Below are 46,984 nucleotides of genomic sequence, written 5' to 3' on the forward strand. Positions count from 1 at the left end.
GTCGAAGCAGGAGCCGTAGAGGATCGTGTCCTCCATGCCGAGAAAGCCAGAAATCGTCGCCTCGAGCTGCTTGTGCTTCTCCTGGGTGCCGCAGATGAAACGCACCGACGCCATGCCATAGCCATAGCGGTCGAGTGCCTGCTTGGCCGCATCGCGTAAGTCGGCGCTATCGGCGAGGCCAAGATAATTGTTGGCGCAGAAATTCAGCACTCTCTGGCCGCCCACCTCGATCTCGGCCGATTGCGTCGAGGTGATCACCCGCTCGGATTTGTAGAGGCCGGCGGACTTCAGTGCGGCGAGTTGGGTTGAGAGATGATTGATAAAGGACTCGGTCATCGCGAATCATGGAGCGCAACAGGTTCTTTTGAGGTGGAAAGAGATCACTGTATTCACGGTGCAAATTGCGCTATTTATAGTTTACCGGCGTCGACCATGCCGGGTCGGCATGCTTCTTCCAATACAGCTCCGTTAGACGGCGCGTTGCGGCGCCGACCTTTCCGTCGCCTATAACATTATCATCAATCTTGGTGACGGACATAATTCCACCGGCTGTGGACGTGATGAAAACCTCATCGGCGCCCTTCAGCTCGCCGGGACCAATATCGCCGACGCTGACGGCAAGACCTAATTCGCGGCATAGATCAAACACGGTCTGGCGGGTAATGCCTGCGAGGACGCCGAAAGCCGGTGTCTTCAAGCGGCCGAGCTTGACAGTGAAAACATTGAAACCAGGGCCCTCGGCAATGTTTTCGTGGACGTCCAGGATCAACGCAGTTTCAGCACCATAGTCGTATGCATCGAACAGACCCTTCACGAGGTCGAGCCAGTGATAGTTCTTTATAGCCGGATCGATCGACTTGGGTGGGATGCGAACGGTATTGCTGATGGCGACGTGCAGGCCGCGTTCGAGCTGCTCCTTGTTGGCAACCGACCCGAAAGGGACCGCGAAAGCGATAAACCTATTCTCCGCTTGGCGGGGGTCACGGCTAAAGGTGGCCGAGACACCGCGCGTGCAGATCATTTCGACATAGGCGGATTTGTGCCCCGATAATGCGACACAGGTCGACAGGATTTGCTGAATTTCACTGCGACTGTAGGGAAGCTCCATTCGGAGCTTTTCCATTCCGCGTAAGAATCGATCCAAGTGCAGGTCCAGCCTGAAGAAGCTCCCGTCCCATACGTGAACAGTATCGTAAGTGGCATCTGAATGTAGGAAACCCCAGTCGAGGACGGACACCTTAGCTTCGGACATCCGCAGGTACTGACCGTCCATGAAGGCTACCCCATGGGGGTACTGGCGTTGATCCCGATGGCGTTGCTCGATGGCCGGAAGCGCCGTTGCGGGTTCCGCCGCAGAAACTGTCATTTCAGAGTCCTCCAAACTAGCAATACAGGCGCTCCGCACCCGTGCTCATGATTGCCGCGAAATCGCTCGGCGGCTACACCTCAGGAAAATGGCTATGGCCACACCTTAGACAGTCCGCACGTCGCTCGTGCATGATGTCGTCGGTGCGATCGACGTCGCCCTGAGCCGGGCATAAGCCCTTAGTGACCGGTGTCGGGTCACCCGACGCTTGAATTAGATCGCATTGGATGCTCGGAATGAGCTCAAAATGGCAGTCTGGGCGCAACGTATGCTTCAAAGATGCGATAGGAGTGGCGGAAAAGTGCAGCTGTAAAGGACCTAAACTAGCACCCGGGGCTCAAACTTCACACGGTCGAGAGCAATCATGCTCCTGAACTTGCGGACATTCGGATTCGTGTAGAGTTTGGTCTTGACGAAGACGTCAAACGCCTCAACGTCCTCCACTGCAACTATAAGAACGAAATCCGCGTCGCCCGTGATCATATAGCACTGCGTAACTTCTTTTGCCGCCCGCATACTTCGCTTGAAGTCGTCAACGAGATCCAGGCGCTCGCGATCGAGTTCCACCGTCACAACGACTGTCAGAGATTTCCCGAGCGCTTTGGGATCAACCAGTGAAATATCAGCAGTTATAATCCCCTCGGCGCGTAACCTGCTAACGCGGCGCATACATGAGGCGGCAGAGGAACTCACGGCATCCGCAAGCTCGGCGAACGAGAGTCTGTTATTCTTTTGAAGTGCAGCGAGAATGCGCCGGTCTAGATCATCCACCATGCCCCATCCCACCGTCGCAAAAGCGTCACGCATTGTTAATCTTTCGAAACATCTATTGCAAGATCGACCTTCGCGGTGAAACGCCTGTCCTGCGGCACTGGCGCAACATTTCAAAGCAGCGAGGCTAAAGCACGTCCCCTCAAAGGATTCGGGATTGAACGAAGCAGCTGACCCGGGTCGGCTACGGGTGAGGCCTCTGTTTTGAAGGTTACTGGAGATGGCGGGTATCTTCCCGCCGTCATGGCGAGGCGTATCGACAGTTCAATATCGGCCATCTCGGACCCGTCGAGCGCCGCAGGATATCCACGATCGAACTGTGACGTACCGCCGAACTGTGCGGCAATGTCGAGGGCTGCCGACTCTGGGGCGATCCGCGCGGCCTATAATTCCTGCCGCACCGGCACTGCCCCAAATGCCAGGGGCAGGCCTGCCCGGCTAGGCGCAATGCAGGTGTCACACATGCTGCAATTGGACCGATCCAACGTCGCCCTCGATAGCGATCTCAGTTCCAAATGGCCTCGAGAGGTGCTGCAGACGGTCGAGAATGGCCTTGGCTTGCGGTGCGGGAGCGAGCCGCGGCACGCCCCGGTTGGCAAACCTCTCGGACCGTCGCAGCTCGAGTGGATAGAGCGACAAATGGGCGAGCTGATTGTCCTCAAATCGGCTGACGGCAACAACGCTCTCATAGAATTCCGCGCCAGACTGGGGGCCCACTAATCCCTCTATCGTCGGATATCCTTTTGCCACCTCATCGACTGTCACCTCTGCATCTGTATCGACCCGCGGGTCCTTACCGTATGCGTCGAACATATCAGCGCCGACCGGCGTTCGGATATCCTGGCAGAAGAAATTCCCCAGGCTATAAAAGATGGGGCGCCCCTTATAGATCTCAATCCCTCGCAGGATATGAGGCCCATGTACGATGTATGCGTCTGCGCCAACATCTATCACCTTGCGGGCAAACGACTGCTCATAGTCAGGTGGATCCTGACACCATTCGCCGGGCTCGTGCCCGTGGTTCGTCGCGATGCAGAAGTCAGAGAACTGCTTCCCCCGGCGAATGTTTCGCAAAATATTGGCGACGTCGCGCTTGTCAGCTTCGAAGCTGTAACCGGTCCTCTCGCCAGCCCTGTAAATCGTCCGGCCAAGAACGACCTTGTCTGGATGTTTGTCTACGGGATTGTAACCCGGAAGCACTTCGCGGATACGCCTCAAGTCCTTAAGCATTTCGCCCGGAAGCAGAGTGCTTTTGGTCAAGCGCAAGGCGTTGAGTCCGGGTCTTCCGGGTGCCTCTCCAGCGGGATCGCATGCACGAGCCATCGGGCTATACGTCGTCGCAAACGAGATCATCCCCACGCGACCGCGCGGGGTCTCCAGAAAGCGGGCTGCACCGGCCTGTCCGAGAGTTTCCCCCGCTCCAGCGTGTACAATCCCGTTCGCCTCGAGGGCCCGGCTGGTCTCGCGCATACCTTCGACGCCCCAATCAAGTGTATGGTTATTTGCGCGACTCACCATATTGAAGCCCATCGTCTTTAAATCAGGCCCCAGCTCCGGGGCGCTGATGCAATAGGCACCGCCGTACTCAGCCTGTGGGCATCCCTTTGACTGAACGTCCAAGATGTTGGTTTCCAAGTTGCCGAACGTCACGTCAGCCCCGTCGAAGATCCTGAGAACATCGGCGAGGCCTGGATGATGGCCTTTTGTTACGGGCCGCGCATAAAGCAGGTCGCCAACTGCTGCCATTGTGAAGCCGTCTTCAACGTTTGTGGCAGTTGAACCGACGATATCAAACCCACCGACCTGCTGGTTCGGGTTGGGACCAGTTTCGTGTGAATCTTCCATACGATCTCCTCTTCGCAGGCGTCCATTTAAGTGCCACTTTTACCTGCAAGTCCAAACGCCGAGGACACTAACAAGTGGCTGAATTAGACGCGCTGCAATGAATAGGCCGCCATGAACCGCGACGCCGGGATATCGGTTGCTGGAGCGCGGACATGGCAGGCCGTTACGCGACCGTCTGCCATGGGCACCAGAGGCGGCACTTCGATGCGACAACGCTCGACCGCCAGTGGACAGCGTGGATGAAACGCGCACCCCTTCGGCGGATTGATCGGACTTGGCACTTCGCCCTCGACCGGCGCCGCTAACCGAGCCCGAGTCGGATCCGGCTCGGGTGCAGCCGCGAGCAGGGCCTCGGTATAGGGATGAACGGGCTTTTCAAAGAGCGCCTCGCATGTAGCCAGTTCCACGATCCGCCCCAGATACATGACGGCGACGCGATGCCCGATATGTTCCACAACGCCAAGGTCATGCGAGATGAAGACGAAGGCGATGCCCATTTCCTGCTGGAGATCCATTAGCAGATTCAAGATCTGCGCCTGCACAGAAACGTCAAGGGCCGAGACTGCCTCGTCGGCGATGATGATCGAGGGTTTGAGCGAAAGCGCGCGCGCAATACCCAGCCGCTGGCGCTGACCGCCCGACAACTCAGACGGAAGTCTGTTCATCATCTCGGGCGACATCCCGACCTTTCGGAGAAGGTCGGCAGCAAGTGCCTGGCGCTGCTTGCGGGTGAGGCGCTCGAAATTCTCGACAGGTTCGGTGATGATCTGTCCAGCCTTGAGGCGCGGGTTAAGCGACGAGTAGGGATCCTGAAAGACCATCTGCATCCGGCGGCGCCAGGCGTGAAGTGTGTCCTTCTTGAGGGCCGCAATGTCGGTGCCGTCGATCAACACGCGCCCGCGAGTCGGCTCCACCAGCCGCATCAAGAGCCGCGCGACAGTCGACTTGCCGCAGCCCGACTCGCCAACGATGCAAAGCGTCTCTCCCGCTTCGACGGAAAATGATACATTCTCCACCGCCCGGATCGCCGGAATGCTTTTCTTGAAAATTCCAGCACCGAGCGGATAATGCTTGGTCAGATTTTCGACTTTCAGCAGAGGAGCCCTCATGCGCCCATCACCTCTTCTGCGCGCAAGCAGGCTGCCGCGTGGCTTGACCCGACATCACGCAAGGTAGGCGTCTTCTCGCGGCAAATATCTATCGCGAAGGGGCACCGAGGAGCAAAGCTGCACCCAGGAATAGGCTCGCGCAGGCTTGGGACAACGCCGGGAATTTCGGGGAGGCGACTCTGTCGACCACGCCGCCGATCGGGCACCGAGCGCATTAGACCTTGTGTGTAGGGATGGGCGGGCCGCGCGAACAGATCTGTCACGGTCGCCTGCTCGACGATTCGTCCGGCATACATGACAATCACGCGTTGGCACGTTTCGGCTACGACGCCCAGATCGTGCGTGATGAACATGACGGCTGTTCCCATTCGCCCTTTCAGATCAACGATCAGACGCAAGATCTGTGCCTGGATGGTGACGTCAAGCGCTGTCGTCGGCTCGTCGGCGATCAAGAGTTCCGGCGAGCAGGCGAGAGCAATCGCGATCATCACGCGCTGGCGCATGCCGCCCGACATTTCGTGAGGATAGTTGTTCACGCGACGCTCCGGGTCAGCGATGCGGACGAGACGGAGCATTTCTACGGCCTTCGCCATGGCTACTGACCGGGACGCCCGGGTGTGGATTTGCACCGCCTCCGCAATCTGATGGCCGATCGTATAGACCGGGTTCAGGCTTGTCATAGGCTCCTGGAAGATCATGGCGATCTGGTCGCCGCGGATCTTTCGCATCTCCCGATTGGACAGGTCAAGAAGGTCCCGTCCGTGGAAGCGTACCTCGCCGCCGACAGTCCTAGCGGTCTGCTTCGGAAGCAGGCGGAGAATGGAAAGAGCGGTCACGCTCTTGCCGCATCCGGATTCGCCGACGACCCCGAGCGTCTCGCCCTTCGTTACCTGGAAGCTGATCCCGCCTAGGGCGCGCGTGATGCTTTCCTCACCGTAGAAATGGGTCTCGAGGTCTTGCACGTCGAGAAGCACGTCATTGCCCACGTTCGTATGCATTTGCATATCAGCGCCTCCGCTTAGCACGGGGGTCAAATAAGTCGCGCAGTCCGTCCCCGAGCAGGTTGACGGCAAGGACTGTGACGGCAAGAGAAACACCAGGGGCGAAGATCGTCATAGGTGCGACGCCGAGATAAAGTCGTGAACTGGCGATCATGTTACCCCAACTGGGGATCTCAGAGGGCACGCCCACGCCGAGGAAGCTCAGCCCCGCCTCCGTCAGGATTGCGCTGGCACAGACAGTAGCGCCTTGGACCATGAGCGCCGGAATGGTGCTCGGCAGGATGTGCCGCCACAGCACCTTGGGCATGCGCGAACCGCCGCAGAGCGCAGCCTCCACGTAGGGACGCTCGCGAACTCCCAGAACGACCGAACGAACCAGCCGCGCGACGGCTGGCGTCTCGGGGATCGCGATGGCGACGATGAGGATGCCGATTCCGGGGCCTGTCAGAGAAATGAGCGCAATTGCGAGCAGCATCGTCGGGACCGACATCAGGCCGTCCATTACCCGCATGACGACGTTGTCGAAGCTGCGCTTGTATCCCGCGATGATTCCGATCAGGAGTCCGGCCATGGCCGCGCACACCGCCGACATCAATCCAACCGTGAGTGAGATCCGGGCGCCGAAGATCATTCGCGCAAAGACGTCCCGGCCCAGATTGTCGCTGCCGAACCACATCTCGGCGGAAGGCGGCTGGAGGCGCTTGTATGGATCCATGCTCACCGGATCCCCAGCGTAGAGCGGGGCGGCAAGCGCCAGAACGACCAGCACCACCAAGAGCCCCCCGCCGGCAAGAACGAGCGGATGCCGCCTTGCCAGACGGGGAAAGTAAGATAGCCGCAGCCGGCCGATCGGCGCGGCCTCAACTGGTGCGGAGAGGAGGGACATATCAGTACCTTATGCGGGGATCGATCAGCGAATAGGCCAGATCGACCGCGAGATTGATAAGGACATACACACCCGAAGTCAGGATGAGCACGCCCTGGATGATGGGATAGTCGCGGTTGTTGATCGCATCCACGATCAGACGACCGATACCGGGTATGTTGAAGACCGTTTCCGTGAGGACGACTCCGCCAATTAGATAAGCGAAGCTTATGCCAATCACGGTCAATATCGGGGCACCGGCGTTCTTCAAAGCATGATGGAAAAGCATAGCAAAGGACGAAGCACCCTTTGCGGCAGCCGTTCGCATATAGTCTTCAGACAGGACCTCGAGCATGCTTGCCCGCGTAACCCTAGCGATGAAAGCAATGTAGCTAAGGCTAAGAGCCACTATAGGAAGAATCAGGTGCATAAACCAAAGCGCGATGCCGCTATCGACCGGCACATATCCCTGCACTGGTAGCCAGTGTTCCTTAATGGCGCAGAAGTATATGAGAAAATAGCCGATGACGAAGACCGGGACGGAATAGCCAACGGCCGCAAAGGCCGCGAGGAGGCGGTCGACAAGCCCGCCAGTTCGCCACGCAGCGACGATGCCGAATGAGACCCCGACCGTGACCGAAACGATCATAGTTAGGATCGATAAGGAAAGAGTTGGTTCGAGTCGCTGCGCCAAGAGCTCAAGAACCGGGCGCCCCGCAAAGATCGACATGCCGAAATCGCCGCCGAGCATGTCCCGCACCCAACGAATGAACTGAACCGGCATAGGATCGTTCAGGCCCAGCCGCTCGCGAATGCCGGCGATCATTTCCGCGCTAGCCGACTTCCCAGCGACAATCGCCGCCGGGTCGCCTGGCGCCAACCTGAGGAGCAAGAAGACGAATATCCCGACCATCACCATCACGGCGATGGCCGAGACCAATCTGCGTAGAACGTAGACAGCCATCAGGCAGAGGCCTTCTGCATGCTCCAAAACGGTAATTGGTTCGACGGTATCTCGATTATCCCTAATAGCGTCTTGCGACGCGCAACCGGACTGACAATCTGGCCTAGTCTAACATCGCCGACGAAATCCCACCAAACACGTTGCATTTGGCGGGCCAACGCCTTTCGCTCTTCGAGGGTCGCGACATCCGCCCACTTGGCCCGAAGTGCTTCATACTCATCGTTCTTCGGCCATCCAAACCAAGCCTTGTCGCCGCTCGCGTTGTGAAAGACCGCCGTGGTCGGGTCGCCTTGGACGTAGTCAGGATCGTTCGTAACAAATATGCTCCAGCCTCCACTCTCAATCGGACCCTTATTGCCTCGCCGTGCGACGATCCCGCCCCAGTCGCTCGGCGCAAGTTCCGCATTGACTTCAATCTTCCTAAGTTCCGAGGCCAGCAGCTGTGACGCGCTGTCTGCCGCCGCCCAGCTCGTTGGGTCTAGGATGACTATCTTCTCACCGGCATATCCCGCCTCCTTGAAAAGTTGCCTGGCCTTTTCTGGGTCGCCGCCCTTCTTGTACCATCCTGTGTTTTCATCGTTGGAATAGGGCGTCGAATTTCCAAATATCGAAAAAACAGGATGAGAGAGTGTGGGGGTAGCGGCCATAACGCGCAAGAATGCCTCTTGGTCAACCAATTGTAGTATCGCTTCGCGCGCCTTGATGTTGTCGAATGGCGGCTGCAGGAAATTCATCCGAACGCAATAGTCAGAGCCCGATTTGTTCAGAAGTTGCAGTGCGAGGTCAGGATCGCTCTCAATTTCGGAGTACAGGTCTGGAGGGGGATTGAACTGCAGATCAACCTCACCTGCCCGCAACGCCGCCAAACCAGTCTGCTGGTCGGCGATATTTTCCCAGATAACGCGGTCAACGTTGACGACCTTTCCGCCGGCCAGACCGCTAGATGGTTCCCTGCGCGGTATATATTTATCGTTGCGATCATAAGTGTAGCTTGAGCCCGATTTCAAAAGAGACTGATTGAATTTGAACGGTCCAGATCCGATATTTGTTGTCACCTGTTCCGTCACAGGACGACCGGCGTCTTTTTCTCGCATAATGAACGGAATTGGCGAAGTAATTGTTCCAAGCAAATCAATCAATATCCCCAAGGGTTCTTTCAGCGATATCGTGAAGGTTCTGCCGTCCTTCTTCGAAATATCCTTGGCACGCTCCATGAGTAGTTTTCCGCCGCTCTGGCCCCAGCGGCGGATCGAGGCCACACAGTCGTCTGCGGTGACGGGCGCGCCATCGTGCCAGCCCAACCCATCGCGAAGCTCAAACGTGTAGGTCTTCTTGTCCTCTGAAACGCCCCAGTTCCCCACCATTTGCGGCTGCGGCCTCAATGCAGAGTCGAGTGCGAACAGCGTGTCATAAATGGCAAGACCATGAGTTTGGGTTGGATCAGTCGTCGTAAAGATTGGATCGAAAACGGTGAGATTTTCCATCGCCAGACGGACCGTCCGGTCGATGATCGGCAAGGTCTGTGCGCGCAGGACCGACGGAATCGATAAAGCCGTCCCGGCGGTCATGCCTACTTTAATGAGATTGCGTCGAGAGATTGCCAAATCCCATTCCCCTTTGATGTGGTGGTGCGGTTGATTTCGCGCCTGTTGTTCTGTCGGCGTCCTCGGAAGACGATAATCTTGCAACGATAATAGCTGCAAGCGGAACGTTTGCGCCAAAATACGTCAACCGTTGAAATGTTAGCTTCATAACTTGGCGCGCCTTGAAATTTCCAGCCGTGCGGACTTCCCGGGCGGCGGTGTGGAGTTCGCTTAGCTCGCGTGGCAGGATGTTCCGTGATCAGTCGTCCGAGACCATACGGTGTATGATCAGCAGCAAATCATGATTCACCGCCGGGCGCACCAGCCGACCGGATTAGCGGCCTGGCTTCCAGGTCTAACTCTGTGTGCGTTCTGTTCAGCGGCATCCGACCTCCGCCGGCCCGATCCGCTGGAACGGCTCACCGTAATCTACCTCGAAGGTGGTGCGCGGCACCTCATGACGCGCACCAACTGGTCCAAGGCCCACTGCAGGACTGCCTCGTTCAACTCGCCGCGAAGCCGAAGCCCTATTTGCATTTGACATGCCTCGCTGCCCGCCAGACGTGACAGGAAACAAAGCCGCTAGGGAAATGACTGCGGCACCTCCGAGGGACGCGGGATGCTTCGATTCGCGGATCGCGCTCAGCAGTCCATCGCCAATTGAATTGACTTGAGTCGTTCGAGCAAGTTTCATGCAGACCTCTTCGGCGGGAACTGCGAGACCAATTGGTCGCAACGGATACTTCACCGTGTCCATGCAATGGACGTGCCACCGAAGGGGGGTGCATCAGAGATGCCCACGCCTCCGCTGTCGTCAGGTTGTCGCGGTGGCGAAGCCCTCATCAGCCGCCTTTGCCGCGACGCTTAGCCCCAGATTCTGATTTGACGCTCCAGCATCGGCAGCAAGCGGTAGCTGGCAGCCGGGTTGCCTTACTTCAATCACTAGATCGAGGATCATGCCGCTCCTGCCGGCGGTCGGGTCGACTTTGTGACCGTACTCGGTGTCGCGGCTGCCTTTGACGCTCTTCGAACAAGCTGGCCACGTTCTCGCTGGCCAGCACCGGCTCGCCGGCCACATCCGGAGCTGATTTCGTCCTCATCGTGACTGTCTGTCAAAGCCTTTTACGTCTTCGTGAAGAAGAAGCTCTACGACGACCCTCACGTGTGAAAATTTTAGAGCATGATCAGTCTTGGTGACCTCAAGTTCGATCCAAGGAAAATGGTATAGCGTTCGCCAGATTTTGCTGAAGCCGATCCACGTTTTTGAAGTACCTCGTGCACAATCCAGCTTTCGACATGTGAGCTTTCGAGGTATCGTCCATTCGGATCTGGCCGAGGAGGCTGGAGTTGCCACGCTTCAGAGTCGCCGGAGCGTCCGAATGAACAGCCATAAGAATGCCGGTCTGATGCCGCTGCGTCGAGAGGAATGGCGCTGTCGGTAATAGACAGCAGCCTTTCCCAAGCCCGGCGACCGCCCTCGTTGCGACCGTCGCCGACACAAAGGTCTTTCGCTCCGGCCGTTAATTCGCTGCTGCCGGATTTGATTGGTATGGCAATCTTCTGCCGATTGTCCAGGTAGAGACAATTTCCTCGCCGACACTGGACGGTGAAATTCTCGTCTCGGCTTGTCCTTGGTCCAAAAGACCAATCCTCCGGCAACGACAGAATTGAGATATCTCGAAGATGGGAGATCGGTACGGCATCTCCTCGTCCTTGGCGCCACGGCGGTTGTCCGATAGAGGCAGCGAAAAGCGACATAATCGACCGTCAGTGGCCGGCACGGCTGGTCGCCTTCGCCATCGCCAACAGGCATCAGTGATCTAGATCCGGTGAAGCCGGGGATCGGGAGAACCTGAGTGATTCGACGCGCATCGTTGCGCGGCAGCTTAAAGAACCCGGTCAACCCAGGCCATCGTGACCAGCGGCCGGAAGCCGCACAAACATAGGCCAAACATAGAATTTGACCTGACCGTGGCCAATGGGGCCGTCCGCATTAATCAGAACGGGCCTCGGCCGAATCCTAATTTGCGGCTCTCCAATGGCCACTTAAAGCAAGACACGGAATTGCCGATGATCTAACCCTTTTTGGCTGCGGAACATCCAAATTATGGACTGCTTCGGCGGTAAACCGAGATGTGACGTTCAGACCGCTCCGTGAATGCACCTCCCACCCAATCTCCCCACCGCTCCGTCAGCTCCAGCCCCACGCATTCTGCCATGGTATCGAGCTCCTGGTGATAGACGTAACGAACGCGTTGCGGCAAACGCTTGACTGACGTACCAGAAAACCAGAGGAGGGTTGAAATCAAGTTCTGGTTTAGTGGATCGTGGACAGACACATCGATGATCGTATTCTCATGATCCACTAGCCGCGCCGTTGTAGCTTGCTGCCGGGCGACCACAGCAGCCGCGCCTGGCACCCACAGTTCTATCACCAAAACGCCCCCATCATCTAGCGCCTCTGCGGCAGATCGGAGGCAAGCTATTTGCGCTTCGCGCGTGAAAAGCAGCGGGAACGTGAAATAAACGCAATAGACCAAATCATAGCGTTTCTCTGAGCTGAAATCAGCAATATCTCCCTGCCAAGCCTTGATTACGTCGGTACGCTTGGCCAGAAGTTTCAACATGCTGCATGAATTATCGATCCCTTCCACCTTGACGCCACGCTCGCTCAACGGCACTGCCACGCGCCCGTCGCCTATACCAAGTTCGAGGGCACTTCCTCCGTTGCAATATCGCGCAAGAAAGGCGACCGTCTCGGCTGCCTCAGCGACTTTACCTTGCACGGTGGTGTATTCTTCGTAAATGGGGGCGTAGACTTCGCCGTAAGTTAGTTCATCAGACATGTTATACATCTCCTGCCGCGTGATCTTAGCGATTTATGGACTTAGTTTTATGCCGTACCATTCCAAAACCGTTTTGCGTTTCCCCTTTCCGAATAGGTCCTAGTCTCCCGCCAACCGCGAAGGTGTTCCGTGCGAGCATAGAAGCTTGAAATCATATCGATCACTCGTGAACGTGCGTCTCGCCAAGCGAGCAAAAACCGACTCGCAAGAGAAATGAGCGCAGATTAACTGAACGGGCACTCTGGCCGCTAAAGACAGGGGATTAATGTCTCTTGCAGAGGCCCGTGCCTACGCAAGCAACTGGTTCGAAAGGATAACCTCTCTATAAAATTGTCAATAAGGACATTGAACGGCTCCGTTGCTATGTGAACGTTGCAGTTCAAGGCGCAAGAGGTGTGCCAACTCAAAAAACGGTCTCAATCCAATTCATCGGCTTTTGGCGTCCGCTTCTGCCTGTCCGCTTTGTAACAGCTTTGTCGGGCCACGCACCTCGATTTTGGTGTTGTCGACACGCCACTTGTTCGAAGCCGCGCGCTTGCGCCGGTTGATGCCCACCGGTGTAGGGCCTAGAAAGGGACAGCCCAAAGGTGCATTGTCGAATGATGGAAGCGGATGCCACGCTCGACCATCTCCTTCAGATCGCGCAGGGTTCGCGCAAGCTCCGAAACACGGGCCGGCTCAAAAGTCGCCCCGACCAGCCGCTACTGCTCTCCCGGGACCGGCGGCGACGCCGCTCGACCGGGGTGATCCAGCCCAATCTGATGCTTCGTTAGATAGTGTCCTGAAGGTTTTGAAAAAGTTCTGAAGAGAGAACTGTCGCTGCTCTGAGCGTGGGGGCGGCCATGGCACGCTGGTGACGTTGCGATTCACCGATCCCCCGGAAGGGAAGTGCCATGACCAAGCGAGAAGTTAAGCTGAGCGGACAGAGTTGAAAACGCTGCTGTTGTCGGACGCGAACGGCTTTGGCGAGTTTTGCAGAGTGTGGTGCAGGAGATCCAGGAAGCCGAGATGATGGCTGCGCTGGGAGCTGAGAAGGGCGAGCGGACCGCTGAGCGGGTCGGCTACCGGTCCGGCTACTACGAACGCCGGCTTGTGACGCGGGTTGGCGTGCTGGAGCTGCGGGTTTCGCAGGATCGGACGGACCGGTTCTCGACGGAGCTGTTTGAGCGCTAGAAGCGCTCGGAAAAGGCATTGGTGTCGGCGCTGGTCGAGATGTATGTGCAAGGGGTGTCGACGCGTAAGGTGACGGCGATCACCGAGGAACTGTGCGATCACGCCCTCTCAGGCGAGGCGGTGAGTGCGGCGACGGTGCGGTTGGATGAAGCGCTGAAGGCGTTCTTTGAGCAGCTGCTCAAGGAATGGTATCCGTATCTTATTTTGGATGCGCGCTACGTGCGGGCGCGCGAGGCCGGCGTGATCGCCAGCCAGGCGGTGCTGGTGGCGATCGGGGTGGCCTAAGAGGGCCGGCGCCAGGTTCTGGGCGTGGATCTGGCCAACCGGGAAGAGCCATTCGAGCTGACGCGAATTCGCGGCCGGGCTCAAGCAGCGCGGGCTCGCCGGCGTCGAGGTCGTCGTCTTTGATGATCATCCGGGGCTCAGGGCGGCGATCCAGGAAGTGCTGCCCGAGGCCGTCTGGCAGCGCTGCTATGTGCATTATGCCGATGTCCGGATTATGCCGATCTTGAGGGTGGGTGTCGGCTTCGGAGGCGGTGATCGCTGCGATGGTGTCGGCATAATCACTGGCGGCCTGACGGAGACGATACCAACGCTATCTGGCGATTGAGCGCGGTTTGGGGAAGCGACCGCCGATGTCTATGCCCGGATGGTGCGCCCCTTTCTGCGTCATCGATTGTCGTCCTACGGGCGTGCCCTGGACCTTGCGGATTTGGCCGCGACCGACGTCGTCACCTTTGTCGTGGCACGTTGCCCTCAGCTGAGCCGCGGCGCGGCAAGCCTGACTGTAACGGCGCTGCGATCGCTGCTCACATTCCTTCATGTCGAGGATCACATCGCGCGATCTCTTGCCGCTTGCGTGCCCTCGGTCGCCGGTCGGCGATTGGCTGGGTTGCCAAAGGGACTGGATTGCGACCAGGTTCAGCGCCTGCTGACGTCCTGCGGCCGCGATACGTCGAACGGCTGCCGCGACTTCGCGGTCCTGACCATGTTGGTTCGTCTCGGCTTGCGGGCGGGGGAAGTCGCCAAGCTCAACTTGACGACCTGGATTGGGGGACCGGTGAGATTCTCGTACGGGGCAAAGGAAGCTGCATCCAATGCCTTCCCTAGCCGGCCGATGTCGGCGAAGCGGTGGCGGCCTATCTGCGCTACGGCCGTCCCCGGACCGCCCAGGTCCGGACAGTATTTGTGCGCGTCAGGGCGCCCCATAATGCCCTCACAAGCGCTGGCGTGTCGCAAATCGTGGCCGCCGCCGGTTGCCGCGCCGGGCTCGGCCAGATCTACGCCCACCGTCTGCGCCATACGGCGGCGTCGGCGATGTCGCGCGCCGGAGCGTCGCTACCGGAGGTCGGGCAGGTCATGCGTCATCGCCGCGCGCTGACAACGGCGATCTATGTCAAGGTTGATCGCTAAGCCCTCCGAACGATCGCCCGCCCCTGGCCGGGAGAGGTTGCCTGATGAGCGCCCTTCGCCAAACCCTGGCCGATTACCTGGCCATGCGTCGCGCCCTCGGCTACACGCTTGTTCGGTCCGAGAAGCTTCTTGCCCGGTTCCTCACCTATCTCGGGGCGCAGGGCGAAGACCACCTGACCACCAAGACTGCCCTCGCTTGGGCGATGCTGCCGGCAGGCGCCGATCGAAGCTGGATGTCGGCGCGACTTTCCGTCGTTCGCCGCTTTGCGACCCATCTGCGCGGGATCGAGCCGGCAACCGAGGTACCGCCGTGGGATGTGCTGCCGGGGCGATCTTGCCGAGCGACGCCCTACCTCTATTCGCAGGAGGACGTCATCGCCTTGATGACGGCAACCGCGGCCTTGCGCACGCCGCATCGGGAAGCAACCTACCGGACCCTGATCGGCTTGCTGGCCGTGACCGGAATGCGGGTTGGAGAAGCGATCGGCCTTGACCGTGAGGACTTCGATGCGGTCGGTGGAGCCCTCACCATTCGGCACGGAAAGTCCGGAACATCCCGCGAGTTGGCGTTACATCCGAGCACTGTTGCTCTCGGCAATTATCTGCGCCGGCGCGATCGACCCCGCCGGCCGCCGAACACGCCCGCCCTGTTCGTCTCGCCGGCCGGCACTAGGCTGCTCTATGTGAACATTCAAAACACGTTCCAGAAGCTCGTCTGTCGCGTCGGCATCGCTCCGCGCTCAGCGGGTTGCCGACCACGGCTCCACGACCTGCGGCACGCGTTTGCCGTTCGCACGCTTCTTGATGCTTATCGCGACGGCGGCGACCCGGGGCGCCGGCTTGCCCTGCTGTCGACTTATCTCGGTCACATCGATCCGAGCAAGACGTACTGGTATCTCTCGGCGGCCCCGGAATTGCTGCAACTGGCCGGTGATCGTCTGGAACGACGGATTGGAGGCGGCGCATGACCGCCCTCAGCGCGACCTTGCAGGCGTTCTTCACCGAGCGCCTGATCCGACAGCGGCAAGCCAGCCCGCACACGCTCGCCGCCTATCAGGACACCCTGCGGCTGATGCTGGTCTTCGCCGCCGCACGGCATGGCACAGAACCTTCCAGGCTGGAGTTCAATGAACTCGATGCCGCTTGTGTCGGCGACTTCCTCGACCACCTCGAGCGTCATCGGGGCAACAGCGCACGGACCCGGAATGCGCGGCTTGCCGCAATCCGATCGTTGTTCCGATTCGCCGCCCTTCGTCACCCCGAGCATGCCGCGACGATCGAACGGATGCGCGCGATTCCGCCGAAGCGCTTTGAGCGAAGGCTTGTGACATTCCTGACGGAGGAAGTCGACGCGTTGCTGTCCGCCCCATGCGGTCGACCTGGACCGGGCGGCGCGACTACGTCTTGCTCGGGCTCGCCACCCAAACCGGCCTGCGGGCGTCCGGACCGATCAGCCTTCACTGCGCCGATGTCCATCTCGGTTCCGGCGCTCACGTCAGCTGTCTGGGAAAGGGACGAAAGCAGCGGATCACACCCCTCACTTCCAACATGGCCGCCGTGCTGCGCGTCTGGCTGGCCGAACGTGCCGGGCAGCCGGCCGAGATCCTCTCTTCCCCACACAGACCGGCAGGAGGATCAGCCCCGACGCTCTTGAGTATCGGCTCGGGAAGTATGTCGAAATCGCTGCCAGAGACTGTCCGTCGCTGCAGCGGAAAAGGGTCACACTAAACGTCTTGCGTCATACCGCAGCAATGCGACTACTGCGTGCCGGCGTCGACACCTCGGTGATCGCGCTGTGGCGCGGCCACGAACAGATCGAGACCACCCACATCTATTTGCACGCCGATCTGGAGCTTAAAGAGCGCACCCTGGCGAAAACCACGCCGGCCAACACGGCGCCAGGACGCTACAGATCGCCCGACAAGCTTCTCGCTTTCCTCGAGGCGCTCTGATTATGCGGACCCCATCGCAGCGATCACCGCCTCCGAAGCCGACACTCACCCCCAAGGTCGGCATAATAATGGACGTTATGCCGATGTCGGCATAACGCCCATTTCCTCAGGAACGAGCTCGATTATCTGCCGCGCAAGGTCGGCGACGATTGCCTGATGGAACTCGGATGGTAGGACCGGCGCGATCTTGCCGAGGTCAAGCGCGATCTGGCGCAATGGATCGCCAAATTGGCAGGCCAAGTACCCAAGGCTGGTGAACTGGGTGTGAAGACAACATCGAGGAGACGCTGAGCTTCTATCGGCTGCCGCTTCCCCATCACAAGCACATGAAGTCGAGAACCTGCTGGAGCGGCTGGACCAGGAGAGTCAAGCGGCGCACACTGGTCGTGCGCTCTTCCCAATCCGCATAGCTGTCTGCGGCTGGTGCGGGGGCTGACGGTGGAGATCCATGAGACCTGGCTCGAGGCGACCCCGCTATCTCAACATGGAGCATCTGCGCGAGGACAAGAAGGAGAATCTGAAGGCATTGGCCGCCTGAAGCGGCCGGTGCGCCCGCCATCCGCTACACGGGGCTGCGCGGCGGACGCACCACGTCACAGCCAAGCCATTTTGCAGAACTTGACGCACACAACTCTTCGTCACGGGGCTACTCCTCGTGCTTGCACTAGGACTTGCAGCCCTTCAGCATACCTCAGCAAGGCTTGTTTGGAACTCGCGTTGCGGAAACCATCTTGGCCCGCGGCCATGTGTGACCGCAATCAGAGGCCGGAAATATGCTGGCAAGCGATGGGATAAAACCACTGAACGAAATCTTGCAGGGAGGAGGCTGGCCCACATGGTGCCGGTGCATCTGATCCGTCATTCGCTCGAGTTCGTGTCGTGGAAGGACCGCAAGCCCGTCGTGCCGGCGCTGCGCGCGATGCCCCGGCCAAGGACGCAGAAGCCGGCCTTTTGGCAAACGAAAGTGAATCACAAACAAACTCAAACGCGACTTTTGCAGCAGCCTGTCAAGGCTCTCCTTGACGAGCCGCATGGTTCAGAACAAGGCATAATAACTTCATCGCTTTCTTCTGCTCGAAATCGGCGGTGACGTCAGGAATTCAAGGCGCCATACAGTTTGACCCTGTCCCAAGATAGATGCCTTCAGCCAGCCGGGTGTCCATCAATGAGTTCTTTCACCCTCTGTTTGCGGCGCATCTCAGCTTGCGCCCAGCGTTCCCGTATGCCCGCGCATTTTAGCTGCATGTCCCGAAAAAGCGTTTTTGCTGCAGAAATCTGGTTGTCAGTTGAATTTTCCCCAGGTCCTCCTCCGAACTGCAGAGCGTCCCTGCATTCTTCAGGACTCGCCGGTAACGCACTACCGAGTTGCCTGGCCAGCTCGCTTCGGCGCTCCGCGACGGAACTATCCTGAGACAGGCGTGCGTTGATCTCGCCAATGAAGGTATGGGCCTCCCTGAAAGGTACGCCTTGCGACGCCATTCTTTCGGCGGCGACGGCCGTCATCGGCGAGCCGTCTTCCAGATTTTCACGCATCGACTTGACGTTGAATGACACGTACCTCACGATAAGCGACGTGAGGATGATGGCCCTCTTCAGGGCCTCTTCTGCAACACCTATTGGAGAGCTCCCGTAGTTGCTCGCTTCGATCGAATTGCTGAAAGGCGATTTGCAGGTGGCTGTTGCCGCAGAAACGTATGCACCGATCACGGTGCTTGACGACCCCTTGATGTGTTCCAGCAGAAACGGGTTCTTCTTTTGCGGCAGCATAGACGAGCCGCCGGCGAGATTGTCAGGAATGTCGATGAGAGCGAACTCCCGTGTCGTCCAAACCTGCAGATCCTGGGCCACACGGCTGAGCAAGATTGAAACGCCAGCGAACACTGAAAGCCCTTGCAGGTGATGATCGCGGCTTGCGACCGCATCAAGTGAGTTGAACGGCGGTAGTTCGAAACCCAGAAGATTTGCGGTTTTCAGGGGATCTATGGGCATGCTGGTGCCGCCCCCGGCGCCTGCTCCCATCGGGCAGTTCCTGATGTCTTCCAACAGACAATGGAGGCGCTGGCGCTCGCGCCCTAGAGCGAAGAAAACGCCGAGCAGGTAGTGCCCTGGCGAACCGGGGAGTGCGATCTGGTACTGACTGTACAATGGAGCCACAAGGCTCGATGCTTCTTCCACTCGCTGAAGCAGGGCGTCTTGTGCAGTTCCTATCTGTTGCGAGATGGAACACGCAGCTTCCCGAAGGACCAGGAGAGAAATGGTCGCGTTCAAGTCGTTACGGGATCTCGCAAGGTGTAGCCAGCCGGCCTTTTCCGGGCCAGCTCTGGCAACCAGTTCAGCCTCGTAGGCAAGGTAGAGGCCGCGGGGAGCATCGCGGCCCTCCAAAGACTGAAAGCCCTCATTCTGGAGCTCCACCACGTGCTTTAGGAGATCGGCTGCGGCTGTCTGACCGATCAAGCGCTGGTCGGCAAGCATCACCAGATGCGCTTCGTCTATGGTCGCTTGGTACCGCAGAAGCCGACCGTGCCGCGAGATTTCGATAGGCGGAGCTAGTAGCTTCATCGCTTCGGGATGTAGGCTCCACCTGCCTTCGCTTGACCCAGCGATCTTGTTCTCGTCGGATTCGGCAGTAACTGCCTCAATGCTGACTACAATGGAGTCGATCATCCGTTGAGCTGCCGCGGCGGCGGAATTGAGTTCATCCGCGACGCCTATAGCGTAGCCTACCCGGTCTCTAAAGTCGCCATTTAGTTGAATTCCCTCCCCCTGCGATTTCAGAAGACCCGCTTCCGGCACTGTCGGCTCTGCATTTCGAGAAAAGGTCAGGCGTTTGAGCTTCCCGGACGTGTGAGCAAGTCGGAAGCGGATGGCTCCCGCCCTTGCGCTCGCCCGTGGAGGCGTGAATGCTTCTCCCGCGTAAAGTTCGATTACCATGTCCAGGATTGAGGTACCCAATGTGTGCGAGAGCATGACTGGAATCATTCCTCCAGCCAGCCTGGGATTGACCTCAATGATGACGGGGCCTGAGTCCGCTATCACGAACTCTACATGAGCTGGTCCGAACTCGAGGCCGACAGCCGATACAGCGCTAGCTGCAAAAGAGGACAATTCCCGGAGCGACCGTTCTGAGAGCGGAGCCGGGAAGTCGTGCCCCACCTCAACGAAGCAAGGAGGCGGGCCTTTGTGCTTGGCGAGAATTCCAAGGCAATGCAGCGTCCCGTCATACGCAATTATCTCTGCAGAGTATTCCTTGCCCTCTATATATTGTTGGATGAGGACGTCCGGACTGCGCAAATCCACTTGATCTAGCAATACGTTGTTTGCACTCTCAAACGCTTTAATGGCGGTTGTTGCATTGTTGCACAACCTCACACCGCTACTGCCGCTTCCGGAGACCGGCTTTACGACGACGGGCAGCGCAGCCTGGGCAAGAATGTTCTCAACGTCTCTGACGGACGTGGCCAGCCGAGTTTCAGGAATCGCGATTGAATGTCGCTGCAACTCGGTAGCTTGCTTCCATTTGTTGCGGCAGGTCGCTATAGCCTCCGGATTCGCGGCCGGTAGTCCGATCGCCCCGGCGACAGTTGATGCTGCTTCCACAAAATAATCTGATGACGAATATATTCCTGTCAGCCTTCTTAATTTCGCGGCCACCCCGACGAGTTCATCCTGACTACGTGTTTCAGCTTCGATCACTTGAGCGCCGGAGTCCGTGAGAAACGGATAGCGCGCGGGATTGCGTGTAACGAGATAGGGCTCAAAGCCCAGTGCGCGGGCCCGCTTCACCAATAGTTCGCCAGTGCCTGTCGTGTTGCTTTCCACGAAAAGGAAGCTACCTCGGTTCATCATGGAGCCTGCTCCAGCGCGTTCAAGACAGCTTCCAGACTTCTCCGATTCCAACGATATCGGTTCCATGGTGGGAGGGCGGTCGAGAGGTGGTTTTCGGTTGCCGGCGCATCCAACAGAACACTTTCGTTCAAACATTCGTTCTGCTTGAGCCAGTTGTGGTCGTATACGGCTTCAGCGTAGCGGTGGCCTTCATCAGGACAGATGACTACCATTGTCTCTTCTGGATATTGCCGAGCGCGCCAGCGCCCCACGATGTAGCTCGCTCCGGAAGTCGGGCCGGCGAAAACGGCGTGCCGCTCATGAAGGGTCCGGGTCGCAGCAAATGCTAGTGGAGCCGAGATGAGATGTACCTCGTCATACAGGTCATGCTTTACGTTCTTGGGGACAAGACTGTTCCCCAGCCCCCGCAGTTTCCGTTCGCCATCCTGTTGGCCAAAAATAACGCTATTGAAGGTGTCCACTCCGATCAGGCGCGCGCCAGGGGCTCTTTGGCGGAGGTGCTCTATCGTTCCGCAAGTAGAGCCGCCTGATCCCACGGAACCGACCAAAGTTATGTCGGCGCCCAACATCCCCGTTATTTGATCGGCGAAGAGCTTGTAGGCTGCCGGATTGTCTGTTGTTTCGTATTGTCGGGGCCAGAAGCAGGACTTTCCCAACTGTCTCATCCTAGCCTGCAATGCATCGAGTCGGCTCCTTTGATAGCCACCCTGTTTGGCCTTATCAGTTATTATGAAGACTTTTGCTCCCAGAGAGCTCAACCTGTTCTCCAGGCCTTTATCCATCACTGGGTCTGTGAAGATTTCGAGTTGGAATCCACGTTCTCGGCAAACTACCGCCAAACCCAGTGCAAAGGTTCCGCTGGAGGTCTCGAGAACTTTCATGCCATGCGTCAAATGACCTCGAGCGAGCGCTTGCTCAATGATGTACTTCGCAGGAAGAAGCTTCATGAACGCGAACTGCGCAAGGTAAAGGTTTGTCTCACATCTAATAATTTTGGGGAGAGCATAGGCATCAGAATAGCCGGAGAATGGCAGACATTTTCGAACAGGGTCCATATTGCTTACCTCACCGGCAGCCAGTCATGCTCAGATACATTTTTGGCGAGTTGTCGATCGGCGATACATGGGCGAGCACGGACCGAAGCTTCCGTGGAAAGTCAGCCGCCACTCGATCAAGCAAGATTCCGATCATTGTGCCGCTGTGCGCGACTATTACCCCGAGAGCGTCAGTGGCCTCGGATGCTTTCAGTATCGTGGCCAGATGCTCCTTTGGAGCCCGCTCCTGATGCAGGAGCGCACTGGCCGTCGCTATTCTGCCTATCGTAGCCACGTCGCCACGTGGAATTGCTATCCGTGCGCGGTCGAGTAATCGATGATATTCTGCTCTGTCACTGGCGGAGATTTCACCCCGCCGTTGATCATAGGCGACCGTTTCAACCGTCCCTCCTTCGTCGATGCCAACAATTGCAAGCGGCGGCATTTGGCCGAGGAAGCTGAGAAGGGTACATGGTCGCTGCTGATATGCGACCACTCCCGGGTACATCACCCCGTCCGATGGCTCGATCTCTGCCATTAGCTTCTCGATGAACGATGTCCGGAGTCTAAGCTTGAAGCAGCAGGCGATTGACCTTGCAGTCGCAACAAGATCCGCAGATGAACTCGCAAGCCCTTTGCCTTCGGGGAGCTCGGATTCCAAGAGGAGGACTCCTCCTGAGGCGCCGAGCGCAATCACGAGATTCTCAGCCAGTCGTCTCGCTTTCAGTTTGTGTGGCGGATAGACGGCGACAGATCGTGTGCCCGCAATCGGCATGAAGTGGGCGCGCGCAAAGAGAGCTATGGGCATCGTGATCAAGAAGTTGGGGTCCCCGGGACAGGAGCCGACTGGCAACTGGCCTTGCAGCAGCTCGCCGAATGTGCCGCAACAAAGAGCGTCGGTGGAGTGAACTGTTGGGTGCTGCCCGTCGTCGGCGATAATCTGGGGTGAATCTGCGCCGTCGAACGTCTGGTGACACATGTATGGCTTCCACACTTCATCGGCGGCCGCTTCGAGAAGTTCTCGAGTCGACACGCTTGCCGTGCTTCCTGGGAGGCCGGTACCACGGGTAGTATTTTGGATCGCCATATCACTTTCCTCAGGTACATTGAGTGTGATTTGTCGGTTACGAGCCGAGACCCGGATCATCGGAAGTTTGGCTCGCATGTCAGTTCGGGTGCTTTCAAGTATCACGGGCTGACCTCAGACTTGGAATAGCATTGTCGGCGATTTTAGGTCGCAAAGATTCTGTGAAATTACTTGTAGGATCTGTTGCACTGTTACCGGCACAAACCGACTGCCTCGTGCCGCCCACTGCTCGCGGCCCACATAAACGCAGGATCGGGCTCATGACAGGGGAAAAACCAGGCCCTGTCATAACCAAGCCCAACGGCCTCGGCAGGAAATCCCCTGCGCGCACTCCCGGAGGTCCTCCCTGCTAAAATCTGGCAAATTGCTGCTAGGGCACACCGTTTCCGAAGTACCGTGCGTGGGCGACGTCGAGGATGCGATTGATCAAGCTCGAGTAGCTGTGTCCGGCAGTCATCGCGGCTGTGGTATAAGAGGAGCACGTGCCGATTGACGGCAGGGGGTTTATCTCCAGGACGAATGGCTGGCCGGAGCGATCGACCCGGAGGTCGATGCGGGCATAGTCCCGGCAATGGCAAGCACGGAAGGTTGCAATTGAAATATCCCGCAGCACTGCCTCAAGCCGGCTCCCGATTTGCGCGGGGCAAATTTGCGGCCGCGCCGAGGCCGCTACGTATTTCGCTTCCCAAGTCCAAAGACCAGCTTCGCCGAGGTCGATCTCCACCGAAGGAAACACCTCGAGTTCTCCGTTTCCAAGCAGCGCAACACAGATTTCGCGCCCGTCGATGTATTCTTCTACAAGCGCATCCTGCGCATATTGGGTGACGATCACTTCCACGGCCTGCCTCAGCTGAGCGGGCTCATGCACGAGTTGCAAACCGAAGCTGTTGTCTTCGTGACGCGGCTTCACCACAACTGGGAATCGCAGGTCGCCGGTACTCTCGGTGCCGCGGCGCATGACGCGAAAGTTGGGCGTTGGCACGCCGCTACCGCGGATGACCGTCTTGCTGATGACCTTGTCTTGCGCCACCCCATGCCCGAGCGGGGTCGCTCCGGTGTAGGGAACGCCCGCCATCTCGAGCATGGCCGGAACGTGGGCATAATAGCATTCGCCCTGAATTCCGTACGCCATGTTGAAAACGATTCCCGAGGGGCAGGCTTGCCGATCGGGCGGCATGAACCGCTCGAGCCTAGCGAGCAGTCGCTTGTCTCCTTCGCACAGCAGCGTCTCGTGGCCGCGCTCTTGCAGTGACGCCACCACGTTATCGAATGTCTCGCGGCTGTATCCCGCCGGACGAGGCTGACCGAACCGGTTGATCACGCCCGTATGATCACTGTTCCAAACGACCGCTACCCGCATGCGTTACTCCTTTGACGTTTGGCTGCGTCAGTTCATCAGATCGGATTTAGACGCTGAGCCTTCACAGCCCATGCAATTGACGTGCCACCGACGAGGCTGTGAAACGAGGGAGAAAAGACTGTGTCTCGCGCCAGGCTGCGGAATGCTCGCGCTGCAGTGTGTCGTGCTTTTTAACTTAGACGTCTGCAATTGGACACGGCTGCACGACAAATCCCAATGGCGGCTAGCTGGAGACTGCGGCGCCGGGATGGCGAACAGGAACGCGCTGGCTCCTTGTCGGAATGAGCAGGATTGTCGGCGACATGGCACTGCCGTCAATCACAGGCGATGTCGTAGAAATGCAGACCGTCTCAGGACGGCGAACATGATTTGTCGCCTCTGCGGCGAGATCTACCACTGACTGATCGGGGTGCCGACAGTTTTCCAGCTTTCGACCTTCACTTGTCGGTCCCGGTGCCATGAAGCCAGAGCAGCGCCGCAGAGGCCGGAAGCGTGGCCTGAGCGACACGCTACTTGAACACTCTATGCATACATTCCATGACATTGGTGTCGACGCCAAGCCCATGAAAGTTGTTGGCGAATTCGACCGCGATATAGCCACCGCCTTCGATACATTCGGTTGCCGGCAGGCGCATGAAGCTGAAGAGCTGCTCCTCCGAACGCCATCGCAAGCCTAAGGCTGTATGCAAGCAGCGGCTTTCGCATGTCGCGGAGATCGGTTCCAAAAACTGAGCACAGGCGCGAGAAGTCGAATGGTCGCCAAGCGCAGTGCGCCAGCGCTTTACGCTTTTTGGCGGCCAGGCGGTCTGCAGCCGAGACGTCGCGGCGGGCTCGCACAGGTGAGATCAACCCACCAGGAGAGATAGGTGCGGCAGCAAATGGAGACATGTTAAAACCACCCAACAGCGAACAGGAGGCAACATCATGAGTAAGTCATCACGATCGAGTACGAGCCAGCGAGAGCCTCTGACCGTGCTTCCCGATCCAATTTCGAAGTGCTTGCGAGGGCCGCGCCGGCCGCTTCTTACAAGAAATCAGTCGCGATCACCTATTGCCGCGGTGGCTTGGGCAGGCGGAGACGTTTGTCCCACAACATCGGAAGATGTGTCACAAAGCGAACGTTGGCTCCGTTGTCTGGTCCCCAGAGTGACATTCTAAGCTGCTCAAGAGCAGCCGACACACGAAAGCAGAATTGCAAGTTTGATCTATGGTTACAGTGCAACAATTCTTGTCACAGTTGAATAGGTTTGCACGTACGAAGAAGACGCAACTTTGGAGAATGCCACCATGAGTGAGATGGAGTTTATCAATAACGTGATTCCAAGTACCGATGTCATTAAATGCACAGCGCGAATCGGCGCTGAAATCGGGAACATCAAGCTGTCGGCCGATTTGCCGGACCAGACCATTGCTGCGATAAACAGTCTTGTGCTTGAGCACAAGGTCATCTTCTTCCGCGACCAGGCTCATCTCGACGACGTCGAGCAGGAGCGCTTTGCTCTTCGTTTCGGGAGGCGTTCGCCATATCCGGAGGGAACGACGCCGATCCTCGACATTGATTCCACAGGCAACGATATCCATGCTGACATTTGGCACATCGATTGGTCCTGCATGGATGCCTATCCCAAAATTTCGGTGCTGCGGGGCGTTGTGATCCCGCCAGTCGGTGGCGACACGGTGTGGTCAAACACGGCAGCCGCGTATCTCGACTTGCCGGTGCCGCTGCGACGGCTGGCCGACGACCTGTGGGCGGTTCACAGCTTCCCCGGATCTTATCTCAGGCCTTCTTCCGAGGCCCTTACCGGGCCGAGGATCGAGACCGAGCATCCCGTCGTACGCGTCCACCCGGAGACCGGCGAGCGCACGCTGGTGCTCGGCGTTTATGTAGCACGTTTCGTTGGCGTCTCGAAATATGACGGCCAGAGGCTATTCGATCTATTTGAGTCTCATATCACCGCGCAAGAAAACACGGTGCGGTGGAAGTGGAAGCAGGGTGATGTCGCTATCTGGGACAACCGAGCCACAATGCATTGTGCAACCAAGGATTACGGGAACCAACGCCGCGTCGTTCGTCGCGCGACCATTGAGGGCGAGGTGCCCGTCAGTGTCGACGGCCGGCACAGCATTACCCGTTTCAAGTTTGTCGGGCAGAAACTGACCCCTAACGAAACTTAGACATGCCCCTCGTGTCAAACGAGGAGACGTGAACGACCGATATCTCAGGGCTCCTGCATCGTTATGAAAGGTGCAGGGCGCGAAAATGATGACAAGCTGGCGGCAATGTTGCGGCTGACGAGTTTGGTATTGGGGTGCCAATCGGCTTTCAAGGAATTTGGTTGGGCGCGCAAGCCTTCCTTTCAGGAAACAGGTTCGGTGCAGCGCGTTCGACGGCCTGGATGATTTGCTACTCGAGCTTCTTCAACCATGATTCGTTCCCCGACTCAGGGATTGGGAGCGGCTCGTTGTTTGCACGCCCAAGGGACCGCAGCGAGTTTGATGTGGTTACGAGCGATGATGCGCCCCAGCCAGGTTTGAGCGACGTTCCGCCGGTCGCGTGACCATCGGATCGTGGACATGGCGCTAATGACGAGGAGCCGGCGGATGGTGCGACCGGCCATCTTGGTGATGCGTCCGAACCGCTGTTTGCTCCCGCTCGAGTTCTGTTGCGGCACGAGGGCAAGCCGAGCCGTGAAGTCGCGGCCTGATCGGAAGCCCCAATGTTTGGAACTCCCGCCAAAATGGCGCTGACGGTGATCAGCCCAAAGCCTGGAACGCTCAGCAACCACGCCGCCTCGGGTTCCGCGCCAATGCTTTCGCATCTGAGCTTCGAGAGCATTGATCTGAGCTGAGGGGGATGAGCTGATCGGCCAGGATATCTAACGTGCTCGCACCGTATCGGGGAGTGTCACGGGAATCGGATATCGTCCTGATGAAAGAACCGACGTGCTAAGGGCCCGCCGCTGCGATTACACCGAACCCCGCCATGTGAGGCCGGATCTGTTGACCAGCGAAACACTGCCGCGAAAGAAGCTCATGTCGTTGCGTCGCACCACCCGCGCTGCTTGTCGAGCCAGTGATTTGATGAAGCGGAACGGACAGCCGCCGCGTCACCGTTTCGCAGATCGCTTCTGTTCGGCAACGTCATTCTTCTGCCGTGCGACATAGGGGCTTTACATACGAAGCTGGAATCATCTTCGCCTCATGGCACAAATCTGCAGTTTGGCGCCCCCAGTGGTGCGACGGCGTGCCCCGATGCCGCCATTTGCCCCAACTAGCACGTAGTTTCCCTGCCTTGTCGGTTCAAGCATGCCGGCTCGCAACATAATTGTCGTCACAAAGCTTCGAATCAGTCTGCTCGCTGACCTCAACCGTCTGGCGACGAGATGTCGGATAACCGATGTCCGTTACCGACCGACAGGGGTGGGCTAGATATGGCTCATTTCGCGATGAAAAATCCCTCTATCCTGCGATTTCGAATCGGCCGCCGACTGTCGAACGTCTCGACGAGTGCACCACCTCCGCCGCAGCTTTCGGTCTCACGATCTATCTAGAGCGGGATGAATTGAGGCTGAATCGAAATAGGATTCCCGAAGGCGAGCAAATCTGATTGAACTAAACCGCTGCCGCGGTAGCTGATGCGGGGTCTGGCCTGAGGAGGCCCCTGTCTGAGAAGTTTTGGTGTCGAGCCAACCTTCCAGACCGGAGAACCCCAGATGGCCCAGATAAGCCCTCTGCGTCAGCGGATGATTGAAGATCTGACGATCCGCAATTTGTCACCGGAGACCCAGCGATCCTACGTGCATCACGTGGCGAAGTTCAGTCGATTTTTTGGACGATCACCCGATCAACTGGGATACGAAGAGGTGCGCGCCTATCAGGCCCACTTAGTGGGCCGAAGGGTCTCGTGGGGCGCGTTGAACCAGACCGTTTGCGCCTTGCGTTTCTTCTACGGCGTGACGCTGGGTCGATCTGATCTGCCTGAGCGGATCGCTTACGCCCGGACGCCGCGCAAGTTGCCGGTCGTGCTGAGCGCCGATGAGGTGGTCGGCTTTCTGCAGGCCGTGAAGGGACGAGGACCCGGGTCGCTCTGATGACCACCTATGCGGTGGGCTTACGCGCCGCGGAGGCGGCGCGTCTGCAGGTGACGGACATCGATAGCAGCCGGATGATCATTCGCATCGAGCAAGGCAAGGGCGGCAAGGACCGCTATGTGATGCTGTCGCCGCAGCTGCTGGTGATTTTGCGCGTCTATTGGCGGTTGACCAAGCCGGGACGATGGCTGTTTCCCCGGCGCGATGGCCGCGGCCCGATCCATCCACAGACCTTGGGGATCGCCTGTCGAGCAGCCTGCGAGTTCCTGGGCGTTGAGAAGCGGGTGACGGTGCACACCCTTCGCCACAGCTTCGCCACCCACCTTTTGGAAGCCGGCACGGACATAAGGATCATCCAGGTCCTGCTGGGCCATCGCAGCCTGGCGACGACGACACTATACGCCCAGGTCTCAACGGCTGTGATCGGCCGGACCGCCAGTCCTTTTGACCAACTCCACATGGAGATCACGCCGCCCGGCTGAGCCGCGAGCCATGCGCCCGGATCTGGAAGTGGCGGATGTATTCCACCGTCACGGGGCTGATTATCGCCGCGACCATGCCGGCCATCTCGGGCGTGTCGAGCGGCGGGTCATGGCCGCGGTGGAGGCGTGCCGGACCGCGGCCTTGGGCGGTCACGCCGAACACGGCACCGACTGCGGCCTCGTGCGGCAAGCCTATAACTCCTGCCGCAACCGCCACTGCCCTAAATGCCAAGGCCTAGCCCGCGCCCAGTGGCTGGCCGAGCGGCAGGCTGAGCTGCTGCCTGTCCCATACTTCCACGTGGTCTTCACCGTCTCGGCCCAGATCGCTGAGATCGCCTTCCAGAACAAGGCGGCGGTCTATGCGATCCTGTTCAAGGCCGCATCCGAAGCCTTGAGGGTGGCGGCGGCCGATACCAGGCATCTGGGCGCCGAGATCGGCATGGTCGCCGTGCTTCATACCTGGGGTCAAAATCTCCACCATCATCCGCATGTCCACTGCGTCGTGCCGGGCGGTGGCCTGTCGCTCGAGCCTGCCCCGGGGAAGGCCGGGGACCGGCGATGGATCGCCTGCCGGCCGGGATTTTTCCTGCCCGTGCGGGTTCTGTCGCGCCTGTTCAGGCGGCTATTCCTGGAGCGCCTGCAGGACGCCTTCGACGCCGGTCAGCTTCGCTTCTTCAGCGATCTCGCCAGCCTGGCCGACCCTGCCACTTTCTGCACCCAACTGGCTGGATTGAAGCGGATCGAATGGGTCGTCTTCGCCAAGCCCCCGTTCGGCGGTCCCGAACAGGTCCTCCCCTATCTGGGCCGCTACACCCATCGCGTCGCCATCGCCAACAGCCGCCTCGTGAGCCTGGACCAGGGAAAGGTCAGCTTCCGCTGGAAAGACTATCGCCACCATGACAAGTCCAAGCACAAGCTCATGACCTTAAGCGCCGACGAGTTCATCCGGCGCTTCCTGCTGCACGCCCTTCCAGACGGATTCCATCGCATCCGCCATTACGGCCTCCTCGCCAACGGCCACCGCGTCGCCAAGCTCGCCCAGTGACGTCTTCTTCTGGCGGTGCCCACGCCGCTGACGCCGGACCCGACCGCCGACTATCGCCAGCGTTACCGCTGTCTCACAGGGCGCTCCCTGGACATCTGTCCGGGCTGCGGCGCCGCCAGGCCTCGCTCGGCCCGATCCCGCGCAAGGCCCCGACCTGGCCAGACACCTCATGACACGCTGCCTACCGACACGCTCTCACCGTCCATCCCGGCGTCTGCTACAGTCGCCGCCGGGCCTTTGCGCGCCGCTAGTCAAAGTCGCAGCCTGGCTGTCGCCAGCAACGCTGCACCTCAGCGTCAACGACCCAATGGCGCCGTCTCTCGCGTCGCAGATGGTCCTGCACCGCGACGACGGGCGACTGCCCCAGAGCGATCGGCGAGCCCGCTCCGGCGCCTCGGACACACTGTCGAGCCCTAAATCCCCATAGCCCCACCCGCCATCCCGCGGTTCAGTTCAATCAGGCTTCAATGTAGTCGCGACCCGTGCGTGCCGGCACAATCGCGCCCGCGACCACACAGAACCCTCCTGATTCAACCTGCTGGCTGGGTCAGGAGCCCGGCATGGATGGGCAAGCCTTACTCGATGGATCTTCGCAGGCGGATGGTAGCGTCGGTTGAGCAGGAGGGCCTGTCGCGACGTCAGGCGGCAGAGCGCTACGGGGTTGGGATCAGCACGGTCATCCGATAGGTGCGCCGCTTGCGCGAGATGAACAAGCTGACACCCGGCAAGATGGGTAGGCACAGACCGAAGAAGATTGCCGGAGAGCATCGGGAGTGCTGTTGGTACGCTGCCGGGCGGCGGAGTTCACACTGCACGGTCTTGTGGCCGAGCTTGGCGATCACGGTTCTGAAGGTCGATTACCGCTCAGTATGGGAGTTCGTTCACGCCGAGAAGCTCAGTCACAAAAAAAGACACTGATCGCCAGTGAGCAGGATCGCCCGGATGTGGCGCGCCGGCGGGCACAGTGGGTAAAGTATCAGGATGGTGTTCATCGACGAAACCTGGACCAAGACCAATATGGCGCCGCTCAGAGGATGGGTGCCGCGCGGCGAGGGCCGTGGCGATCGCATGATTGCGCCTTTCCGGCGCCGCCTCTCCATCAAGCCGAATGGGATATGGGCCAAATTCTTCACCCACTCGAAATAACTCACCACCACACCGCCAGCGTTGACGTAGAGATCGGGAAGGATTATCCCGCCTCGGGATCGTCGTGTTTGATCGGCCTGGAAGGTAACCCGGTCCATTGGCAGCTTCCAACGATGAGGTTCGCCTTGATGCATTCGGCGTTGTCTGGGTGAATGGCGTTCTCCATCGCCGCGGGGATGAAGGACGTCGCATGCTTTGTTGATGCCGTTCATGTCGCCCGGGAAGGATGTGGCACGCTCGAAGCCGAGAATACTGCCGGTGCGCTGTTGATGATGCTTCAGCGCCTCGATGGGAAGGCCTTCGAGGTTCGCGACATATCCGTCGCGCTCGGCAATGGCTACTACCTGAGCGCCATCTTGCTCGGAGAGAAACTTGGCAGCGTGGTAGCCAACATTACCGAATCCCTGCACAATAACGGACGCTCCTTTGAGTTCGCGCCGTCCGGGAATACCCGGGTGCGGGGGTCTCGGAGAAAGCTTTGGATGGGGAACTGTACGCCCCGGCCAGTCGCCTCGGTACGTCCCGCGATTCCGCCCTTCGAGAGCGGTTTTCCTGTAACGCAGACTCGCGCGTTGATGACATCTGTCGGATGGGCGCGGCGGAACTCATCGATCATCCAGGCCATCTCCCGCTCGCCCGTGCCCACGTCCGGAGCCGGCACGTTGAGGCCAGGGCCAATCAGGCCACGTTTATTGAGCTCCTGCGTGAACCGCCGAATGATGCGCTCGAGCTCCTGGGGCGTCCACTCGGGCGGATCGATCTTGAGTGCGCCTTTGGACCCGCCGAAGGGCAGATCATCCAATGAGCACTTGAGCGTCATCAGTGCGGCAAGTGCCTCGACCTTCTCGGCATCGGCATTGTGTTCATATCGAATGCCTCCCTTGACTGGCTCACAGTGCTCGCTGTGGACCGAGCGCCCGCCGGTAAAGCTGTACATGCGGCCACGCAGCAAACCGGACCGTATAGGTGGAGTTGCACTGGATGATCCGTTCCGCCAATCCCTCGGGCAGATCGAGAAACGTTATGGCATGGCAGAAATTCTGGTCGACGCTCTGGAGAAAGCTGGTGTTGGAGGCTAGCAATGCTCACCTCCCAACGTCGGAACATCGAAGCCGACGATTAACTGCGTCTTCACGATCGCCCCTTGATGTCGGATTTGCACTTTTGCCGTTCGAACACAATCAGATTTTCTGACTTTCGCGGATAAGTTCGTCCATAACGAAACGGACGGCGCTTTCAGCGATTGCAACAATCTCCTCGACTTCTGCCTTGGTTGCTACGAGCGGCGGGGCAAAGCCCAAAATGTCCCCGTGCGGCATCGCGCGAGCGATCAGGCCACGGTCACGGGCGGCTTTCGAGATTCGCGCGCCAACCTTGAGTGTCGGATCAAAGCGCCTCCGATTGTTGCGATCCGCCACGAACTCGATTGCGCCCATAAGGCCCACCCCGCGCACTTCACCAACGATCGGCAACTGAGCAAATTTCTCCTCCAGCTGCGCTTGAAAAAACACGCCGACGTCACGAGCATTACCAGGGAGGTCTTCCTTCTCGACGATGTCGAGAACCACGTTGGCCGCGGCGGCGCCGATCGGGTGACCCGAGTAGGTATAGCCGTGCGAGAATGCGCCAACCCTGTCAGCACCGTCTTCCAACACCTGATAGACCTTCTGGCCAACGATCGCCCCGGAGAGCGGGAAGTAAGCTGATGTCAGACCCTTCGCGATCGTAATAAGGTCTGGTTCGATGCCGTAATGCTGCGAGCCGAACATGGAACCCGTTCGGCCAAAGCCGGTGATCACTTCATCGGCGATGAGCAGGACGTCGTGCCTTTTCAGAATGGCCTGGATCGCCTCCCAATACCCTTCCGGCGGAGGCGTGATGCCGCCTGTGCCGAGCACTGGCTCACCGATGAAGGCGCCGACATTGTCCGGACCTAGACGTTCAATCAGCTGGTCAAGCTCGGCGGCGCGGCGAGCGGAGAATTCGCGTTCGGTTTCGCCCTGGGTTGCGCCCCAGTAATGATGAGGAACACCTGTGTGAACGACCTGCGGTAGCGGCAGGTCCATGTGATCGTGATAAAAGCTCATGCCCGTCATCGATCCGGACACAACGCTGCAACCGTGATACCCACGCTCACGCGAGATGATCTTCTTCTTATTCGGCTTGCCGCGCAGGTTGTTGTAATACCAGACAAGCTTGGCCTGGGTCTCGTTGGCGTCCGAGCCGGACATGCCGTAGAAGACTCTGCTCATCTTGCCGGGTGCCATTTTCACAAGGCGATCAGAGAGGATCGTGAGTTCATCCGTCGTGTGCGCCGCATAGGAGTGATAGTAGGCAAGGCGATAGGCCTGGCGCGAGATTGCTTCGGCCACTTCAGCGCGGCCGTAGCCGACATTCACGCAATAAAGACCGGCGAACCCGTCAATCAAGTGGTTGCCATGTGCGTCCTGAATGCGAATGCCCTTGCCCGTCTCGACGATAATAGGATCGCCTAGTTTTCCGGTGGCGAAGTCCTTGAGCTGCGTGAACGGATGCAGGACAGAGTTCCTGTCCTTTTCGCTGATTTCTTTTATGTTGATGGTCACCGGCCTGTCCTTTCAAGCAGCGATATTTTCAAAAGCAGACGTATTTGGCTCGAGATATCGGCTCGGCTATGCTTCGACCCCGCTCGGCAGCGAGAATTTCGCGCCCGATTAAGAAGGCGTCTTGCGCAACACTCCCTGCCAAGTCCACGTCAGTCTCGTCGCATGCGGCAACATCGATAAGCCGTTCGCCGGTTGCCGTTGCCGGATCAACGATTTCAGGCACTCGGCTCCTTTCGGTCCACCGACCACCGATAAGTGGTGCACCCGGCAAGACCGCGCGTTTTGAGCTGCCTTAGTGCCGACGCTGCGAGGCGCTTCATATGTGACTCAAGCAAATTTCCTGCAGACAAAGTATTCCGGACGCGACGCTGCTTAGGAGCGTAATTCACTGACCTTAAGCATGTTTCCTGCCATTTCACCGCAATCCGCGCAGGGTTCGTTCGCGGAATTGATAGCGCAGACGCTATGCGGGGTGCAGCCGATTAAAACGTCATCTACTGTTTCCCTCGACCGCAGGCCTTGGAATTACTGAACGGCCTCAGTTTGTTTCAAAAATTGCTGTTGCCACTCGTTCGGGCAGTTCGCGACCGCGTAGGTTCGCACGAGCTCCATGTTAAGGTAGGCATGGCTGTCGAAGCCGAACTCATGGACCGCATCGGTGGGCGTTTCCTTCAATGGGAGGGAGTCCATGCCGCATCTTTGCCCTCAAGGCGCTCAGGATAATCATCCCCTTCTTTCCTGTTGATGTTGTCCAATGGCAGTCGATCCGCAGCCGATTTCAGAGACTTAGCGGTCCGCAAGGAGCGCCACCCCTCGTCGGCGTCGACATGCGCGCCGGATCGGACGGCGCAGACGGTGGATGTGGTAGGTGCGCGCGAATATAGATGGAACGATCCAACAGCGAATCCATCGGATGCAGGATGCCTACGAGGTCTCCCTGCTTCACTTCGTCCACCGAGCAGCGGGTTCGAATGTGCGCCGCGCGGGCGATCTCAGCTCGTCAGACCAGAGCGTCTCAAAAGTCTGGCTGGACTTCTTTTGACGGAAGGTCGGACACTCGGCTTTTCCCTCAACGAGTCCGAGCGCGATGAGTGCGTTGCGCTTCCAGCTTCGTAGATCACGAGAGCTTCCGGACCCCGACGAAGGTTGCGCAGAATGTCGGCGACTCGCTCGGGTCGGGTTGGTAGCTGTAACTGGCCCAGGTGCCCCTCTTGTACCCCGCTCCAGCGAGCGCGAGGCTTGGATCGCCATGGGTGGGTCTGTAATAGGGCAGCGCATCGCGGACTTGCCTCAAGTTTTCGAGCATCGTCGGAAGGACTACTATGCTTTCTTCCAAACCGAGGGGGTAACGGCCGGGCTGCCCGGCGCCTCGCCGGCAGGGTCGCACGCACGAGACTTGGGAGTAAACGTTGTGGCAAATGAAACGAGGGGCACCCCACCGCGCGGGGTCTCCAGGAACCGGGCAGCGCCGGCTTGTGCAAGATTTTCGCCAACGCCTGCGTAAACGATTCCGTTCTGGTCGAGTGCCCGGCACGTCTCGTTGGCTTCAACACCCCAGTCGAACATATGATTGTTGGCGTAGCTCACCAGGTTGAAGCCCATGGCCTTCAGATCAGGCCCGAGTTCTGGCATGCTGACGTGATATGCGCCCCCGTTCTCGGCCTACAGACCTCGTTGAAGAGCGGATGTTGACCCTTCGCGCAACTGCGACAATCGTGGATCCGTCCGCAACTTAGGTCTCGCTCGATGTGAGGTATGTAAGCCAAGTTCGGCATTGCACCCGACTGCACCTCGCACCCTCCCAACAAACCTTCACACAGGCAGCGCCGACTCTACCAAGTTCACCCAGTAGCCGATTCCATAAGCCAGGGCTTCGTCATTGAAATCATACTGGGGGTTATGCACGGCAGCGGTCGGACCATTGCCAAGGAGAATGTAAGCACCTGGCCGTGCCTCAAGCATATAGGCAAAGTCCTCCGCTCCCATACTTGGCTTAATCTTTTCATCTATGCCGGCAGGCCCCACGAGAGTACGTGCTGCCTTGATAGCCAGATTAGTCTCTTCCGTGTGGTTGAGGGTGACCGGGACGGATCGACGGTACTTGAACTCGACGTCCGCGCCGAATCCGCGCGCGATGCCCTGAGCGCACGCGAAAATCTCTCGTTCGGCAAAATCGCGCAGGCCGGGCACGAAGGTCCTGACGGTTCCGGCGAGGTCAACGTGATCCGGAATGACGTTGTAGGCCTGTGCGGCGTTCAACTTGGTGACGGAGATCACCAGCGACTCCATAGGATCGGTCTTGCGCGAGACCAAGGTTTGCAGGCCAACGATGATCTGTGCGGCAATGACAACGGGATCGATGGTCCGATGCGGAGAGGCCGCATGGCCGCCCCTGCCCTTCACGACGATATCGAAGTCGTCCTGCGATGCCATGATCGCGCCATGGCAGATGCCGAATTTGCCGACTTCCATGCCTGGCTGCGTATGCATGCCAAAAACCTGGGATATGCTGAAACGGTCCATGACCCCTTCCTGGACCATCCTTAGCCCCCCCGATGGAAGTTCTACTTCTTCGGCTGGCTGGAAGATCAAGGCGACAGAACCCTTGAAGTTGCGCGTAGACGCCAGGTACTTCGCGGCGCCCAGCAACATGGCGGTGTGACCGTCATGGCCGCATGCATGCATTTTGCCTGGTATTTTCGATGACCAGGATCTGTTCGAGGCCTCAACAATTGGTAGGGCATCCATGTCCGCCCGCAATCCGATGGTCGGCCCGTCTCCGCCTTCGCCCTGAATCAATGCGACGATGCCGGTTTCAGCGATGCCCGTTTCGATGTGATTGATGCCGAACGAAGCCAGTTTCTCTGTCACGAATCTCGCTGTGTTGTCCAACCGATAGTCGAGCTCGGGATTTTCATGGAGGTAGCGGCGCCACTCGGTCGCCTCGCGCTGCAGACCGCAGAGTATTTCAATGCTGTGCATGTCAGACTCCAACTTAGTATCATGTGAAAATGAGCATGCACTCAGGTTTCTGCGCCGCTCTTGTTTGGCTCCGGTGAAGTCCGGAGGTGGCTGTTCACGCTAACCCTCGTCAGCGACCGCAGTAACTTTTATTTCGTTTCGGTTCCGAATGCCCCTGCTCGCCGGAGGGCGGGCAACAACGCGGCCGCCCCAACTGCACCCACGGTGATGCGGACGCTCTGATTAGCGGTGGTCACTGATTGTCATGGGTTGAATTCCATCTAATTAGGAGTCTTCACGCGGGCGTTGGCACTTAGGAGTTCGCCGTCATCTAGCCGGCTCGGCTAGACAGGCCGCCTCTGCCGACACAAGGCTAGTAAGAATCCACCTAAGCCGCAGAGGGCATTTCAAAAAGCTGCCGTGGCGCACTCGTTAATACTTCAACTCCCGACTCGGTCACACGTATGGACTCGCTGATTAGATACCCAAAATCTTCCTCGATCGCCCAATTACCCAAATGCAAATGGAAAGTCATGTTCGGCCTCAGCACTGTCAGATCCCCTTCCTTTAGACTGGCTGTCATCTCCATCCAATCAATTCCAATGGGATAGCCACAGCGCGAATCCTTCTTGAGGCCCATCTTCTCCAGAGTGCCATAAATTGCTTGGGCAACGTCATGGCAGGTGCGTCCCGCACGGACGGCGCCTAGCCCAGCTTCAAGACCGGCTACCTCAGCCTCATGCACTCGACGAAGACGATCAGAGGGTCGGCCAATTGAGAAGGTCCGGCTCATTGGCGCCGTGTACCCATGTCGGACGCCAGCGATCTCAAGATTCACCTGGGACCCTCGGCGGAGGACATCCTCGGTCCATGTGATGTGGGCTGCACCAGTGCGAGGTGAAGTAATAAAGTAGGGAGTTGCCAACCACGTCCCAGGCTTCCCATTAGCGCCGCGCACCAGCGTTTTCATGATCTCGGAAACGGCGTCGACTTCGCGCACTCCAGCACGGATTACTTCCGAGGCCCGCGTGATACCCGCGTCAGTGATAGCCGCCGCCTCCCTCATCCGGGATATTTCGAGATCAGATTTGACCATGCGGATCCAGGTTATGGCCCTGGTGCAATCCACTATCCTCGCGCGGGTTAGTCGAGCCTTGAACTTTTCCGCCGAAGGCGCAAACAGCCCACCTATTTCGAGCCCCACACCACGATTCGACAGGCCGACATCGATGACGAAATCGATTATCGCGTCGTAGCCATCGACGTCAGGACCGCCGACCAATGCTTCTGGGTAACCAATTACCTTATCGCGCTCCATGAACGTCTCATGCAGGGCCGCCGGCGCATCCATCTTACGCAAGATGAACGTGGGCTCCTCTTGGTGAATCGAAACCACTATTGCTTGCGGAACATAGGCAGATTTGGCGGTGTAGCCGGTGAGGTAGGTGATGTTCGAGCGGTCGGTAACCACTAGCGCGTCGATATCCCGTTGCGCCATCTCCGCTTTCACTGCGCCGAGCCTGCACAGGTACTCTGTTCGGGGAAACGCCTGTGGTGCCTTGTCGATGTTCACGTTCTCATTCCATTAAGATTTCGAGTCGACGCGGCGACCAACGGATGGTGATAGTTGCAAGCATCACCGAGTTCTCTGGTAAAATGGCTTCAGATTTCGACCAATATTGCAGTAATAATGCCGAAGGGTCGACTTCTCTGATGGAATTATGCATCTCGGACGATCCGCTTATTCTAGGGACCCCGGTGCGCGCAGGGCGGTACAACAGTGGCCGGCTACTGTGGCAGTTCGTAAGCGGTCTGCTGATGGTGTTTCACAGCAAGATAAGGCGCTTAACAAATTTGTGGGTAGAACTGCTGCAAGGTCCAAATTCAAGGTTGAGGCAGTGAGGCTGAGAAAGTGACCGGACTGTCGCTCGAGCTCAAGCGGTGCGCAACGGGTTGCGCAGATGAAGGTGATAGTTTGGGGCACTGGCCGGCTACGAGGTCGGAGCCAACCGCGGCCACGGCGCCCACACCCGCCACGATAGGTGCGTCTCGGGTTTGCGGATAATTCCAAGCCTACCCGACGCGCCGAATTACCGCTTCTTAGGGGACATCTTGCGGCGATCGTATCTAGAAGCATCGTCAGATGCAGAACACAGACGCGAATGTTCACCTGGTGTAGCGGAGCGGCTATCGACTGTCTAAGCGATAATGACCGGTGTGACGATTGCTTCTTCAAATCTGTTAGGCGATATGGTCAAGAGCCTTTGTGAGGCTGAGAATTCAGAAACCGCTCGGGCAACCCTTCTGGACCTAGCACCTCCGCATATCGAATATTGCCGATGAACCACTCTGGTGGAGAAAAGCTGGATGCTAAAGAAACGAAGCCTGTCTGGGGGTATGTGGAGGCCCGCAAATCGAAGTTCCACGAGCCAAGCGACAGGATGCAGGGAGCGGAGGCCGTCCACCACATCAGGTCACGATCATCATATATACTTCCCAGTTTCGAACCGCTGTCTAGAACTCGCTCTAGCTAGGAATGAAGGAGTTCCCAACAATACCGGATAGCCAGCTCTGTTGTCGGCACCAGAATTTCGTCGGAGGCCCCGAAGGTGGGCGTGTGGATGCCGGACTCGTTGCCTGGCTCTCGACTGCCAAACCAGAAATACATCGAAGGCACGCAGCTGGAGTAAAAGCCGAAATCATCGCTGCCTGTGCTCGCCGCTCCTTCAACATACTTTTCGTCGCCCACGGACTGGACGACAAGCTGGCGGAAGCGTTCGACCATCGGGGCGTCGTTGACCACGGGAGGGTCGCCCTCTTGAGAGGTGAAATCCGCCTTGCCCCGATGCATCGCGGCGACACCCTCGGCTATTTCGCGGACGCGACGCACCAACAGCCGCCGCCGCTCGGGACTGGCTGTTCGGATCGTTCCTGTCATGACGACCGACGGGCAGATAATGTTCCTCGCCTCGCCCCCGTGGATAGTGCCTATCGTTACGACGGCGCGGTCGTCCACCGGCATTTCCCGGGACACCACCTTCTGGACTTCATTGATGAAGGCGCCAGCGATTGCAATCGCATCCACCCCAGCATTCGGCTTCGCGCCATGCGCCATGGTGCCAATAAGCTCGACCTCAAATTTGTCGGCTGAATTCATCACAGCTCCCGCCCTTGCGCCGTAGGATCCTGCTTGAATATCCGTGCGAACGTGAAACCCAACTGCGGCATTAAATCCCTCGAGCAGCTTCTCTTTCACAACAGTGCGACCGCCGACCGGTTCCTCTTCTTCCGCAGGCTGAAAAAACACGCGCACTCTACCGGAAAAGTTCTCTCGCATGCGGTGAAAGGCAAGAGCCGTGCCCAAGGCGATCGATGCGTGCATATCGTGGCCGCACGCGTGCATCACACCAGGCACCCGGGACTTGTATGATAGGTCGTCGCGGCTTTCCTGGATCGGCAGGGCATCAATGTCCCCGCGCAGTGCGATCGAACGATTTGGCCCGGCAGCAAGCCCCTGAATATCAATGTAGACGCCGGTCTTGTGGAACGTCTTCGCTTCGGGCAGGCCGAAGCTCTCTAGCGTTGCGATAATCCTCTTTTGCGTCTTCCACTCCTTGTTCGAGAGTTCCGGCTCGCGATGCATGGCGTGACGCATCTCGATCACCACTTCACGCTCGACTTCGGAGAGTAAGTTGTTGGTAAGAACGTTCATTTTGAGCTCGCGTCACTTCATTCGATGTCTTTGCCTGATGCGAACGCTAACAATAACGAAGCAGTGAAAAACGTCGATTTGCGAGCCCCGCACGCAGAGATCCTGCAAAACGCCGAGCAAAAGCCCACTACCTCGCTAGCCGCGGCGTTGCGCCACAATTGATGAAAGCTCCTTCTACGTGAGAGTTCATCATGCGGCCCAAGCCCTGAGAGAAGATCGGTCTGCCATTTGTCTGCGCTGGCGCGTCTGCATAACGGCTTCTTCACCCAGGCATAAAATACGCTCGAATAGACACGCATAAGACGGCAAATCGTCCGCACCGAAAACTGCAGGCGATGCAAGGCAATGAACGCGTACCTCGGTGACACGGGCCAGTTCTCCTTTCAGCCGCCTGACCTCCTCGGCCTCGTCGCTGCTCTTGGCATTCGACGCTGCGAACTTTCTTCCATCATTGATCGAATGCTGGCTGACACCCAGCCGCTGCGAAACCTTCGAAACCGGATAGCCCCGCTCGCTGATCTGGCGCACTGCGTCACGCTTGAACTCGTCGCTGAAATTGGCTGGCCCATGAAGGCTTCCTTGCCTCATTATTAGGGAAGAAGGCACAAATCTAGGGGCTATTCAGTCCCGCAGCCAGCACAGCACTTTAGGCTGTCATCAGCCGATTTCCATCGCGCCAAATGAACTCAGGAGCAGCTCACGGTGTTATACTATGATGCCAACATCATCGGAGGCGTCATGGACATCGAACCGTACGAGATCTATCACCTGAGTGATGCGCTGGTTAGCGTGCCCACTGGCGAATGGCTACGAGCTTGAAGGGGCGGACCCACCAGTCTCATCTGAGAACTTCATATTCTGCGGCCGTAAAAGAGCGCACCCTACGCCGTTTGTGAGGCCACCTGCCTGTTTTCGGCGCACCTAATCATTTTGCGCCTAAAACCCGAGCCATCGTGCACAATAACGCCTGAAAGGCGCGCACTATTGCGGCATACTTGAACTTAATGTCACCGCTCATCGGGAACTCAACCAATTAAGTTTAAGGGAAGCTGAAGTGGAGAGAATAAATTCAGCAAGGGGCGACCGGCAATCAATCGTGCGGATCTCGGCGAACGCACTGTCCGAAGTGCTTAAGGCACAAAGACGAATTCGCGAGCACATTATCGAAACGCCAACTGTATACTCAACAGGACTCTCTGGTCTTTGTGGTGCCGAAGTGTTCCTCAAGATGGAACATCACCAGACAACCGGCAGCTTCAAGTTGCGGGGAGCGACAAACGCGATTTTGCAGCTGACAGAGCAGGAGCTAAGTCGGGGAGTTGCCACTGCGTCGACTGGCAACCACGGTCGCGCCGTTGCCTATGCTGCGAAAACAGCCGGTTCATTCGCGACAATCTGTATGTCTAGATTAGTTCCGGAAAACAAAATTTCTGAGATTAGACAGTTGGGCGCGGACGTACGGATTGTCGGCAGTTCTTACGACGAGGCGGAGAGCGAGCTTGATCGGCTAGTTACCGAAGAGGGGCGCGTGATTGTGCATCCGTCCGATGATGCCGCTATCATAGCCGGGCAGGGTACCATTGGACTCGAGATTGTGGAGGCAGTGCCAAATGTCGGTACTGTGCTCGTTCCTTTGGGGAGCGGAGGACTGTCGGCGGGAATCGCGTCAGCCGTTAAGGGCATGCGGCAACACGCGCGGGTCATAGGACTCACCATGGAACGAGGGGCGGCTATGAAGGCCAGCCTTGAGGCTGGCCATCCCGTGCAGGTCAAAGAATGCGAGAGTTTAGCGGATGCTCTCTGTGGAGGCATAGGCTTAAACAACAAGTTGACGTTCTCGATGTGTCGCGACCTTCTCGACGATGTGATCTTGCTCAGTGAAAGTGAGATCTATGCGGGCATACACTATGCTTACAAGCATGAGAATGAGGTTGTTGAAGGAGCGGGTGGGATAGGCATCGCGTCACTGCTTGCGCGCAAAATCCCGAGCATACAAGGGCCGGTCGTGGTCGTGCTATCCGGCCGCAACATTAGTTTGGAGTTGCACCGCCGTGTTATAGAGGGCGGGCATGTCCCATTTGGAGAGACGTGGTGATGGTAATGATCATAACTGAGCGCGAGCTGAGGACGCTTGTGCCGCTCGATCGCGCGACCGTGCATTGTGTAGAACGTGCATTTCATGCTCTCTCTACAAAGCAAGTAGAGATGCCACCAATCCTCCGGCTTAATATTGCCGATCATCAGGGCGAGGTGGACGTAAAGACCGCTTACATACCAGGTGATGATTATTTTGCCGTGAAGATTGGGTCTGGCTTCTTTGAGAACCCGAAAGTCGGGCTGCCGAGTTCAGGCGGTATGATGGCACTTCTCTCCAGCGAAACTGGCACTCCTCAGGCGATCCTGCTGGACAATGGTTATCTTACGGATATCCGTACGGCGGCAGCAGGTGCCGTGGCAGCACAGTACCTCGGACGTGAGAATGCTGCCGTGGCTGCGATCATTGGAGCAGGCGTGCAGGCTGAGTTGCAGCTGGAGGCACTGATGCTGGTGCGCTCGATCAAGGAGGCGCGAATCTGGGCTCGCGACTTCCTCAAAGCGAAAGGACTTGCTGAAAAGCTTTCAAGGAAGCTCAGTCTATCGGTAATTCCTTACGAGGATCCCGCTCTCGCCGTATGTGGCTCGGATATCATTGTCACGACAACACCTGCGAGCAGTCCAATCCTAAGCGCTGCATGGCTCGAGCCGGGACAGCATGTTACAGCGATGGGCTCGGATGCTGAACATAAGAACGAGATTGAGGCCGCCGCGATTGCCCGCGCTGATCTCTACGTGGCGGATAGTTTGCGGCAGACGAGAAGACTAGGTGAATTGCACCATGCATTGGCCTCGGGGCTGATTTCCGACACGTTCGCTTTTCTCGAACTTGGAGACATCATCGCCGGAAAAAAAACGGGGCGCTCAAACAGCGCGCAGATTAGTATAGCCGATCTTACCGGTACCGGTGTTCAAGACACTGCGATTGCCGCATTTGCCTTTCAGCGTGCGAAAGCAGTCGGCGAGACGTTAGCCTGACGCTGATATCATACGTCGGCACAGATGAGAAACTACCGTTAATTTAATTCAGGAGTACGCATCCGGTGAAGATCGTAGACGTGCGTATCCGGCGGCCATGAGCACCTGAGCACCGCGGTGCTGGGGTCAAGAGCTCGATGGGAGACGCGATGATATTCTTCGAGGAGGAGTTTTGACTTCCTCGATGCCTTCATCGGTGAATGCCAAGATCCCGTCGTCATCATTGGCGCCGTACACCCAGATGACGCCGTCCTCGGGCTCGAGACCGAGGGTCCGTTCCTGAATGAGCGCTTCGCTGACGCCGAGTTCCCTGGCGACACGTTCGACGGTGTAGACGTGATGCACCTTATTGCGCTGCATGATCAGGTCGCCGCTGGTTGGGGTCGCAGTTTTGCGGATCTCCAATTCCACGGCAGCAAGTCATCGATGTGATGAGCCGGATAGGCGGGCAGTCGGGCGAGGACGTCGGCGAGCCAAACCTGAGGGTCGATATCATTCATCTTGGCGCTGACGATCAGGCTGTAGAGAATGGCAGCGCGCTGTCCGCCGCGATCGGAACCGCAGAACAGCCAGGACTTTCTGCCGAGAGCGATGCCGCGCAGGGCTCGCTCGGCTGCATTGTTCGATAGGCAAATCCGGCCATCGTCGAGGAACCGGATGAAGGATGACCAGCGGCGCAGCATGTAGTTGAAGGCCTTGGTCAGGTCGTGCCCGCGCGAGAGCTTGTCGCGCGTCTCGATCATCCAGCGCTCGAGCTCGGTGACCAGCGGCACGCTCCGCTCCTGGCGCACGGCGTGGCGTTGGGCCGGCGACAGGCCGTTGATCGCGCGCTCGATATCGAACAGGGCATCGATGCGCTTCACGGCTTCAACCGCTAGCGGGTAGACCAGATTGGGCTTGTCGCCGCGCGCCTTCTTGCGCGCCGCCGCTTCGATATCAGCGAGCTCGAACACTTTGCGCCGGCTGTGAGCCCAACAGCTGGCTTCCAAAACAGGCGTCGGCTGACGACCCGTCGCATAGAGCTCGCCATAACCGCCAAAGGCATCGGCCTGCAGAATACCGCTCCAGCCGGCGAAATGCGCCGCGGGATGTTCCCCTCGACGATCGCGGGAATAATAGAACACCGCCGCCGGCGGATCGGCGCCGCCGAACAGTCGGTCATCGCGCACATACGTCCATAATCGGCCGGTATCGGTCTTGCCCTTGGCCAGGACTGGCACCGTCGTGTCGTCGCCGTGCAGACATGAAGCGGCCAGCACATGGGCTTCGAGCCGCTTGAACAGCGGCATCAGCCCCGCGGCGCCGGCGCCGACCTGGTCGGCGAGCGTCGACAGGCTGAGCGGCACACCTTCGCGGGCATAGCGTTCGGCCTGGCGGTTGAGCGGCTGATGCTGTCCGAACTTCTCGAACAGGATCATCGCCAGCAGGCCGGGACCGGCCCAGCCGCGCGGGGTGGCGTGGAACGGCGGCGGAGCCTGGCTGATCGCCTCGCAGTCGCGGCAGGTGAACTTCTCCCGCACATGTTGGATCACCTTCCATTGCCGCGGCACCACCTCCAGCGTCTCGGTGATGTCCTCACCCAGCTTGCGCAGCCGATGACCGCCGCAGCAGTGGCAAGCGGTCGGCGCCGGCTCGATCATGCGTTCGCGCGGCAGATGCTCGGGAAATGGTTGGCGCGCCGGTCGTTTGCGCACATAAGGCGCCACCTCGGTGGTGCGAGCTGCGGCCTGTTCGGCGGCGATCTCGTCTTCCGTCGCCGTGCTCTCGAGCTCCTCGAAGGTGAGCTCCATTTGGTCGTGCAGGCGGGCTGAGCGTTCAGAACTCTGACCATGCGGCGCCCGCTGCAGCTTCCGGATCGTCAGATGCTGATGCGCGATCAGCGCCGCATCATCCGATGCCTTGGCCCTAGCGACCGCCAGTTCGGCCTCGACCAGCGCAGCGCGCGCCGCCTCGTCTTCGGCTCTGGCCAGCGCCGCGGTCAGCGCTGCTCTCAGCGCGCCGATATCGTCCGGAACAGCATCCTGGGCGGTGGCAACCATGCCCTGGAGTGAATCGTAAAACGCGTCCGCTGACTCGCGGAAAATGTCGCAAACCCAAACAAAAACTCAGCCCGCGCGCTGGGGGCGGAACGTGTGACGCGGGTTGCGCCAATCGATGCCGTCGAGCATGTAGGCGAGCTGCGCCGGTGATATGGAAACCGTACCGTCCGCCGGCGACGGCCATAGGAACCGTCCCTTCTCGAGCCGTTTTGCATACAGCGACATGCCGAGCCCATCATGCCAGATGATCTTGATCAGATTGCCGCTGCGGCCGCGGAAGACATAAAGATCGCCGGCATGCGGGTCCCGGCCCAACATCTCCTGAACCTGCAGAGCGAGGCCTTGCATCCCGCGACGCATATCGGTCCGGCCGACCGCCAACCAGATCCGCACCTGGCTCGGGACCGGGATCATGAAACGCCCAGCGCCTTCACCATCGCCGCCGCCAGTGTCAGCGGTGTGCTCAGCGGAATCCGCAACCGCACCTTGCCGGCGATCTCCAGCTCGATCACCGCTGGGGATGCCGCCGGTCACGAAACGGCGGACAGGCTCATCGGGAGCCACGACAACTTCGGCAAAGCCCGTCTCGCGGGCTCTGACCGTGCGGCGCCACTTATAGATCTGGCTGGTCGCGACATCGTACTGACGCGCCACCGCCGCCACTGTGGACCCGGGCGCGAATGCCGCGGCCAGCATCCGGCGCTGATCCTCTTCACTCCAACGACGACGACGCTCCGGCCCCGTCAATAACGTCACATGGCTCATGCTGTGCTGCTAACTACGCTCGTAAGGACGACCTTAAGAGCGCAACCTCGCTATCGTAACATGCTCGCGCAAGGCGGCCCTCGCCGGAGGCGTACATTCAGGATACGGCAGCGTGTCTGACTCTAGATCTAGTCTGGCGCTCGACGATCGCCACATGGCCGCGTCAGCAGCTGGATATACTGCACCTAAGCAGGTTGCGGGTTGTCTCGCCCCGCAACCTGTGCGGCTGCAGATAGCATCAACACCATGCAATGCGCGGCGCATACCTCAGTGCGCGGGTAACACGACGTCGTCCTTGAAGCCGCTGCCACCAATGCAATGTGGAGCGCGGTATTCCAAAATGTTTTTCCAGATGTGTTGGTCCTGCAATCTGACCCGCCCAGTTTTCAATGCGCATGCCATCTCTTTGATGATTTTTTTGCGCTTCTTGAACCACAGAGCCAGGCGCGTCCTCCACTGACCGCCCACGAATCCGCCTTGCGGGCATTAGCATCGAGGCGTTGCGCTCTTCGGCCGCGAACCTGTGGACGAATTCGAAAGCCAAGGCGATTAATTCGTCAGCAGGACGAAATAAATGAGTAACAGCAGTTTCTTCAGCTTCAATGCACGACGAGATTGAACTCCGTTCCCGCCTCATTGTAGCGCTGAAGCTCTTTCATAACCAAGGTTGAAAGCTCTTCCCGAATTTAGTTTCCAGTATCGCTTGATCCAGTCATGGTGGTTTTCCGGCGGCGCTCGCGTCTAGGTGCTGCAGAAAGAGCGTGAAATATTTGTCTTTTAGGCACTATTGATCCGTCGACCGTGAACAATCTTGACCGCTGAGCGGCAAGCTGCTTCGGCCGGTTCAGGAACGCGGCGATCAAGAGCCACA

34 protein-coding genes and 12 pseudogenes are annotated in these 46,984 nt (G+C 58.5%); 16 read left to right on the forward strand and 30 right to left on the reverse strand.

Annotation, left to right across the window (positions count from 1 at the left end; all coding sequences use genetic code 11):
• The 3 genes from AC0L2C_RS31435 to AC0L2C_RS31445 all read right to left on the reverse strand — a co-directional run.
• On the reverse strand, positions 1–336 hold a 336-nt coding region (locus AC0L2C_RS31435), incomplete at its 3' end, for an aminotransferase class I/II-fold pyridoxal phosphate-dependent enzyme (protein WP_473525255.1).
• Positions 337–406: 70 nt separating this feature from the next.
• Positions 407–1,366, reverse strand: coding sequence for an aminotransferase class IV (locus AC0L2C_RS31440; RefSeq protein WP_473525256.1), 960 nt, complete (start codon positions 1,364–1,366; stop codon positions 407–409).
• A 318-nt stretch (positions 1,367–1,684) separates the two neighbouring features.
• Entirely contained in the window at positions 1,685–2,173 is a 489-nt protein-coding gene (locus AC0L2C_RS31445) for an Lrp/AsnC family transcriptional regulator (protein WP_473525257.1), read from the reverse strand.
• 200 nt (positions 2,174–2,373) lie between these two features.
• Here AC0L2C_RS31445 and AC0L2C_RS31450 point away from each other — a divergent pair.
• Positions 2,374–2,568 (forward strand): annotated as a pseudogene (locus AC0L2C_RS31450) (transposase zinc-binding domain-containing protein); the annotation flags it as partial.
• A 25-nt stretch (positions 2,569–2,593) separates the two neighbouring features.
• Here AC0L2C_RS31450 and AC0L2C_RS31455 read toward each other — a convergent pair.
• From AC0L2C_RS31455 to AC0L2C_RS31490, 8 genes and pseudogenes are all read right to left on the reverse strand, one after another.
• Positions 2,594–3,982: a CapA family protein gene (locus AC0L2C_RS31455; RefSeq protein ID WP_473525258.1), complete on the reverse strand. Its 1,389-nt coding sequence runs from the start codon at positions 3,980–3,982 to the stop codon at positions 2,594–2,596.
• An 83-nt stretch (positions 3,983–4,065) separates the two neighbouring features.
• Entirely contained in the window at positions 4,066–5,091 is a 1,026-nt protein-coding gene (locus AC0L2C_RS31460; protein WP_473525259.1) for an ABC transporter ATP-binding protein, read from the reverse strand.
• Entirely contained in the window at positions 5,088–6,095 is a 1,008-nt protein-coding gene (locus tag AC0L2C_RS31465; RefSeq protein ID WP_473525260.1) for an ABC transporter ATP-binding protein, read from the reverse strand. The genes AC0L2C_RS31460 and AC0L2C_RS31465 overlap by 4 nt, the downstream gene beginning before the upstream one ends.
• A 1-nt stretch (position 6,096) precedes the next feature.
• Positions 6,097–6,978: an ABC transporter permease gene (locus AC0L2C_RS31470; protein ID WP_473525261.1), complete on the reverse strand. Its 882-nt coding sequence runs from the start codon at positions 6,976–6,978 to the stop codon at positions 6,097–6,099.
• Position 6,979: 1 nt separating this feature from the next.
• Positions 6,980–7,921: an ABC transporter permease gene (locus tag AC0L2C_RS31475; RefSeq protein ID WP_473525262.1), complete on the reverse strand. Its 942-nt coding sequence runs from the start codon at positions 7,919–7,921 to the stop codon at positions 6,980–6,982.
• Entirely contained in the window at positions 7,921–9,525 is a 1,605-nt protein-coding gene (locus AC0L2C_RS31480) for an ABC transporter substrate-binding protein (RefSeq protein ID WP_473525284.1), read from the reverse strand. Before AC0L2C_RS31480 ends, AC0L2C_RS31475 begins: the two co-directional genes overlap by 1 nt.
• A gap of 776 nt (positions 9,526–10,301) precedes the next feature.
• A pseudogene (locus AC0L2C_RS31485) lies at positions 10,302–10,580 on the reverse strand (ISNCY family transposase); the annotation flags it as partial.
• Between the two features lie 1,029 nt (positions 10,581–11,609).
• Positions 11,610–12,350, reverse strand: a complete 741-nt coding sequence (locus AC0L2C_RS31490) for a class I SAM-dependent DNA methyltransferase (RefSeq protein ID WP_473525263.1) — start codon at positions 12,348–12,350, stop codon at positions 11,610–11,612.
• A 599-nt stretch (positions 12,351–12,949) separates the two neighbouring features.
• On the opposite strand from AC0L2C_RS31490, the gene AC0L2C_RS31495 reads away from it, so the two are divergent.
• From AC0L2C_RS31495 to AC0L2C_RS31535, 9 genes and pseudogenes are all read left to right on the forward strand, one after another.
• Complete coding sequence (locus tag AC0L2C_RS31495; protein ID WP_473525264.1) at positions 12,950–13,123, forward strand: hypothetical protein; 174 nt, start codon at positions 12,950–12,952, stop codon at positions 13,121–13,123.
• 120 nt (positions 13,124–13,243) lie between these two features.
• Positions 13,244–14,007, forward strand: a pseudogene (locus AC0L2C_RS31500) (IS256 family transposase); the annotation flags it as partial.
• A 704-nt stretch (positions 14,008–14,711) separates the two neighbouring features.
• The gene (locus AC0L2C_RS31505; RefSeq protein WP_473525285.1) at positions 14,712–14,936 is read left to right on the forward strand and encodes a tyrosine-type recombinase/integrase; all 225 of its coding nucleotides are present in this window, start codon (positions 14,712–14,714) and stop codon (positions 14,934–14,936) included.
• Positions 14,937–14,980: 44 nt separating this feature from the next.
• Positions 14,981–15,904: a tyrosine-type recombinase/integrase gene (locus AC0L2C_RS31510; protein WP_473525265.1), complete on the forward strand. Its 924-nt coding sequence runs from the start codon at positions 14,981–14,983 to the stop codon at positions 15,902–15,904.
• Positions 15,901–16,131, forward strand: a pseudogene (locus AC0L2C_RS31515) (site-specific integrase); the annotation flags it as partial. The gene AC0L2C_RS31510 and the pseudogene AC0L2C_RS31515, both read left to right, overlap by 4 nt.
• A gap of 173 nt (positions 16,132–16,304) precedes the next feature.
• Entirely contained in the window at positions 16,305–16,664 is a 360-nt protein-coding gene (locus AC0L2C_RS31520) for a tyrosine-type recombinase/integrase (RefSeq protein WP_473525286.1), read from the forward strand.
• On the forward strand, positions 16,571–16,888 hold the full coding sequence (locus AC0L2C_RS31525) for a tyrosine-type recombinase/integrase (protein ID WP_473525287.1): 318 nt from the start codon (positions 16,571–16,573) through the stop codon (positions 16,886–16,888). The genes AC0L2C_RS31520 and AC0L2C_RS31525 overlap by 94 nt, the downstream gene beginning before the upstream one ends.
• 99 nt (positions 16,889–16,987) lie before the next feature.
• Positions 16,988–17,426: pseudogene (locus AC0L2C_RS31530) on the forward strand (transposase); the annotation flags it as partial.
• A 306-nt stretch (positions 17,427–17,732) separates the two neighbouring features.
• A pseudogene (locus AC0L2C_RS31535) lies at positions 17,733–17,854 on the forward strand (IS256 family transposase); the annotation flags it as partial.
• 177 nt (positions 17,855–18,031) lie between these two features.
• On the opposite strand, the gene AC0L2C_RS31540 reads toward AC0L2C_RS31535, so the two are convergent.
• The 5 genes and pseudogenes from AC0L2C_RS31540 to AC0L2C_RS31560 all read right to left on the reverse strand — a co-directional run.
• Positions 18,032–20,734 (reverse strand): lyase family protein, encoded by a 2,703-nt coding sequence (locus AC0L2C_RS31540; protein WP_473525266.1) that lies wholly within the window; start codon positions 20,732–20,734, stop codon positions 18,032–18,034.
• Positions 20,731–21,789 carry a cysteine synthase family protein gene (locus AC0L2C_RS31545; protein ID WP_473525267.1) on the reverse strand — a complete coding sequence of 353 codons (1,059 nt, stop codon included), beginning with the start codon at positions 21,787–21,789 and terminating at the stop codon, positions 20,731–20,733. Before AC0L2C_RS31545 ends, AC0L2C_RS31540 begins: the two co-directional genes overlap by 4 nt.
• Before the next feature lie 10 nt (positions 21,790–21,799).
• On the reverse strand, positions 21,800–22,855 hold the full coding sequence (locus AC0L2C_RS31550) for a GHMP family kinase ATP-binding protein (RefSeq protein ID WP_473525268.1): 1,056 nt from the start codon (positions 22,853–22,855) through the stop codon (positions 21,800–21,802).
• A 370-nt stretch (positions 22,856–23,225) separates the two neighbouring features.
• On the reverse strand, positions 23,226–24,215 hold the full coding sequence (locus AC0L2C_RS31555; RefSeq protein WP_473525269.1) for a D-alanine--D-alanine ligase family protein: 990 nt from the start codon (positions 24,213–24,215) through the stop codon (positions 23,226–23,228).
• A 509-nt stretch (positions 24,216–24,724) separates the two neighbouring features.
• Positions 24,725–24,835 (reverse strand): annotated as a pseudogene (locus AC0L2C_RS31560) (NAD-binding protein); the annotation flags it as partial.
• Positions 24,836–25,502: 667 nt separating this feature from the next.
• On the opposite strand from AC0L2C_RS31560, the gene AC0L2C_RS31565 reads away from it, so the two are divergent.
• Entirely contained in the window at positions 25,503–26,390 is an 888-nt protein-coding gene (locus tag AC0L2C_RS31565; protein WP_473525270.1) for a TauD/TfdA dioxygenase family protein, read from the forward strand.
• A 266-nt stretch (positions 26,391–26,656) separates the two neighbouring features.
• On the opposite strand, the gene AC0L2C_RS31570 is transcribed toward AC0L2C_RS31565, so the two are convergent.
• Positions 26,657–27,034: a transposase gene (locus AC0L2C_RS31570; protein ID WP_473525271.1), complete on the reverse strand. Its 378-nt coding sequence runs from the start codon at positions 27,032–27,034 to the stop codon at positions 26,657–26,659.
• An 894-nt stretch (positions 27,035–27,928) separates the two neighbouring features.
• Here AC0L2C_RS31570 and AC0L2C_RS31575 point away from each other — a divergent pair.
• The 3 pseudogenes from AC0L2C_RS31575 to AC0L2C_RS31585 all read left to right on the forward strand — a co-directional run.
• Positions 27,929–28,788, forward strand: a pseudogene (locus AC0L2C_RS31575) (site-specific integrase).
• Positions 28,789–28,798: 10 nt separating this feature from the next.
• Positions 28,799–29,944, forward strand: a pseudogene (locus AC0L2C_RS31580) (IS91 family transposase); the annotation flags it as partial.
• Positions 29,945–30,397: 453 nt separating this feature from the next.
• A pseudogene (locus tag AC0L2C_RS31585) lies at positions 30,398–30,886 on the forward strand (transposase); the annotation flags it as partial.
• Between the two features lie 113 nt (positions 30,887–30,999).
• Here the strand turns inward: AC0L2C_RS31585 and AC0L2C_RS31590 are convergent.
• The 9 genes and pseudogenes from AC0L2C_RS31590 to AC0L2C_RS31630 form a co-directional block, all read right to left on the reverse strand.
• A pseudogene (locus AC0L2C_RS31590) lies at positions 31,000–31,389 on the reverse strand (Rossmann-fold NAD(P)-binding domain-containing protein); the annotation flags it as partial.
• On the reverse strand, positions 31,320–31,916 hold the full coding sequence (locus AC0L2C_RS31595; RefSeq protein WP_473525272.1) for a Glu/Leu/Phe/Val family dehydrogenase: 597 nt from the start codon (positions 31,914–31,916) through the stop codon (positions 31,320–31,322). The pseudogene AC0L2C_RS31590 and the gene AC0L2C_RS31595, both read right to left, overlap by 70 nt.
• Positions 31,870–32,061, reverse strand: a complete 192-nt coding sequence (locus AC0L2C_RS31600) for a hypothetical protein (protein ID WP_473525273.1) — start codon at positions 32,059–32,061, stop codon at positions 31,870–31,872. Before AC0L2C_RS31600 ends, AC0L2C_RS31595 begins: the two co-directional genes overlap by 47 nt.
• 99 nt (positions 32,062–32,160) lie before the next feature.
• Positions 32,161–33,564 carry an aminotransferase gene (locus AC0L2C_RS31605; protein WP_473525274.1) on the reverse strand — a complete coding sequence of 468 codons (1,404 nt, stop codon included), beginning with the start codon at positions 33,562–33,564 and terminating at the stop codon, positions 32,161–32,163.
• Between the two features lie 671 nt (positions 33,565–34,235).
• A pseudogene (locus tag AC0L2C_RS31610) lies at positions 34,236–35,226 on the reverse strand (CapA family protein); the annotation flags it as partial.
• Between the two features lie 150 nt (positions 35,227–35,376).
• Entirely contained in the window at positions 35,377–36,546 is a 1,170-nt protein-coding gene (locus AC0L2C_RS31615; protein ID WP_473525275.1) for a M20 aminoacylase family protein, read from the reverse strand.
• Between the two features lie 367 nt (positions 36,547–36,913).
• Positions 36,914–38,098, reverse strand: coding sequence for a M24 family metallopeptidase (locus AC0L2C_RS31620; protein WP_473525276.1), 1,185 nt, complete (start codon positions 38,096–38,098; stop codon positions 36,914–36,916).
• Between the two features lie 957 nt (positions 38,099–39,055).
• Positions 39,056–40,237, reverse strand: coding sequence for a M20 family metallopeptidase (locus AC0L2C_RS31625; RefSeq protein ID WP_473525277.1), 1,182 nt, complete (start codon positions 40,235–40,237; stop codon positions 39,056–39,058).
• 189 nt (positions 40,238–40,426) lie between these two features.
• A complete protein-coding gene (locus AC0L2C_RS31630; protein ID WP_473525278.1) occupies positions 40,427–40,825 on the reverse strand; it encodes a transposase in 399 nt (132 codons plus the stop codon).
• 505 nt (positions 40,826–41,330) lie between these two features.
• Here AC0L2C_RS31630 and eutB point away from each other — a divergent pair.
• Entirely contained in the window at positions 41,331–42,332 is a 1,002-nt protein-coding gene (gene eutB, locus AC0L2C_RS31635; RefSeq protein WP_473525288.1) for a hydroxyectoine utilization dehydratase EutB, read from the forward strand.
• Complete coding sequence (locus tag AC0L2C_RS31640) at positions 42,326–43,309, forward strand: cyclodeaminase (RefSeq protein ID WP_473525279.1); 984 nt, start codon at positions 42,326–42,328, stop codon at positions 43,307–43,309. Before eutB ends, AC0L2C_RS31640 begins: the two co-directional genes overlap by 7 nt.
• Positions 43,310–43,435: 126 nt before the next feature.
• Here the strand turns inward: AC0L2C_RS31640 and AC0L2C_RS31645 are convergent, their stop codons facing one another.
• From AC0L2C_RS31645 to AC0L2C_RS31660, 4 genes are all read right to left on the reverse strand, one after another.
• Positions 43,436–43,669 (reverse strand): hypothetical protein, encoded by a 234-nt coding sequence (locus AC0L2C_RS31645; RefSeq protein WP_473525280.1) that lies wholly within the window; start codon positions 43,667–43,669, stop codon positions 43,436–43,438.
• A 2-nt stretch (positions 43,670–43,671) separates the two neighbouring features.
• On the reverse strand, positions 43,672–45,348 hold the full coding sequence (gene tnpC, locus AC0L2C_RS31650; protein ID WP_473525281.1) for an IS66 family transposase: 1,677 nt from the start codon (positions 45,346–45,348) through the stop codon (positions 43,672–43,674).
• A gap of 66 nt (positions 45,349–45,414) precedes the next feature.
• On the reverse strand, positions 45,415–46,113 hold the full coding sequence (tnpB, locus tag AC0L2C_RS31655) for an IS66 family insertion sequence element accessory protein TnpB (RefSeq protein ID WP_473525282.1): 699 nt from the start codon (positions 46,111–46,113) through the stop codon (positions 45,415–45,417).
• Positions 46,114–46,351: 238 nt separating this feature from the next.
• Positions 46,352–46,750, reverse strand: coding sequence for an antitoxin Xre/MbcA/ParS-like domain-containing protein (locus AC0L2C_RS31660; protein ID WP_473525283.1), 399 nt, complete (start codon positions 46,748–46,750; stop codon positions 46,352–46,354).
• Between the last annotated feature and the right edge of the window lie 234 nt (positions 46,751–46,984).

The sequence above is a fragment of the Mesorhizobium sp. WSM4845 genome, assembly GCF_055811455.1.

Bases quoted from the DNA above. Each gene is read 5' to 3' on its own strand.
- AC0L2C_RS31440 (WP_473525256.1), bottom strand. From the start codon at position 1,366: ATGACAGTTTCTGCGGCGGAACCCGCAACGGCGCTTCCGGCCATCGAG.
- AC0L2C_RS31445 (WP_473525257.1), bottom strand. From the start codon at position 2,173: ATGCGTGACGCTTTTGCGACGGTGGGATGGGGCATGGTGGATGATCTA.
- AC0L2C_RS31455 (WP_473525258.1), bottom strand. From the start codon at position 3,982: ATGGAAGATTCACACGAAACTGGTCCCAACCCGAACCAGCAGGTCGGT.
- AC0L2C_RS31460 (WP_473525259.1), bottom strand. From the start codon at position 5,091: ATGAGGGCTCCTCTGCTGAAAGTCGAAAATCTGACCAAGCATTATCCG.
- AC0L2C_RS31465 (WP_473525260.1), bottom strand. From the start codon at position 6,095: ATGCAAATGCATACGAACGTGGGCAATGACGTGCTTCTCGACGTGCAA.
- AC0L2C_RS31470 (WP_473525261.1), bottom strand. From the start codon at position 6,978: ATGTCCCTCCTCTCCGCACCAGTTGAGGCCGCGCCGATCGGCCGGCTG.
- AC0L2C_RS31475 (WP_473525262.1), bottom strand. From the start codon at position 7,921: ATGGCTGTCTACGTTCTACGCAGATTGGTCTCGGCCATCGCCGTGATG.
- AC0L2C_RS31490 (WP_473525263.1), bottom strand. From the start codon at position 12,350: ATGTCTGATGAACTAACTTACGGCGAAGTCTACGCCCCCATTTACGAA.
- AC0L2C_RS31495 (WP_473525264.1), top strand. From the start codon at position 12,950: ATGATGGAAGCGGATGCCACGCTCGACCATCTCCTTCAGATCGCGCAG.
- AC0L2C_RS31510 (WP_473525265.1), top strand. From the start codon at position 14,981: ATGAGCGCCCTTCGCCAAACCCTGGCCGATTACCTGGCCATGCGTCGC.
- AC0L2C_RS31520 (WP_473525286.1), top strand. From the start codon at position 16,305: ATGCGGTCGACCTGGACCGGGCGGCGCGACTACGTCTTGCTCGGGCTC.
- AC0L2C_RS31540 (WP_473525266.1), bottom strand. From the start codon at position 20,734: ATGATGAACCGAGGTAGCTTCCTTTTCGTGGAAAGCAACACGACAGGC.
- AC0L2C_RS31545 (WP_473525267.1), bottom strand. From the start codon at position 21,789: ATGGACCCTGTTCGAAAATGTCTGCCATTCTCCGGCTATTCTGATGCC.
- AC0L2C_RS31550 (WP_473525268.1), bottom strand. From the start codon at position 22,855: ATGGCGATCCAAAATACTACCCGTGGTACCGGCCTCCCAGGAAGCACG.
- AC0L2C_RS31555 (WP_473525269.1), bottom strand. From the start codon at position 24,215: ATGCGGGTAGCGGTCGTTTGGAACAGTGATCATACGGGCGTGATCAAC.
- AC0L2C_RS31565 (WP_473525270.1), top strand. From the start codon at position 25,503: ATGAGTGAGATGGAGTTTATCAATAACGTGATTCCAAGTACCGATGTC.
- AC0L2C_RS31570 (WP_473525271.1), bottom strand. From the start codon at position 27,034: ATGCGAAAGCATTGGCGCGGAACCCGAGGCGGCGTGGTTGCTGAGCGT.
- AC0L2C_RS31595 (WP_473525272.1), bottom strand. From the start codon at position 31,916: ATGTACAGCTTTACCGGCGGGCGCTCGGTCCACAGCGAGCACTGTGAG.
- AC0L2C_RS31615 (WP_473525275.1), bottom strand. From the start codon at position 36,546: ATGCACAGCATTGAAATACTCTGCGGTCTGCAGCGCGAGGCGACCGAG.
- AC0L2C_RS31625 (WP_473525277.1), bottom strand. From the start codon at position 40,237: ATGAACGTTCTTACCAACAACTTACTCTCCGAAGTCGAGCGTGAAGTG.
- AC0L2C_RS31630 (WP_473525278.1), bottom strand. From the start codon at position 40,825: ATGAGGCAAGGAAGCCTTCATGGGCCAGCCAATTTCAGCGACGAGTTC.
- AC0L2C_RS31645 (WP_473525280.1), bottom strand. From the start codon at position 43,669: ATGCAGCGCAATAAGGTGCATCACGTCTACACCGTCGAACGTGTCGCC.
- tnpC (WP_473525281.1), bottom strand. From the start codon at position 45,348: ATGGTTGCCACCGCCCAGGATGCTGTTCCGGACGATATCGGCGCGCTG.
- tnpB (WP_473525282.1), bottom strand. From the start codon at position 46,113: ATGAGCCATGTGACGTTATTGACGGGGCCGGAGCGTCGTCGTCGTTGG.
- AC0L2C_RS31660 (WP_473525283.1), bottom strand. From the start codon at position 46,750: ATGAGGCGGGAACGGAGTTCAATCTCGTCGTGCATTGAAGCTGAAGAA.